General features: G+C 51.2%; 64 protein-coding genes and 1 pseudogene (1 of these 65 running past the window's edge). 21 read left to right on the top strand and 44 right to left on the bottom strand.

Going from position 1 to position 54,233, the window contains the following annotated elements; all coding sequences use genetic code 11:
• The 5 genes in view from AC5L4R_RS07025 to AC5L4R_RS07005 are tightly spaced (at most 29 nt apart) and all read right to left on the bottom strand, a layout consistent with a single transcriptional unit that may run on beyond the window.
• On the bottom strand, nt 1–2,218 hold the 5' portion of the coding sequence (locus AC5L4R_RS07025) for a toprim domain-containing protein (RefSeq protein ID WP_494473223.1). 443 nt of this gene lie to the left of the window's left edge; 2,218 of the gene's 2,661 nt are visible here — the first part of the coding sequence; the start codon lies at nt 2,216–2,218; its stop codon lies beyond the left edge, outside the window.
• A 29-nt stretch (nt 2,219–2,247) separates the two neighbouring features.
• Nucleotides 2,248–2,496, bottom strand: a complete 249-nt coding sequence (locus AC5L4R_RS07020; RefSeq protein WP_494473224.1) for a hypothetical protein — start codon at nt 2,494–2,496, stop codon at nt 2,248–2,250.
• On the bottom strand, nt 2,478–2,729 hold the full coding sequence (locus AC5L4R_RS07015; RefSeq protein WP_494473225.1) for an ogr/Delta-like zinc finger family protein: 252 nt from the start codon (nt 2,727–2,729) through the stop codon (nt 2,478–2,480). Before AC5L4R_RS07015 ends, AC5L4R_RS07020 begins: the two co-directional genes overlap by 19 nt.
• Before the next feature lie 16 nt (nt 2,730–2,745).
• Complete coding sequence (locus AC5L4R_RS07010; RefSeq protein WP_494473226.1) at nt 2,746–3,003, bottom strand: hypothetical protein; 258 nt, start codon at nt 3,001–3,003, stop codon at nt 2,746–2,748.
• The gene (locus tag AC5L4R_RS07005; RefSeq protein WP_494473227.1) at nt 3,000–3,203 is read right to left on the bottom strand and encodes a hypothetical protein; all 204 of its coding nucleotides are present in this window, start codon (nt 3,201–3,203) and stop codon (nt 3,000–3,002) included. Before AC5L4R_RS07005 ends, AC5L4R_RS07010 begins: the two co-directional genes overlap by 4 nt.
• 142 nt (nt 3,204–3,345) lie before the next feature.
• Here AC5L4R_RS07005 and AC5L4R_RS07000 point away from each other — a divergent pair, with 142 nt between their 5' ends.
• Complete coding sequence (locus AC5L4R_RS07000) at nt 3,346–3,669, top strand: helix-turn-helix domain-containing protein (protein ID WP_494473228.1); 324 nt, start codon at nt 3,346–3,348, stop codon at nt 3,667–3,669.
• Between the two features lie 59 nt (nt 3,670–3,728).
• Here the strand turns inward: AC5L4R_RS07000 and AC5L4R_RS06995 are convergent, their stop codons facing one another.
• Genes AC5L4R_RS06995 through AC5L4R_RS06985 form a run of 3 tightly spaced genes read right to left on the bottom strand, consistent with a single transcriptional unit; the run spans nt 3,729 to nt 4,778 of the window.
• Nucleotides 3,729–3,935, bottom strand: coding sequence for a hypothetical protein (locus tag AC5L4R_RS06995; RefSeq protein WP_494473229.1), 207 nt, complete (start codon nt 3,933–3,935; stop codon nt 3,729–3,731).
• Complete coding sequence (locus tag AC5L4R_RS06990) at nt 3,904–4,245, bottom strand: hypothetical protein (RefSeq protein WP_494473230.1); 342 nt, start codon at nt 4,243–4,245, stop codon at nt 3,904–3,906. Before AC5L4R_RS06990 ends, AC5L4R_RS06995 begins: the two co-directional genes overlap by 32 nt.
• The gene (locus AC5L4R_RS06985; RefSeq protein WP_494473231.1) at nt 4,242–4,778 is read right to left on the bottom strand and encodes a hypothetical protein; all 537 of its coding nucleotides are present in this window, start codon (nt 4,776–4,778) and stop codon (nt 4,242–4,244) included. Before AC5L4R_RS06985 ends, AC5L4R_RS06990 begins: the two co-directional genes overlap by 4 nt.
• 336 nt (nt 4,779–5,114) lie before the next feature.
• Here AC5L4R_RS06985 and AC5L4R_RS06980 point away from each other — a divergent pair, with 336 nt between their 5' ends.
• The 7 genes from AC5L4R_RS06980 to AC5L4R_RS06950 all read left to right on the top strand — a co-directional run bounded on the left by AC5L4R_RS06980 (nt 5,115) and on the right by AC5L4R_RS06950 (nt 9,096).
• Entirely contained in the window at nt 5,115–5,903 is a 789-nt protein-coding gene (locus tag AC5L4R_RS06980; RefSeq protein WP_494473232.1) for a hypothetical protein, read from the top strand.
• Between the two features lie 9 nt (nt 5,904–5,912).
• On the top strand, nt 5,913–6,179 hold the full coding sequence (locus AC5L4R_RS06975; protein ID WP_494473233.1) for an excalibur calcium-binding domain-containing protein: 267 nt from the start codon (nt 5,913–5,915) through the stop codon (nt 6,177–6,179).
• Nucleotides 6,180–6,266: 87 nt separating this feature from the next.
• Complete coding sequence (locus tag AC5L4R_RS06970) at nt 6,267–6,554, top strand: CRISPR-associated protein Csx16 (RefSeq protein WP_494473234.1); 288 nt, start codon at nt 6,267–6,269, stop codon at nt 6,552–6,554.
• Nucleotides 6,555–6,725: 171 nt separating this feature from the next.
• The gene (locus AC5L4R_RS06965; protein WP_494473235.1) at nt 6,726–7,208 is read left to right on the top strand and encodes a hypothetical protein; all 483 of its coding nucleotides are present in this window, start codon (nt 6,726–6,728) and stop codon (nt 7,206–7,208) included.
• A gap of 82 nt (nt 7,209–7,290) precedes the next feature.
• The gene (locus AC5L4R_RS06960; protein WP_494473236.1) at nt 7,291–8,187 is read left to right on the top strand and encodes a tyrosine-type recombinase/integrase; all 897 of its coding nucleotides are present in this window, start codon (nt 7,291–7,293) and stop codon (nt 8,185–8,187) included.
• A complete protein-coding gene (locus tag AC5L4R_RS06955; protein ID WP_494473237.1) occupies nt 8,184–8,804 on the top strand; it encodes a helix-turn-helix domain-containing protein in 621 nt (206 codons plus the stop codon). Before AC5L4R_RS06960 ends, AC5L4R_RS06955 begins: the two co-directional genes overlap by 4 nt.
• Nucleotides 8,805–8,910: 106 nt before the next feature.
• Nucleotides 8,911–9,096, top strand: coding sequence for a hypothetical protein (locus tag AC5L4R_RS06950; RefSeq protein ID WP_494473238.1), 186 nt, complete (start codon nt 8,911–8,913; stop codon nt 9,094–9,096).
• Between the two features lie 356 nt (nt 9,097–9,452).
• Here AC5L4R_RS06950 and AC5L4R_RS06945 read toward each other — a convergent pair whose 3' ends face one another.
• The 7 genes from AC5L4R_RS06945 to AC5L4R_RS06915 form a co-directional block, all read right to left on the bottom strand.
• Complete coding sequence (locus tag AC5L4R_RS06945) at nt 9,453–10,523, bottom strand: contractile injection system protein, VgrG/Pvc8 family (RefSeq protein ID WP_494473239.1); 1,071 nt, start codon at nt 10,521–10,523, stop codon at nt 9,453–9,455.
• A gap of 297 nt (nt 10,524–10,820) precedes the next feature.
• A complete protein-coding gene (locus AC5L4R_RS06940) occupies nt 10,821–11,246 on the bottom strand; it encodes a phage tail protein (RefSeq protein ID WP_067056311.1) in 426 nt (141 codons plus the stop codon).
• Nucleotides 11,247–14,195: a phage tail tape measure protein gene (locus AC5L4R_RS06935; protein WP_494473240.1), complete on the bottom strand. Its 2,949-nt coding sequence runs from the start codon at nt 14,193–14,195 to the stop codon at nt 11,247–11,249. It lies immediately after the preceding gene.
• Between the two features lie 8 nt (nt 14,196–14,203).
• The gene (locus AC5L4R_RS06930) at nt 14,204–14,386 is read right to left on the bottom strand and encodes a GpE family phage tail protein (protein WP_169795160.1); all 183 of its coding nucleotides are present in this window, start codon (nt 14,384–14,386) and stop codon (nt 14,204–14,206) included.
• Entirely contained in the window at nt 14,308–14,631 is a 324-nt protein-coding gene (locus tag AC5L4R_RS06925; protein ID WP_494473241.1) for a phage tail assembly protein, read from the bottom strand. Before AC5L4R_RS06925 ends, AC5L4R_RS06930 begins: the two co-directional genes overlap by 79 nt.
• 1 nt (nt 14,632) lies before the next feature.
• Entirely contained in the window at nt 14,633–15,148 is a 516-nt protein-coding gene (locus AC5L4R_RS06920; protein ID WP_494473242.1) for a phage major tail tube protein, read from the bottom strand.
• A gap of 11 nt (nt 15,149–15,159) precedes the next feature.
• Nucleotides 15,160–15,750, bottom strand: a complete 591-nt coding sequence (locus tag AC5L4R_RS06915) for a phage tail sheath C-terminal domain-containing protein (protein WP_494473243.1) — start codon at nt 15,748–15,750, stop codon at nt 15,160–15,162.
• Nucleotides 15,751–16,307: 557 nt separating this feature from the next.
• On the opposite strand from AC5L4R_RS06915, the gene AC5L4R_RS06910 reads away from it, so the two are divergent.
• Nucleotides 16,308–16,664: a hypothetical protein gene (locus AC5L4R_RS06910; RefSeq protein WP_494478036.1), complete on the top strand. Its 357-nt coding sequence runs from the start codon at nt 16,308–16,310 to the stop codon at nt 16,662–16,664.
• On the opposite strand, the gene AC5L4R_RS06905 is transcribed toward AC5L4R_RS06910, so the two are convergent.
• The 20 genes from AC5L4R_RS06905 to AC5L4R_RS06810 all read right to left on the bottom strand — a co-directional run bounded on the left by AC5L4R_RS06905 (nt 16,643) and on the right by AC5L4R_RS06810 (nt 29,871).
• Entirely contained in the window at nt 16,643–17,191 is a 549-nt protein-coding gene (locus AC5L4R_RS06905; RefSeq protein WP_494473245.1) for a phage tail sheath protein, read from the bottom strand. The two genes, AC5L4R_RS06910 and AC5L4R_RS06905, sit on opposite strands and share 22 nt — an antisense overlap.
• An 11-nt stretch (nt 17,192–17,202) precedes the next feature.
• A complete protein-coding gene (locus AC5L4R_RS06900) occupies nt 17,203–19,269 on the bottom strand; it encodes a phage tail-collar fiber domain-containing protein (RefSeq protein WP_494473246.1) in 2,067 nt (688 codons plus the stop codon).
• Nucleotides 19,269–19,679 carry a hypothetical protein gene (locus AC5L4R_RS06895; protein ID WP_494473247.1) on the bottom strand — a complete coding sequence of 137 codons (411 nt, stop codon included), beginning with the start codon at nt 19,677–19,679 and terminating at the stop codon, nt 19,269–19,271. The genes AC5L4R_RS06900 and AC5L4R_RS06895 overlap by 1 nt, the downstream gene beginning before the upstream one ends.
• 14 nt (nt 19,680–19,693) lie before the next feature.
• A complete protein-coding gene (locus tag AC5L4R_RS06890) occupies nt 19,694–20,275 on the bottom strand; it encodes a phage tail protein I (protein ID WP_494473248.1) in 582 nt (193 codons plus the stop codon).
• Nucleotides 20,275–21,216: a baseplate assembly protein gene (locus tag AC5L4R_RS06885; protein WP_494473249.1), complete on the bottom strand. Its 942-nt coding sequence runs from the start codon at nt 21,214–21,216 to the stop codon at nt 20,275–20,277. Before AC5L4R_RS06885 ends, AC5L4R_RS06890 begins: the two co-directional genes overlap by 1 nt.
• On the bottom strand, nt 21,213–21,593 hold the full coding sequence (locus AC5L4R_RS06880; RefSeq protein ID WP_494473250.1) for a GPW/gp25 family protein: 381 nt from the start codon (nt 21,591–21,593) through the stop codon (nt 21,213–21,215). Before AC5L4R_RS06880 ends, AC5L4R_RS06885 begins: the two co-directional genes overlap by 4 nt.
• Nucleotides 21,593–22,108, bottom strand: coding sequence for a phage baseplate assembly protein V (locus AC5L4R_RS06875; protein ID WP_494473251.1), 516 nt, complete (start codon nt 22,106–22,108; stop codon nt 21,593–21,595). The genes AC5L4R_RS06880 and AC5L4R_RS06875 overlap by 1 nt, the downstream gene beginning before the upstream one ends.
• A 108-nt stretch (nt 22,109–22,216) precedes the next feature.
• Nucleotides 22,217–23,029 (bottom strand): DNA adenine methylase, encoded by an 813-nt coding sequence (locus tag AC5L4R_RS06870; protein ID WP_494473252.1) that lies wholly within the window; start codon nt 23,027–23,029, stop codon nt 22,217–22,219.
• Nucleotides 22,980–23,216, bottom strand: coding sequence for a Com family DNA-binding transcriptional regulator (locus AC5L4R_RS06865; RefSeq protein WP_494473253.1), 237 nt, complete (start codon nt 23,214–23,216; stop codon nt 22,980–22,982). Before AC5L4R_RS06865 ends, AC5L4R_RS06870 begins: the two co-directional genes overlap by 50 nt.
• A 2-nt stretch (nt 23,217–23,218) precedes the next feature.
• A complete protein-coding gene (locus AC5L4R_RS06860; RefSeq protein WP_494473254.1) occupies nt 23,219–23,656 on the bottom strand; it encodes a phage virion morphogenesis protein in 438 nt (145 codons plus the stop codon).
• Complete coding sequence (locus AC5L4R_RS06855; protein ID WP_494473255.1) at nt 23,653–24,054, bottom strand: phage tail protein; 402 nt, start codon at nt 24,052–24,054, stop codon at nt 23,653–23,655. The genes AC5L4R_RS06860 and AC5L4R_RS06855 overlap by 4 nt, the downstream gene beginning before the upstream one ends.
• Entirely contained in the window at nt 24,051–25,034 is a 984-nt protein-coding gene (locus tag AC5L4R_RS06850; protein ID WP_494473256.1) for a hypothetical protein, read from the bottom strand. Before AC5L4R_RS06850 ends, AC5L4R_RS06855 begins: the two co-directional genes overlap by 4 nt.
• Nucleotides 25,035–25,079: 45 nt before the next feature.
• Nucleotides 25,080–25,685: an N-acetylmuramidase family protein gene (locus tag AC5L4R_RS06845; protein ID WP_494473257.1), complete on the bottom strand. Its 606-nt coding sequence runs from the start codon at nt 25,683–25,685 to the stop codon at nt 25,080–25,082.
• The gene (locus tag AC5L4R_RS06840; protein WP_494473258.1) at nt 25,685–26,008 is read right to left on the bottom strand and encodes a hypothetical protein; all 324 of its coding nucleotides are present in this window, start codon (nt 26,006–26,008) and stop codon (nt 25,685–25,687) included. Before AC5L4R_RS06840 ends, AC5L4R_RS06845 begins: the two co-directional genes overlap by 1 nt.
• The gene (locus AC5L4R_RS06835; RefSeq protein ID WP_494473259.1) at nt 26,005–26,457 is read right to left on the bottom strand and encodes a hypothetical protein; all 453 of its coding nucleotides are present in this window, start codon (nt 26,455–26,457) and stop codon (nt 26,005–26,007) included. The genes AC5L4R_RS06840 and AC5L4R_RS06835 overlap by 4 nt, the downstream gene beginning before the upstream one ends.
• A 2-nt stretch (nt 26,458–26,459) precedes the next feature.
• Nucleotides 26,460–26,678: a tail protein X gene (locus AC5L4R_RS06830; protein WP_494473260.1), complete on the bottom strand. Its 219-nt coding sequence runs from the start codon at nt 26,676–26,678 to the stop codon at nt 26,460–26,462.
• A 9-nt stretch (nt 26,679–26,687) separates the two neighbouring features.
• Nucleotides 26,688–27,239 (bottom strand): head completion/stabilization protein, encoded by a 552-nt coding sequence (locus AC5L4R_RS06825; protein WP_494473261.1) that lies wholly within the window; start codon nt 27,237–27,239, stop codon nt 26,688–26,690.
• A 96-nt stretch (nt 27,240–27,335) separates the two neighbouring features.
• Nucleotides 27,336–28,010, bottom strand: a complete 675-nt coding sequence (gene gpM / locus AC5L4R_RS06820) for a phage terminase small subunit (protein WP_494473262.1) — start codon at nt 28,008–28,010, stop codon at nt 27,336–27,338.
• Entirely contained in the window at nt 28,010–29,008 is a 999-nt protein-coding gene (locus AC5L4R_RS06815; RefSeq protein ID WP_494473263.1) for a phage major capsid protein, P2 family, read from the bottom strand. Before AC5L4R_RS06815 ends, gpM begins: the two co-directional genes overlap by 1 nt.
• A gap of 23 nt (nt 29,009–29,031) precedes the next feature.
• On the bottom strand, nt 29,032–29,871 hold the full coding sequence (locus AC5L4R_RS06810; RefSeq protein ID WP_494473264.1) for a GPO family capsid scaffolding protein: 840 nt from the start codon (nt 29,869–29,871) through the stop codon (nt 29,032–29,034).
• A gap of 147 nt (nt 29,872–30,018) precedes the next feature.
• Here AC5L4R_RS06810 and AC5L4R_RS06805 point away from each other — a divergent pair, with 147 nt between their 5' ends.
• From AC5L4R_RS06805 to AC5L4R_RS06795, 3 genes are all read left to right on the top strand, one after another.
• Complete coding sequence (locus AC5L4R_RS06805) at nt 30,019–31,797, top strand: terminase large subunit domain-containing protein (protein WP_494473265.1); 1,779 nt, start codon at nt 30,019–30,021, stop codon at nt 31,795–31,797.
• A gap of 9 nt (nt 31,798–31,806) precedes the next feature.
• Entirely contained in the window at nt 31,807–32,784 is a 978-nt protein-coding gene (locus AC5L4R_RS06800) for a phage portal protein (protein WP_494473266.1), read from the top strand.
• 112 nt (nt 32,785–32,896) lie between these two features.
• Nucleotides 32,897–33,139, top strand: a complete 243-nt coding sequence (locus tag AC5L4R_RS06795; RefSeq protein ID WP_494473267.1) for a hypothetical protein — start codon at nt 32,897–32,899, stop codon at nt 33,137–33,139.
• A gap of 141 nt (nt 33,140–33,280) precedes the next feature.
• On the opposite strand, the gene AC5L4R_RS06790 is transcribed toward AC5L4R_RS06795, so the two are convergent.
• Nucleotides 33,281–33,514 (bottom strand): hypothetical protein, encoded by a 234-nt coding sequence (locus AC5L4R_RS06790; protein ID WP_494473268.1) that lies wholly within the window; start codon nt 33,512–33,514, stop codon nt 33,281–33,283.
• Nucleotides 33,515–34,557: 1,043 nt separating this feature from the next.
• Between AC5L4R_RS06790 and AC5L4R_RS06785 the strand changes: the two genes are divergently transcribed.
• The 3 genes from AC5L4R_RS06785 to AC5L4R_RS06775 all read left to right on the top strand — a co-directional run bounded on the left by AC5L4R_RS06785 (nt 34,558) and on the right by AC5L4R_RS06775 (nt 37,941).
• Nucleotides 34,558–35,934: an MATE family efflux transporter gene (locus tag AC5L4R_RS06785; RefSeq protein WP_494473269.1), complete on the top strand. Its 1,377-nt coding sequence runs from the start codon at nt 34,558–34,560 to the stop codon at nt 35,932–35,934.
• 91 nt (nt 35,935–36,025) lie between these two features.
• Nucleotides 36,026–37,219, top strand: coding sequence for a nicotinate phosphoribosyltransferase (gene pncB, locus AC5L4R_RS06780; RefSeq protein WP_494473284.1), 1,194 nt, complete (start codon nt 36,026–36,028; stop codon nt 37,217–37,219).
• Nucleotides 37,216–37,941 carry a 16S rRNA (uracil(1498)-N(3))-methyltransferase gene (locus AC5L4R_RS06775; protein ID WP_494473270.1) on the top strand — a complete coding sequence of 242 codons (726 nt, stop codon included), beginning with the start codon at nt 37,216–37,218 and terminating at the stop codon, nt 37,939–37,941. Before pncB ends, AC5L4R_RS06775 begins: the two co-directional genes overlap by 4 nt.
• 20 nt (nt 37,942–37,961) lie before the next feature.
• On the opposite strand, the gene AC5L4R_RS06770 is transcribed toward AC5L4R_RS06775, so the two are convergent.
• The 6 genes from AC5L4R_RS06770 to AC5L4R_RS06745 form a co-directional block, all read right to left on the bottom strand.
• Entirely contained in the window at nt 37,962–39,338 is a 1,377-nt protein-coding gene (locus tag AC5L4R_RS06770) for a 3-deoxy-D-manno-octulosonic acid transferase (RefSeq protein ID WP_494473271.1), read from the bottom strand.
• 194 nt (nt 39,339–39,532) lie between these two features.
• Nucleotides 39,533–40,066 carry an inorganic diphosphatase gene (locus tag AC5L4R_RS06765; protein ID WP_494473272.1) on the bottom strand — a complete coding sequence of 178 codons (534 nt, stop codon included), beginning with the start codon at nt 40,064–40,066 and terminating at the stop codon, nt 39,533–39,535.
• A gap of 188 nt (nt 40,067–40,254) precedes the next feature.
• Nucleotides 40,255–40,899 (bottom strand): endonuclease III, encoded by a 645-nt coding sequence (gene nth, locus AC5L4R_RS06760; protein WP_494473285.1) that lies wholly within the window; start codon nt 40,897–40,899, stop codon nt 40,255–40,257.
• A 104-nt stretch (nt 40,900–41,003) separates the two neighbouring features.
• A complete protein-coding gene (locus AC5L4R_RS06755; RefSeq protein ID WP_494473273.1) occupies nt 41,004–41,816 on the bottom strand; it encodes an RnfABCDGE type electron transport complex subunit B in 813 nt (270 codons plus the stop codon).
• A gap of 80 nt (nt 41,817–41,896) precedes the next feature.
• Nucleotides 41,897–42,751 (bottom strand): NAD(+) diphosphatase, encoded by an 855-nt coding sequence (gene nudC, locus AC5L4R_RS06750; protein WP_494473274.1) that lies wholly within the window; start codon nt 42,749–42,751, stop codon nt 41,897–41,899.
• 16 nt (nt 42,752–42,767) lie between these two features.
• Complete coding sequence (locus AC5L4R_RS06745; protein ID WP_494473275.1) at nt 42,768–44,450, bottom strand: hypothetical protein; 1,683 nt, start codon at nt 44,448–44,450, stop codon at nt 42,768–42,770.
• Between the two features lie 286 nt (nt 44,451–44,736).
• Between AC5L4R_RS06745 and AC5L4R_RS06740 the strand changes: the two genes are divergently transcribed.
• The gene (locus AC5L4R_RS06740) at nt 44,737–46,356 is read left to right on the top strand and encodes a DUF389 domain-containing protein (RefSeq protein WP_494473276.1); all 1,620 of its coding nucleotides are present in this window, start codon (nt 44,737–44,739) and stop codon (nt 46,354–46,356) included.
• Nucleotides 46,357–46,369: 13 nt separating this feature from the next.
• Here the strand turns inward: AC5L4R_RS06740 and dnaQ are convergent, their stop codons facing one another.
• Entirely contained in the window at nt 46,370–48,007 is a 1,638-nt protein-coding gene (gene dnaQ / locus AC5L4R_RS06735) for a DNA polymerase III subunit epsilon (RefSeq protein WP_494473277.1), read from the bottom strand.
• A 499-nt stretch (nt 48,008–48,506) separates the two neighbouring features.
• On the opposite strand from dnaQ, the gene AC5L4R_RS06730 reads away from it, so the two are divergent.
• Genes AC5L4R_RS06730 through AC5L4R_RS06720 form a run of 3 tightly spaced genes read left to right on the top strand, consistent with a single transcriptional unit; the run spans nt 48,507 to nt 50,436 of the window.
• Nucleotides 48,507–49,010 (top strand): hypothetical protein, encoded by a 504-nt coding sequence (locus AC5L4R_RS06730; protein ID WP_494473278.1) that lies wholly within the window; start codon nt 48,507–48,509, stop codon nt 49,008–49,010.
• Between the two features lie 23 nt (nt 49,011–49,033).
• Entirely contained in the window at nt 49,034–49,324 is a 291-nt protein-coding gene (locus AC5L4R_RS06725; RefSeq protein ID WP_494473279.1) for a hypothetical protein, read from the top strand.
• A gap of 29 nt (nt 49,325–49,353) precedes the next feature.
• Complete coding sequence (locus AC5L4R_RS06720) at nt 49,354–50,436, top strand: LD-carboxypeptidase (RefSeq protein WP_494473280.1); 1,083 nt, start codon at nt 49,354–49,356, stop codon at nt 50,434–50,436.
• 43 nt (nt 50,437–50,479) lie between these two features.
• Here AC5L4R_RS06720 and apbC read toward each other — a convergent pair.
• A pseudogene (gene apbC, locus AC5L4R_RS06715) lies at nt 50,480–51,391 on the bottom strand (iron-sulfur cluster carrier protein ApbC); the annotation flags it as partial.
• A gap of 399 nt (nt 51,392–51,790) precedes the next feature.
• Here apbC and metG point away from each other — a divergent pair.
• Nucleotides 51,791–53,845 (top strand): methionine--tRNA ligase, encoded by a 2,055-nt coding sequence (metG, locus tag AC5L4R_RS06710; protein WP_494473281.1) that lies wholly within the window; start codon nt 51,791–51,793, stop codon nt 53,843–53,845.
• Nucleotides 53,846–54,041: 196 nt separating this feature from the next.
• A partial coding sequence (locus AC5L4R_RS06705) for a transposase (RefSeq protein ID WP_494472339.1) occupies nt 54,042–54,233 on the top strand: 192 nt, incomplete at its 3' end.

Raw genomic sequence — 54,233 nt, 5'->3', positions numbered from 1 at the left:
GTGTCACGCCGTCGTTGTGATACGCATGTTCATGAAAGCGTACGCGCTCGCGGTAGGTGGCAAGGATGGCGGCTTCTTGCTTGAGCGCGTGCGCGATAAATCGGCTGGTAAATTCTAGCGGCAGGCGGTCAAGGTTATCGACGATTTGTTTTGTCTGTAGCGTCTGCCCATCTCGAGTAAGCTTGACGTGAATGATACGTGTTAGCATGGCTTCCGAGGCAGTGATTTCCTCGTTCTGGCTAATCATGATAGCAGCCCGAAAAGGCGGTGAGTACGTGTCGTTGCCGTTGTTTTTGACACCGCGTGAGCGAATGGGCCGCCCGTTGTAAGCGTCTTTGAGGCTATCCCACTCAAACGTTTTGGCAAAGCGGCTTTTGCCTTCGTCGTCGTTGCGATCGCCCTCGATGAGGGCGATGGGCAGGTTGGCAACTTGGGCAAAGTTGCGGTACACGGCGACGTTGGTCGATTTGGTGGGGTCGAATCCTTCGTAGTCTTCCCTGCCCGACAGTTTCCACATAAATTCTAGTAGCCGCGATTTACCTGCACCTGCTTGTCCCACCAGCTCAAAAAATGGGTAGCTGCGGTCAATTCCGCGAATTTGCTCTGCAAAGTAGCTGCCCAGCCACCATGCCAAGACGATTGTGCCGTAGTCTCCGCGCACGTGGTGGAAGTCTTGCCACCAACGAAAGTCGGGCGCGTCTTGGGTGTTGATGGTTAAAATGGGGTCACTGACCAGCGATTTGATTTCTAGCCGCCCGATTTTGAAGTAATCTTGTGCGTTTTTGTGCGCGACTTTGCCTTGGCTAAATGCAACGTCATTAAAGATGTAAGCGTTGTGCTCTTTAGCATAGCCGATGAAGTCTGTGGTTTTGACTTCTTTTAGCCCCTCCATTTGATGTTTTGCTATTAAATCTAGCTGCATGGCTGAGCCTGTCCATAGTACACCTGCAAACACGGATAACAGGCGCGGCTTGAGTTTGCTGGGGCTTGATAGCTGATCCCCTGTAATCGTGGTGTGTTTTTCGCCCTTGGGTGTGGTGATGCGAGTGAAGTACCACGATTCGTCTGTGATGTCGTTGCGCTGGAAGTATAATGCTTCTAGCTTAGCGTTGAGTATTTCGTGGGTGGTTGAGCTGCGGCGGACAAAGTCGGGCATTTGCTGCTCAACGTCGGTGTCCATCGCCTCCTCTAGCATTTCACTGACTTCGTGGCGTTTGACGCCGATTAGTTCGCCCAGTTGTTTGACGTCTAGCTCAAACCAGTAGGTTCGGTTGCCGTGCTCAAAGTAAAACTGTGTTAGCTTGGTGTGCATGTAGCGGATGACTGCTGCATCAGTCGCGCTGGCGGCTGTGAGCAGGTCGCCATAGTATCGGTAGGTCTTGAGGTGCTCGGCGGTGAGCTGTTTGAGCTCATGTAGGTCGTTCCAATCTAGTTTGCGGTGTTTGTCGTGTGGCGGTTGAGCGGCAACACTAGTAAACCCCAGCTTACGTGCGGCTTCGATGGCTTTTTTGGTTTCGCGCTGACCTGCTGGGTCGTTGTCATACGCCCAAACCAACGTTGGTAACGTGTGGCGGTGGTTGTCATAGAGGCGTTTTAGCTCCTGTAATGACGTCTCTGGGAAATTGGTGCAGCTGATGGGGCTTGCGGTGGCAAGCCCATGTTCGGCTAGGGCACAAGCATCAAAAATGCCTTCTGCGATCCAAATTTCTTTGGGTAAAATCGGGTTGGCAGGATGCCACCACCAATAACCTTTGACGCTGTAGCCGTATTTGATGTTGGCTTTGGCGTGAAAGCGATCGGCTTGATCAATAAAACGCTCCCACCAGCCGCCGTTCGGTAAAGCAAAACGCACGGTGGCTGTGCCGATGTTTTGCTTGCTGTCAAAGTATTGCTCTTGCGCGTAGCTGCCTTTGATTCTGCTGATATCTAAGCCGCGCCCTTCAGCAAGATAGGCATCGGCGGCAGCGTTGGGATTTTCTGGGGTACGCTGGTAGGTTTTTGACCAGTCTTGAAACATGTCGGCAAACAGCTCTTTGACGTGGACTTCTAGGCCGCATTTGTTGAGTCGTCCACATTTGACCACGCGCGGTGTATGCGCGTGGGTGTAGAGGGATTTTTTGTTGCAGTCGGGGCAGACGCCTTCGCGTAGCCATTCACCAACCGTTTTAAAACCGTAGTCACGTTTCAGTCGTGACACGATTTCGTCATTTCTGTTCATCGTGTTTATCTCTTAACGCAAAAAAAAAATTAAGCAATACAGGTGTGCAGGTCACTTGCGTAACGCAAGCCAGTGATTGCATAAAACGTTTGTTTGCACTCAAAAATCTCGCCATCGATCGTGTCGATTTGGCGGTCAATCCGTGCGCGGCGGTAATCGCTTGCACGATAGCGTGCTAGTTTGAGTTCATTGAGCTCACGATTTTTGCCGCTGATAAAATGAATCATTGCTGCAGATACGTGACAAATTTGTTCGGGAGTTAGTGATGTTGTGAGCATCGTGCTTTCCTTTTATGCCGAGTCAGTTGTGCCGCAATTTCAGGTTTGGGCGTAAGACTCGGGTGTATTTGACTAACGATTTCAACATTGATGTTTGCCACGAACATACAGTCTGGGTTGGTACATGTGCCGACTATTTTTTTGAGCAACGACGTCATCTGCCGATGACTGTGCGTGCGCATTTTGCTATGACAGTGGGGGCATGTGATGTAGGCAGATGTTGTTCGTGGCATAGTTTTATAAAAAAAATTACATTTTGGTTAGCACGGTAAAAAAGCCGCTGGGCAGCTGGTATTTTACGGTTTGGGTTTTTGTTTGTGCTGGTCTATGCTTGCGGCTATCGACAATGATTGCTTGTGCGTGCTCGATCAGCATCGTGCGCGCGGCGGTCGACTTCTGGTCAAGATCGCGTAGACGCATGGCTTCTAAAAATGTGTCGAGCTCGTGTTGGTTGAGATAGACGTGCAAACGATTATCACGAACTTTGTCCCAGTTTTTGTATGTCATTTGACTACCTCCTGCTGCCATGCGTTTAGGGCGGCGGTGAGGGAGTCGTCCAGCTCGGCTTTGTAGGACGCGTCGTGTCGTTGGTATTCGACAACAATAGTCGTAACAATGTCTTGCAGCGAGGTTTTTTGCTGCACGGCTTTGTGTTTTAGATAGGTGTGCATTTGTTCAGGAATGCGCACTGCTAACGTTTTCATCATCGTGTTGTCCTTTTTAGGGAGTCAGGTTTGTGTTAAATTGCGCGGTTGTATGTTTAAATTTTAACAATTTAACAAGCTAGCAATTTAACAAGGGTTATTTTGACTTAAACAAAAGTTTAAGTCAAGGGATTAGGTTTAAAAAATGTTTAATTTAGGTCTGGGAGAGCGGCTAGTCTCGGAGCGCAAACGCCTTGGACTGCATCAAACACAGGTCAGCGAGCAGCTGGGCGTGAGCGTGGTAACGTTGTCGAACTACGAGAACGGCAAGCGTGTGCCCGATGTGGCGATGCTGGCGGCAATGGCGCAGCTGGGCTATGACGTGGGCTATCTGCTTTGGGCGAGGCATGAGGGCCCGTCGGTTGGATTGAATGATGATGAGGCGGCATGGCTGTCGTTGTATCACGCATTGTCTGATGATGACCGCGAGCGCGTGCGGACGATGGTGCAAGCGTTGGCTGCATCATAAATAACAAGCCCCTGCGCGACGGCAAGGGCTTGGGTGGTGTGTGGCGGACTTGTGACGGTTTATTGGTCGTACGGGTCGATGTGGTTGGGCGCATCTAGCTCAGCATATGCCCACGCAGTGACGCGTGCGATGTCGGCAAAAATCTGCTCTAGGCTGGTCATCTCTAGTTTGACCATCGTGCCGTTTGCCGCCAGTGCGCTCAACGCGCATGTATAGCTGTGGATGCGCTGGAGTTCATTTTTTAGATGTTGATTGTTTGTTGTCATGATTAAATCCCTGATTAATAAAATCGCTGATGGCGTGCCATGTTTGCCACGCCGCGGTGATGTCAGCACTGCCCCACAGTTGGTAGCCAAGTAGTACGGCTTGGGCAGCGGCTAGGCTCAGGGCGAAATCCTCTTTTTTGGGGTGGTAGACATAGTCTATCCCCTGTCGCAGTTTGCTGTCGTGTAGTTCGTTGTACAAGATGCTCGGTGCTAGGCCACTATAGTTTGCTAAGTCGCCGATGTAAATAACGATGCGGCGTTTGCCTGCCAATTGGGCGCGGCTGATGGGTAGTCGTCTGTTGTCGCTCATGCCGCTGCTCCTGTTGATTGTTGTATCTGTTTTAGTTCGGCATGGATCGCTGCTTGTCTTACGTTGAGGATATCACTGGCTGCGATACGGTAGGCAGGGCGTGGTTCTCTATTGCCTTTGGTGTCGATTGACCATTCGGATACGATGGCGACGGGTGTGCCGCCAAATGCAATCATGAGCGCGTCAAATTCGGTGGGGGTGATGTCTGCCAAGGGTAGGATAAGGTCTGCTAGCAGACCTGTGACGCGCTCGTGGGTAAGGTACAGTACGGGTGACTGAGCGGTTAGTTGGCTGGGTAAGTCGGTGAGAAACGCCATGCCCACATCCAAGGCTAGCGTGTTGATGACGCGCCAAAAGGTGGCTTGGCGAACGCGTGTGGGGCTGGTCAGTTGTTCTGTGGGTGCTGTGAGTCGAGCTAAGATGTCTTTGGGTACGCGCGGCGCGGCTGTCGTCGGTGCTGTGGTTGGTTTGGGTCGGCGTGTGAGCCATGCGCGTGCGCGGCGATTGAATGTGGATAGTGCAAAAGCGGTCATGATGACCTCCTGTACTTTGATTTTCGAAATTTACCCGTTTGGGGTGTCAAGAGGTTCGAAAGCCGAGTACAGTCGGCTGGGATTATTTCCCCGAAGGGTGTTGTATTCTCCGCCCTCTCGACGCAGGGTATTATACCGCTTTTTGCTGGGCAAAAAAACAGGCACAAAAAAGCCGCAAGTCTGTCGGGTGCGGGTTTCCGCTGTACTTTAAAGGTTTCGACACCTCTTAAAATTCATGGTAAAAGAAATTTTTGTGTTTTGCAAGCGGTTTTGTTATATTGTTAGCAATTTAACAAATTAACAGTTTAATAGGTTGTATCTTTTGAGGATTGCGTCATGTTGCTGCTGGGCATGTTGGTGTGGGTGCTGGTTATCCCTGCGTTAGCAATCATGGCTTTTGCTGCGCCTGCGCGGTTAAATATACGCTCGCCTAAAAACCCAACGGGACGGTTTGCGCGTAAGCCCGTGCTATGGGGATTAGCGATTGCATGGCTGCTGCTGCCTGTGTTGCTGGTGCAGCTTGATCCTGTGGCACGTGAGTCGATAAACCAGCCGACGGCTCACCTTGCGGCACCTGCCAATCCTGCACCAGCACCAGCTGTTACTACGTCGCCTACTACCGCAATGCCGCCTGTGTCCCCTGCTGAGCCTGTCCCTACACGCGTGACTGAGAAAGATTTTGGCGTCACGGCGGATGAGTTTGGGCAACGTATCGCGCAAAGAACGGCTGAGCTTACGGGTGAGAATGTGCGTTGGCATAAGGGCGATTTTGCCCCCAATGCGGCAGGAAATGTGCACACAGCGGCATTGCAAGAGAACGTGCTCATGAATGTAGTGATGACCGATGATGATAAGGTCAAAAGCGTGTCTTGCGTCTATACGGGTGGTAAGCAACAGGATGATACTGCTGAGCAGATGTTGGTGTTGTCGGGGTTGGTGGCGCGTTCGTTAAATCCTACGCTGTCTAATGATGCAGCGGTGCAGCCGCTGATGGATATTACCAAATCGGCATTTGCTGAGTATCAGCAAGGCGGAAAAGCTATCGAGCGTTCAACCACGGCTGGGCAAGTGCGCTATACCGTGCGCATGGGTACTGGGTTATCTTTTATATTTACGCCAGTGTAAGGATAAATAATGCGGATTTTGGTAGCAGTGTTGATGATGGGTTTAACAGCTGGGGCGCAAGCACGGGTGACGTGTAAACAGTTTGCAACACAAGCCGAAGCCCAAGCCTATATGCAGCAGCACGGAGCGCGGTATCTTGACCGTGACCATGATGGTATTGCTTGCGAGCATTTGGCTGGGGGTAAGCAAAAAGCGGCAAAGTCATCTAAGCGGCGCGCGTCAAAGTCCGCGCGTTCGGGTGTGGTGCGTACGGTAAATAATCCGATGGCCCGGTGATGTGGTAGTTTTATAAGCTTACGAAACGTGTTTTTGCTGTTTGTTTGTATTATACTGCCTTCATTTAAATAAACAAATGGAGACTGTATGATTAAAAATGCGCTGGTAGTCACTCGACATGAGCGTCTTGTAGAGTATCTCAAAGAAAATTGCATTATTGATGATAGTGCCACGGTAATCCCCCACGCTACGGCTGATATCGTAAATGGTAAAGACGTTATTGGGGTGTTACCTCATCATTTGTCGTGTCTAACTCGCAGCTTTACTGAAATCCCAATGGACTTGCCGCCAGATCTGCGCGGTCAGGAATTAACGATTGAGCAAATGCGCCAATTCGCTCGATCGCCTATCACTTATCAAGTGACGCGCGTTTAACTTACTGTCGTTTAGCTATTTTCCCCACAAATTTGTGGGGATTTTTTTTGCAAAAATGTATTCAACACTTGCTTTATGACTTTAAAAGTCATATAATAAACACATCAAGCAAGATAGCTTGATATTTTAAAACTTAATTTCTACCAACGCCCATCGGGCAGGAGACTCATCATGCTAAACAGCAAAACTATCAATGCGTGCATTGATACCCTCGGCTTCGAGCTTGAATTATCTGATAGTGCCACACGATTTAACAGCAACAATCCGCATACATTAACTAATTGGATTAAGAAAATCCAAGAAGATTATCGCGATGAAATTGCAGATAATTTGGTCGCAAAAGATGCCATCAATCAACTACAATCGCTGCTTAATGAGCAGCAAGATTTGTCAGTCGGCGTAACCAAGGACGAACTCAACCAAGTTTATGAAATGCTCAAGAATCGCGAGTTGCACCCTGCAGGTGAGTTTGACAAACGGGGTTTCTTTTATCTTGAAGATTATGAACTGGTTGATGTACGTGCACCGTCTGTGAAGTACCCCTACAGCCAAATGAAGGCTGGCAAAACCAGCAAGTTTGTCAAGGCTTTAGCGCAAAAGTACAAGCCACAAAACTTTGACGATTTGATTTCTTTGTTTCGTAAACACAAATAGTTGAATTAATTATCCTAAAAAAGATACGAGCTTAAGCTCGTATCGCTAACTTAACCAACGCCCTGCAGGGCTGGAGTATACAATGATATTTAGACAGTTAGCCAAAGAGTGGTTGCAAGACGTACACGCTAAACACGTTACACCAAAAACTTCAGAAAACATCAGCGGCGAAATTAATCGTCACCTGTTGGTTTATATCGGCGATTTCGACATTGATGAAATAACGCCAAAATTTTTACTAGACACGCTACTGACAATCGCCCAAGGCTCGCCTTATCTCGCTAAACGATTGTGCCAACGGCTCAATGCTATGTATGTTTATGCAGGGATTATGGGCTATACTGACAAAAACCCAGCGTATCAGCTCGATACATTTTTGCCGAAGCACAGGCCAAGCTGTCACGCGTATGTTGAGAACAAATCTGACCTAAGCACACTGCTTAAATCCGTAGATAAAGATAAAACCACAAGTCGGGCAGTTAAAGCAGCATTTTGGGTGCTCGTTTATACCGCCACTCGGCGCAGCGAAACGTGCTTGGCCTTGCGCAACGAGTTTGACTTGGCAGGTAAAACTTGGACAATCCCTGCGCAGCACACCAAAACGCGCAATACTCAAACCGTTATTTTATCGACGCAAGTGGTAGAAATCTTAACTGCAGAGTTTGGGCGCATTGATTCGCCGTGGGCGTTTACTTCGCCGCATGCTAGACATGGTTTAAAGCATATTGACCCGTGGTCGCCCTATTATATGCTGGTCAAATTGGGATATGCTGGCAAACAAACAATGCACGGTTTTAGACACTTATTTAGCACTTACGCACATGATGCCGAATTTAATAGTGACGCGATTGAGCTGTCTCTGGGACACGTAATCGGCGGAGTTAAAGGCGTATATAATCACGCGCAAATGCTAGAGCAGCGCGCAAAAATCATGCAAGCGTGGGCAGACTATATTGATGATTTGCGAGGCGCGCGATGAAATATGCTAGAATGGTTGCATTTATCAATTATTGCAAAATGCTTATGTATACAATCAGCATCAACAATCAGACCGTCAAACAAACCAGCAATTCAAATACCGCATGGGCAAACTATCGCTCGTATGCTCGTGACCGTGCGCATAAATCCGCCATCGTCAGTATTGCCCAAGACGGCACGGTTTTGCACCAAAAAGATGCTGATAAGCTTTTGCTAGACGATCTTGACGTGGTGACTGCCAACGATGTACTTAATGTTGTGCTATCCACGCTTAATATTGATAACAAGCAACTTAAGGCGTTAGTTGCTGACAGCGATTTATCAATATCTAATAGTCGTATAGACGGGTGGACAAGAGACATTGACGACCGTCGGTATGTTGATATGCACAACGATGAGTTGGCGGCAATCCTTGATCTCGTGCTGACGGATTTACAGTCAAGCATCAAATCTCCTGCCAACATCGCCAAAATGCGCAAGAAGCTTGGACTGACTCAGTCTCAGCTAGCCGAAAAACTAGGTCTTAAATCAGGATTTAGACAAGTGGCTCGCTGGGAAGCTGGCGAACAGGAAATGCCAGATGCTCGCTGGGAGAAATTAAAAAAATTGCTAAAATAACGCTTGCGTCATGTCTTTAAAAGTCATATAATGAACACATCAAGCAAGATGATTGTTTGATAGATTGTTTAACACGTAACCAACGCCCATCGGGCAGGAGTTAGCCATGAATTTAGAAGAGGAAAAGCTGATGGCTGAAATCGAGAAAATCAAAGCTGAAACGGCAAGATTAATGATCGAAGCCGAAAAGCTTAGAGCTGAAACGCTAAAACTGCAAAAAGAAACCAAGCTGCAACCTTGGCTGCCTATTATCTTAGCTAGCGTTGCAATTATCGTTGCTTTAATAAAATAACTGTAAGTCATTTAAAAAAAAATATCGGGGCAACTGCTCCGATATTTTTTTGTCTATAACATTTTGCTTCTGCAATCTTGCACAGCAAAAAAAGCCCCGTGTTGTCGGTGACAGGACGCGGGGGCGTGTTACCGCCGTTATTAGGGTAGCTCGGCTCGTTATTAGGGTAGCTCGGCTCGTTATTACGGTAGCTCGGCTCGTTAATCCCAGTGCTTGCACCTGCCAAAGTTTGGTCATTACCTGCTAAGCTATTGCAATAGCATGGGTTGTTTGGGTGCTGAAAACCGACACACGATGAGATCGGCAGGCTTATTCGCGTAACGCTTATTACACCTCACCCAAACGCTTGCATTATATCATTTTTTGGTGGTGCCCGTGATGGTTTTAGCGATTTTCGGATTGATTTGTGGGTCGGCAGGTTTGTCGCCGAACTGCTTGCCGATGGTGGCGACGAGATCTAGCTGAGTGGTTAGGCCGCTGTTTTTGCTGTAGCTGTGGGTGGCTTTATCCACCGTCCATCTGAGTGCGTCGAGCTCGGCTTTGTAGCCTTGCAAGATGATCGGGGCTTCAGTGGTGATAGCAGGATAGGCATACGCGCAGTTAATCGATAGCTTGGCTTGCTCGCCTTCGATGCGTTTTTTTTCGGCTTGCGCGGCAGCGGTCGCGGTGGTTTTGTCTTTGTAGTTACCCTTGAGCTTTTTGCTGGTTTTACCGCCGTTGTTTGTATTAACGGTGACGCGCTGGGCGGTATTTTTGTCGTGATAACTGGCTTGCACGTTGTCCACGTCGGCTTGGCGGTCTTCGATGCTAAAGCGGTATTGATCGCCCGTTTGCCGTGTGATGGTGGTGAGCGTCAGTGGTAGCCCTGTCACGCTGATGTTGGCATAGGGTTTAAAAATCAGCAGTTTGCCGTACTTGATATTGATTGCCGCGCCAAACTGCCAACATAGTCGCGTGAGTAGGTTGAGGTCAGATTCATCGGTTTGGTCAATGTGTCCGACGTTGATAACTGCCAAATCAGGGGTGATGGACAGCTGTAATTCATGGCGTTGTGCAATCTGTTGCGCGATGTCGCCCAGCGTTTTGTTGTGATAGCTCTGGCTGCGCCCTGCTTTCAGACTGCGCTTCATATCTGCCGATTTGGCTTTGATGGTGAGAGTGTCGGGCGTTCCGCTCCACTCTATGCTGTCGACGATGTAGCTGCCCATGTCGTGTATGCCTGCGTCGATGTAGCCCAGCCAACATTGCAGCGTGACACCGCGCTTAGGCATGGCAAGTTTGCCGTCGTGGTCATCGAGCGTGAGGGTCAGCTCATCTGCGTCATGCGCTTTGTTGTCGGTGATGGTTAGCGAGATGATACGCGCCATCACCATGTCATTGAGCGGCTTGTCGTCAGCAGTCAGGCGAATAATAGGTGTGCGTAGCATTAATCATCCCTTTTTTTTATCTCTTTGTAGACGTCATATATATCTTTTAACTTAAATATACTCACACCGAGTATAAAAAATACGCCCAATAAAATAATATTGCCCATAGGTGCACTCCCGAAATCACCTAAATCTATGTTGATAAAATTCATCATATACTACCTGTTCTAAGTGGTTTAATTTTTTGGTTTGTTTTACAAGCCAGTGTAACTGGTGTTAAAAACAAGTACCAAATTTCATATCACCTAGTTTGATACAGGTCGCTTATGCCGATTAGGGGGTGTTCCAACCCTTTTATTAATTCGTATTTGGAATATCTGGTGGCTTGTCCGCTTGGATGCGGTTGTCGTCAATGCGAGTTAGTTTGAGTGTGCCGTCGATTTTTTGAGGTACGCCTTGGATGGTTAGATAATTGCGCGTCTCGTCAATGCTGTCGATAGCAAACACGCCGTAAATATAGCCCGTGCCATCGATGAGCACATAGCCTGCGCCCGTGTCCGCCATTTCGGACAGATCGTCAATGGATTGGCGGTTGCCAAACCCGTGGGCTTGGTAGATGACAAATGGGATGCTGATGGTCTCCTCACCTACCCCCGTGAATTGATAACGGTCGCGGCCTTGTGCGACGGCGTTGCTGGCATAGCTCCACGCGCGGTTACGCTGGAGCTGGTCAAACGTCAGGGTGTCTGTCGAAAATACAAATTGTCCTAAGGCTAAAATCATTTACCACGTCTCGGGAAGGTCATATAAGGCGGTGTTTTGGGGTGCGCGTGCTTTGGCAACCTCCGCGGCAACCAGCTGGGCGATGTCCTGCGCAGATTGGTTGGGCGTGGCATACACGTTGATCGTGATTGGGGCTGCGGTGACGGGCTGCTGGGCGGCTAGGCTTGCGCTAATCGGGGCGCGGCTGTCAAAGCGGATGGCCGATGTGTCGAGCGCGTCACGCATGGCGGTGCTGGTGCTCAAGATAGCAGCGACGGGCGACTGGTTGGCAATAAGGCCGTTGTGCAAGCCCTGCATGATATTGTCACCAAACCCGAAAAACACACGGCTGGGTGAATGAATGCCCATCATTCCTGCAAACGCGGATTTGACCTGCGCGGCTGCGGTCTGGATGCTGGCAACGACGCTTTGAACTCGGCTGGCAATGCCGTTGCGCAAACCGTCCATGATTTGTCCACCCATGGCTGACATTTGAGCAGGCAGTCCTGCTAAAAATGACATAAAGCGGCTAGGTAGGCTGGCAACATAAGCGACGGCTTGACCGCCGTGGGCGACAACCATGGCTGCAAATGTACCGATGGCGTTGCCCACGGCGGATAGTGCCCACGCCAATCCGCCCACCAGTCCTGCAACGGCTTGCGCGATTAGGCTGACGATTGAGCCAAGTACCTGCCCAAAGGCGCGTCCTGCGTTGGCAGCGGAGTTGAGCTGGGTTTGGGTGAATTGTGCTGGGGTAATCAACCACGTAAACGCCCCTGCCAGTTGTTGTAAGCCTGCGACAATCATGTCAAACACAGGGCGCAATGGCGCAAACGCTTGGCTTAATATCCCCCACAACTGCATAAGTGTGGCTTGCACGGGAGCAACACCTGTTAAAAATCCCTGCCACAATCCGCTAAAAAACGCCTTGATGGGCTGCCAATAGTGATAAATCAGCAATGCCGCGACAGCGATGGCGGCAATTGCTGCACCGATGGGCGTGGCAATCAGTGCACGTGCGATGCTAAGCAGCCCCGTGCGTAAGACTGCAAATGCGCCTCGCGCAATGTTGGCAAGGCTGCTGATGCTGGGCGCAAGGCTGGCTAGGCGGCTGCCAATACTAGCAAAAATGCCAAGGTTTGCCCGTGCCAAAATGCCAATGTTGGTAATAAGCAGCCGCAATGTAATCAGCGGCATCAGCACTGTGCCGATGGTGATGCCGAGTGTGCCGAACACCACCAATCCACCCGCGATAGCCATCAGTCCTACCCCGATGGCACGGGTTAGATTGGGGTAACGCTCCATGATAGCTGTCATGCCCTGTAGGGCTTGGGTGGCGGTCTGTATCGCGCCTGTATACGCTGGTAGCACCGCTGTGCCAAACGCAAGATATGCGTCATGTAGCTTTGCGCGTGCATCAAGCTCTTGCCCGACAGCGGTGTTGCGTGCTTTGGCATCTAACGCGTCAATGTTGTCCGCGCCTTCGTTGAGACGCGCGTTTTTGTGAATTTGCGCTCGCTGCATGTACATTTGCGAAAATAAGTTGGCCGCGGTGCGGTTGGAGAAGATACTGCCAATCGCATCCATCACGTCACGCTCTTCGGTGATGCCTTTGGCGTTGATAGCTGGGATTAAGACCTGCTCCATCCACGCAAATTGGTTGTCGCGGAATAGCTCGGCATTTTTGATAGCACCGATATCTAAAAATGCCAGCTGTCCAGCTTTGTCTTCCTTCACCTTGCTGCGGTCGCCAATGAGATCAAATTTTTGCAGGTTGCCCAGCGCGCGTTTGGTTGTGCGGCCTTGGTACAAGTTTTGGTATGCCGACATGAGGGCTGTACCTGTGCGATGGCCGCCCATCTCCTGCACCATTGGCTCAAGCATATAATAAAACGCCTTGTTGTCCATGAGTTTGGCGGCAACACCGCCTGTTTTAATGGTATTGAGCCACTCCTCGGCTTGGACGCGGCCGCCTGTGGCGGTGATAACTTGCTGAATGATGTTGGCTTGCTCTTTAAATGCGGCTTGGCTTTTGAGCCCGTTGCGCATTTCGATGACTTTGAGCATGTCCATGAATTTTTTTTCGTTTTCTGCGCCGTGTTCGTTGCCGTACATCGCTTGGTTGGCGAATTTCATTTTAGACAGCATGGGTGCTGCCCATTCTGCGTGATGTTCGTCAGCAAAAACGGTCATCGCATCGCGCATAAGTTCAAGATTTTCGGTTGTCGATGTGCCATAGGTTGTCATTGCCTTGGCAAACTTAATGGAGTCTTTGGTGGCTTTGTCGCCCAAGCCCAATGATGCAACGCGCGTCATCTCTGTTTGGTAGCGTTTTGCCTCGTTCATCGGCTTAGATAACGCGTAACCCAGCCCCATGCCCGATGCCAACGCGCCATAGCCGCTACTGCGCATGTCAGCGGCTTTATTGCGTGCGTTTTGGGCTTGGTTTTGGGCGCGATTGAGGGCGTTTTGGGTGTCTCGCAAGCGGTTGAGGGCGGCGCGTTGGCGGTCGATGTCTGCGGTGGCACGTGCAATGCGGCTTTGTAATTGTGCTTGCGATTGTCCAAAGCGTTGGGTGTTAAAGCCTGCCTGTTGCAATGCTTGCCCTAGCTGCGACATTTGGGCGCGGTAGCTGGCTTGGCGTGCATTGAGCTGGGCTAGCTGGTTTTGTAGCCGCTGTAGGCTGGCTTGTTGGCGTTTGGTTGGGTTGTCGGTGGCGGCAATCGCTGCCGCCAGTGTGCGCTCGGCTTCGGCAACTTGTTTGATTTTGGCTTGTAGTTCGCGCAGGTTGCCGCCAATCTTGGTGAGTTTGGCGGCCTTGTCCAGTGTAGATTGCATTTGCTGCACGGACTTTTGTGCCGCCGCCATGTCTTGCTGCATGCGCTTGGCTTGCTGTGAGATGGCGGACAGCGGTTTGCTGATGGCATCGGTGAGACGGAGCGTGGCGGATAAGTCAAGATTGGCTGCCATGTGTGCGCTTATTTTTTAACTTGTGAGCGTTCGCGTGCTTTGTCATGCCATGTCATGAGTTCGTCAAGCGGCATGGCATGGCAGGTATCGGGTGTCCAATGAAAGACGACGGCTAGATCGGCGATGATGTCATCGATGCTGTCGGGGAGCGATCGCTCGGACTGGCGAAAAAATTGACCACCGCCGTGCATAGTTTGGTCATATCAGACAGGTCTAAGTCAGCAACGTCGCGCTCGGTTAGGGCTGGGCTGCTCACACGCGGAATTAGTTTAATCATGGCATTGACATCAATTTGCATGACTTCTGTCAGTGATAGGCCGCGCAGGTCGCCTGTTTTTGGTTTGCGGATGGTAATGGTGTCAATGCTGGTGTCACCGCGCGTGATGGGGTTGTCAAGAGTGACGCTGTCGCTATCTGGGTGTTGTAGATCAAGCATGTTATAGTCCTAAAAGATTGTTAATTTGGCTGGTTTTATCAACGCCACCGACGATATAGACGCCATTTACGACGTCAATTTCTAGCAGTTGTACACCGTCATCAACGATGCGCAAGTAAGTGACGGTGTATTCAATTTCTTGTTCATTGATGTTACCCAGTTCTATCTCGCCGAGCTTGAGGCTGGTGGCAGAGCCGCGCATATAGACCTCGCGAACAACGTGTTCGCAGATGTCTTGGCGTTCATACGCACCGACATAACGGATCGGCAGGTCATTGACACTGCACTTAGATAGCTGGGCGATGTGGCGACTATCGACGCCTGTGTAGGTGATGGTGCATTTCATTTGCTCAAAACCAACATCGAGGGCGATTTCACCAATCATACCTGCGGCGCGGTAATCCTCGGTTTTTTTGGTGATTTCTGGCAGCTCGATGGTTTTGGCTGTGCCTGCATAGCTGTCACCATCAACAAAGACGTTAAAGTTTTTGAGGGTGGCTGGGAGTTGTTTTGCCATAAAAAATATCCTTAGGCCGTTTGGGCGATGAGCTTGCTAAAATCAACCAGATAACGGTCGGTGATGCGCTGGTTTAAAAACAGGTTTTCTAGCGTCGGCACGGGAGTGTAGTCGTAGTCGATGTAGAGTAAGCCTTGAGCTAGGTCGGCGGTATTGTTCCACTCCTCGTTGTACCAGCATGATGCGCCAATAAGCCAGCCTCTGGCGACAAATGCGCGCAGTTTGGCGTTAATGCTGTCAATGATGTCGCGCACCAAAATCGGGGTCAGTGGTTTGTCGATGAATGGGAAGCAGCCGTCAATGATGGTGTCTAGCAAGAACTGGGCGGTACGGGTGACGGTCTCAAACGCAAAGCGTGGGTCGTTGGAGGTGGTGCGGTTGCCCCAAAAGCGAAAGCCTTCATGCTGGATGAGGCTGGAGACTTCATGGCTGTTTAGGTAGCCGACCTCGGTGTTGGGGTCTTCGATGTCCCACGTGCGTGGGTATACGATGCCGTCTACTGATGAGATGGCAACGTTTGAGATGGATTTGGTGAATGACGCAGGGTTGGTTTCGTCAATCAAGGCGCGGAGTGCGAGGGCGGTTGCGATGGTTGGGGTCATGGGGTCTCCTGTTCGTTAACGATGACTCGAGCGTATGAATCAACAACTAGGCAAGGGGCAGTGTTTCGCTCATACATTGAGCCTAAAAAGGGATACAAATCCAGCCCCGTTGGTTTTTCTGTGGGGTAAACTCTTAGCGTATTGCGTTCCTTAATTACGTCAATGGGGAAATCTGGATCATCATACTCGAAATAGTTCATTCCTCTGAATTCGTATAGATCCCCGTCATAGTCCGACTCATTCGCGGGCACACAAATAGCCCAAAAACTCGTCGCGGTTGTAATTTCGGATGTTTTTGTCGTAGGATAGGGCAAAATGTGCAAATCCTTCTGATTTGAAAATTGCTCAGTCGATAAATCGTAATATTGATTTAAGCTCAGCGTCAATATACCGACTAACAGATCCGCCGCCGTCGTGCAGATGTTCTCAGGGGCGCCATCTTGATAACCTGGACCACTATAATAATTTAGACTACTATACGGCTCATTACGCCATTTTAGTTCCAGTGTTTTTTTGCCAAGATTGTTAATATCAATCGTAAGGCAGGCGGTATCAATATGCTCCCACCCGTTAAAAAAAATCCATCTACCTGCATCAACAAAGAAGCTAGTCGCTGCGCCATCATCCCCGTTACCGCCAGCACCGCCGTTACCGCCAGCACCGCCGTTACCCCCAGCACCGCCGTTGCCGCCAGTGCCACCAGCACCGCCGTTACCCCCAGCACTCCCGTTACCACCAGTGCCACCAGCACTCCCGTTACCACCAGTGCCACCAGCACTCCCGTTACCACCAGTGCCACCAGCACTCCCGTTACCACCAGTGCCACCAGCACTCCCGTTACCACCAGTGCCACCAGCACCGCCGTTGCCGCCAGCGCCCCCAGTGCTAGGGGCTACTGCTTTCCCACGGGCTGACCCCATTCGTTCTCGATCAAGTGCAGTTCACGCGCGCCAAACTGGTCACGATACGCGGCAATCTCGGCTAAATCAGTAATCAGCGTGCCGTCATCACGACGTGGCGACGCATAGACAAATGCGCGGCGACGCTTAGCAATGCTGACCAGTTTATGGACGACAGCAGGGGTATCAATCAGCGGTGCGCCCAAGATTTTTGGAGTAACGCCTAGACGTGACTGGCACGTCAAAAGCTCGTCTAACACATCGACGTTGGCAGCGTCGGTGACACGCATAACGACGACGGTGGGGTTATGAATGTCGCGGATGGCTTGTAGGCTTGCACGCAACGTGCCTTGTTGTCCTGCTTGCGCTAGGTTGTCTTTGGTGATACCCGTGAGCAGCACGGGGGTGTCAGCAGGGTACATCGCCTCGTCTGCGTCAATACTGGTGGCGATTAGGCCAATCACACTGATGTTGGCGTTGCGCATGGGCATCAAGCCTTGAGTAAGTTCTTGCGCGGTAATGCCGTGGTGGAAGTTTGCCATGGTGTGTCCTTTTAGCGGTAGGTGATGGTGATTGGGTTTGTAGTAGGTCGATTGAGAACTCTAACCCAAAGAAGTTTGCCAGTGCCGTTGCCCAATCTCCGAAAATAGCCAATATAAATTTTGGCTTGACGGGTTGATGCGTCATAGCGAACGTAAACCTTGGGGTCACTTGAGGTAACGGTAGTTGTGCCTTCAGGCATAGTAACGATATATTGGATAACACTACGTATAGATCGCCCATTGGGATTATCTTCGGTCTCCCAATATTCACCCGTAACCTCGTCAAAGGGGTTGCCTTCGTATGGATTGCCGTTTTGATAGGTGGGGACGTTGGGGTTCTGCTGAATAATAGGCAAATTGTCGGGATTGGTTAGAACCTTAAAACATACCGACGGGTACTCAGCGTACGCTTTATAGCCATCAACAGTAACGATTGGTGGCAACTCACTGATATTGTCCACAGGAATTTTGCTGCCAGATACTACATAATAACCAACTCCATCACTAACTTCGTTTTCAGCACCCGTATAACCTAATTCATTTTTTGTCCCATCTTGATAGCTAAACTGCATTTGCCCCACTCGTGGTGTAGGCTCACTTGGCACAACAGGTCTATCACGCGTGATATTCAGCGTTGCCGTGTTGGTCTGGTCAAACTTTACGCTATACGTAAACCTCTCGGGCAACCGCGCGTATAGCCCATAGATATTCTGCTGGTCGCCCACGTCAGTTATATCAAGCCGCGCGATTTTAAACCTACCTGCGGTTAAGTTTTTGGCATTTAAGCTGTCTTGCGTTTCATACCATGTCAGATACGGCTGTAGTTCTCTACTTCCATCATTGATGATAAGGTTTGATAGCACAACGTTGCCATTGATGGTATCGGGGACGGTAAGCCATAAGTCAGCGGCTTGGTCGGCATAGATGTCAATAGCCGTGCTTTGCGTGCCTGCGTCATTTATCCACGTCAGTTCAAGCGGTACGGTGTTAATCGCTGGCTCGGGCTCAGGTTCGGGTTCGGGCTCTGGGATAGGCTCGGGTTCGGGCTCGGGGATAGGCTCTGGCTCTGGGATAGGCTCGGGTTCGGGCTCAACCACTTCAACTGTCGCACTGGCGGTCACGTGCGGATAGTCAACAAACGTCAAGCTGACGATTGATACACCATAGCCGTCTAGCCTGTAAACATGCTGCGCGCTGTTGCCGTCAAAATGCACGTTAATACGCTGGGGCGCGCCACCATTGACGACTTGCGACAGCGCAACATTATCTGGGCCGCCCTCTCGTGTCATGTTAAACGTGATTGTGCCGTTGTTGTGGTCAGCTGTGGCGCGGATGCTATAGCGTGGGTCTCCCCAATCATCACTCATGCGCTGCCAAAATGCCACCACATGATAATCCGTGCCGCCTGCTTTGTTGATTGCGCCAAACTCGTTGCCCATTGTCTTAAATGCGCCATCATGCGCGCCAATGGTGCTAAAACCTGCCAACACCTTACCTTGGGCGAAGCGTTGCCATTTGCCATAGCGCAAATCCGCTGCCACGTCGTCGCCATTTTCATAGTGTTTGGTAGTGGTCAAAATACCGCCCACGGGGATGCCTTTGACGACATCGGTTTTGCGTAAAAAATTGTCCTCTACCCACGCTTGGCTGGCTGTGATGACATGGGTATCAACGACAAGCTGGGCATGGGGATTGTCCAGCTGGACAATCGCCTTGATACGATAATCGACGGCTGCTGGGTTGTCGGCCGTGGGTTTTTGCACCATGGGAAGGCTGCCAACCCAGATTAACGCACCGCTATCGTCAATCAAGCCCAGCTCATGAATGGCAAATCCGCCAACTTCAAGCGGCACAATGCAGGTGATAGCGTATTGACGCTCATTGACGCGCACGACAGATTCGACGCGGCCTTGATAGCGTTTTGAGACCAGCACCTGCTTGTCCAGCCGCTGGCTAAAATCAACATCAACGCCCTGCCCGACGGCAAATTCGGTGATGTTCACCGATCCGCCTGTGTTGGCGGCTGCGGCGATTTTGGACGCGCCAAGGTTGGTCAGCAACAAGCGATAATCAGGCATTAGGCTAACTCGCGGTCTGATAGCACATAACGCTCATCAATCAGGCGCAGCTCTAGGTAGCGTTTTTCGCCTGCTTTGATGGGGAGTGGGTAGCTTGCGTTGAAGTATTCTTCGGGGGCTTGCTTGGCGGTAGCAATATCAGTAATAACACGCTTGGCAACGTGAATTTCAATGTTTAATTCAGCTCCGTTGGTGTTATCAAGCGTAAAAATTAGGCTGTCTTGGTGTGTACGTAGCAAGCCATCATTGACAACTAGCACGGCATTGCCGCTGTGGTTTGCGCCATCGATGCGGATAAAATTGGGCAGGGTGATTTGCCCGTCCTCAACAAACTCGATGCGATAAAATGGCTTAGCATCGGCAAGCGGCAGGTTTAGGGTTACGCCTTGCGGCTGGCATAGGTTTGGCATACAAATTCCTTAGGCTATTTAAGCTGGGTGCTGGTGGTGATTTCTACGCCCACGACGGTGGCAGCGTATGCGCATAAACTGGCGATGGGGCTGTAACCGATGAAAACGTCATAATGCGCGGATAACCGCTTAACCGCGTCAATGACGGCTCGGATTTGTAAAATACTGTCGGCTATCACGCCTGTTGTTGGGCGCACCTCGATGCTAAATGTGCCTGCGCGGCCGCGTGGCGTTTTTTCGAACCACTCGCTGACGCTGGTGTCATAGCTCATCGCTGCCAGCGCGCGTTTGACCGCGCCCAGCGTACCTTTGCGCTCATGCACCCACAAGCTGTTTTTGATGACGGCGCGCTTGACTTCATCTGTCCAGTTGTCGTTCCATTCATCGACGCTCCACGCAAACGCCAAGAACGGTAGCAGGCTGTCTGGCGCGTTGTCGACGTCCCAAATATTGGCAAATGGCACGGGAATCGGCTCAAGCTTGGCGGTGACGGTGGCTAGTGCGTGCTCCAGCAGCTTGCTGTTGGCTGGCAATAGGCTTTGGTGGCGTGCATCAAGGCTGGGCGTTGTCGGATCGGCATGGATGACGGCTACCATTAAGTTCCCTCCGCGCGTGCGGTAATGTTGGCATCGACACAACGCGCCACCTCGCCCATATTGACGATAACATCGGCGGCAGGCGCGATAAGCTCAATGCGGCTAACGCCTGTGACATCTAGCGCACCAATAATGCGGCTGGTGGCGACGCGGTTATTGGGTTTAAAATTGTCGCTGAGATACGCACGCAGGGCGTTTAGACCATTTTGCAAAATCATATTTGGGCTGATGCCGTTTTTGACATACACCACCGCTTCGATGCGATAGTCGTGGGCGGTGGCGGCGTGGACGCGGACAAGGTCAGTCAAAGGGCGGACATCATCGGCAACAAGCACTTGGTAGACGGCATTAACAGCAGTGTCAGACACGCCAACGGGCTGGTCGGCTTGGGCTAGTACGTCGCCTTGGATTTGCCCTGCCAAATAAACATCAACCTCGGTTGGGGCTGGGCTGTGGACAGTGACGTTGTGCACCTCGGGGCTGGCTGACAGGGCGTGAAACTCATAGCTACCTGCTGAGCCTGCACGGGTCAAGGCTTCGATGGACAGGCTTAGGCGGTAGCGGTAGTCGTCGTCGGTTTCGTATACCGCGGCTTTGGGCGGTATTGCGGTGGGGTCAGCAGCTTGTAGCAGCTTGCGTTCTAGACGGTAATAGGTTACGCCGATGTGGTCGAGGTCGCCGCCTGTGGCAAATGCCAACATTAAAGCCCGTGCTTTGCGGTTGATTTCGCTGATTTTGAGGACGTAGCGGTATGCTAGCACCTCTAAAATTTTGTTGATGGGTTCACTCTCCAGCGTCAATGCCTGCTGGATGGGGTGGTCATCGGCAAAATACGCGGCAAATTCGGCACGCAGACGGCTAACTTCGGTTTCAAATTCGATGGGTTCGACGACGTTGGGCAGCGGCAGCCCTGTCAAATTAACCGCGTGGTAAACGCTCATGCTGCACCTCGCGCGAGGATAAGCGACGTGGGCAAGCGCGTGTTATCCGCGCGGCGCAAATCAAGCAAGACGTTCCAACCGTGGTTGCCTGTGCGGTTCGTGCCGTCGGGGTTGGTTGAGAGTTGGACTTGGCGCACTTTGACGCGAGGTTCCCATCTTACCAATGCGGTGGCAATGGCAGACATGATTTTAAGCTTGGTCGCGGTGTTGGCAGGTTGGTCAATCAAAAACGGCAACAGGCTGCCGTATTCACGACGCAAGATGCGGCTGCCAATGGGCGTCATCAGAATATCGTAAATCGACTGACGCAGATGGTCGTCTGGTTGCAACAACGCGCCTGTGGTGCGGCTCATGCCCATGGCAAACTGGATATCCATCAGCGCGGCGCTCCTGTGCTATCCGAGCCACCTTTGACACCGCCATGGCGGTGGTTTTGTAGGCTAATGCTGCCAGCGACGATGTCGCCATAGGCGTGGATTTTGCCACCAACTTGCAAGTCGCCTGTAATGAGGACGGTGCTGTCTAAAGTGGTGTTATTGATGGTCAAATGCAGTTTGCTGCCGCGTGTGTCGATTTTGAGCATGTCGCGGTCGTTGTAACGCACAAATATTTCGTCGGGGTTGGTGCTGGGGCTGGGCATTTGGTTGCTATACAGACTGACAACTGGGACAGCATTGGCAAGCTCGCCCGACGGGCTGACGAGTAAAAACTGCTCTCCCACAGACGGGCAACGCCACACGCTAACCTGCCCTGCGGCAAGCGCAGGGATGGGTAGCCAGTCGGTTTCATTGTCACCGACGGCTAGGCGCATGGTTTGGTCGCTGGGATTGACAGCGAACACCGTGCCGATGGTGGCGATGTTGTGGAGTTTGCGTTGGTAGTCTGCGTTCATAGTGATACCCAATGGTTAGGCAAATTGTGACAATAACGCGCGCGGCATTAAATAGATGTGATACCGCAAACGCGCGTTTGCGGTATTTTGATTTTTGGCAAGTGTGGGTTAGCCGTGGTTGGTGATGATGAGCTCCTTGCCGTTGTTGCTGTTGCTGATTTGGTTTTTGCCCAAACACCAGCGGATCTGACGGTCAGTGATGTGAAAGTCGGCGAACAGTGCGCGCGTTTCGGGTAGGTCGTTGATGGATAGAATAAATTTGCCTTTGAGGTTTAGTAGCAGATCGCGCAGACGCACGAAGTCATCACGGCTAAAAACGTCTTTGCCGTAGTAATCCTCGGTCGCAAAATACGGTGGGTCAAGATAAAACAGTACGTCGGCGCGGTCATAACGGGGGATAAGCTCGTGGTAGCTTAAATTTTCGATATTGACGTGTTGTAGGCGGTCGTGGACGGCAGCAAGACGGGTGCGGACTTGCTTGGCGATATCTAGGCGTGTGCGGTTGTTGCTGACGGGGATGTAGTGCTGGTCAGCGACTTTGTTGCCAAACGCAAGCTTTAGGGTGTAGTAAAAACGCACGGCACGTTGTAGGTCGGTGAGCGTGGCAGGGTCTTGGGCTTTGAGCCAGTTGAACCAATCACGGCTAATCGGGGTGGCTTGTAGCTCGATAACCAGTGCGTCAAAGTGGAATTTGACGACGCGGTAAAAATTGACCAATTCACCGTTGATGTCGTTGAGGGTTTCATACTGGCTGGGCGTTTTTTTGAATAACACCCATGCTGCGCCTGCAAACACCTCCACATAGTGGGCGTGTTCGGGCATTTGCTCGATGATGGTTTTGGCAAGTTTGTGTTTGCCGCCGATCCAGCCGCTAAAGCTGTTGCCGCTGGGATTGTAAACTGGGCGTAAAAGTTGCGTCATGGCATCCTCGTGGGTAGTGGCGTTCGGGACGCTCAAGACAAGGACGCTCGATGGCGTTCGGTGTGATTGACGCGGTTAGCGTCAGTTGGTTTAGGGTTTTGCAACGTGGACATTTAACGGCGACCACAGCCTCACCAGCGATGCGAAACAGCAGTTTCGCACACGCATTGCAACGATAATCTTGCATTGTCAGCCTTGTGCTAAAAAATTGCGAATCTCGCTTATTATAAGCTGTTCGTCGGCTGGACTAAAGCCCACGGTTTCGCGCACGGGGTAATTGACGGCACGGGTGTTGGGCGATGGCTGGGCGGTCAGCCCGTATTGGTGGACGGACATGACACGCGCAGTGCGCCCGCTAAAGCCTACCTCGGCATGGGTGGACGAGTAGGCAGTTTTAATCATGCGCGGCAATCGCTGGAACATCGCGCCGCGGCGGATGGCGCGGTGATGGTCGCGCTTACGGGGGACAAAGTGACCGCCGTCGGGGTTTTGCTGAGCGCGGATGCGTTGGGTCATGCTGCGCTTAAGTTTGGTGGCGATGCGCTGCATGAGTTTGCGCTTTTGTGCGTCGTCGAGGTTCAGCTCGATGCGGTGTAGCCATTCGACGAGTTCGGCGTAGTCATTCATGTTATGGGCGCAATGATGGTGTTGGCAATGTACGCCCCTACCTCGTCTGACCAAACCAGCTCAGGGCAAACGCTGGTTGTGCCGTCGTCTAGTATGTTGAGCTTGTCAGACAAAAGCAGGTCAATTTGTAAGTCGTAGCTCTCAAGGTCTATCACGTCGCAATCAAACATCAGTTGTGGGACGCTCATGGCATGGTGTTCGAACCATTTGCGGATAAAACCAAGTACGTCAAACGGCTGCTGTAACCGACAATCTAGCAGGTAAAATCGCGCGGTATAGGCGATGGTTTGGCTGGTGTCGGGCAGCTCGCCGTTTAGGATTTGCAGCTGAACCTTGCTTGGGGTCAGCTCGTCAAATCGGTCGATGAGGTCGTTGCGCAGGTTGAAAAGGTATTTCATTGTTCATAAACGACGTTCGGGGTAAAATCAAAAACAGCGGGGTCAGTAATTGGTTCAATCGCGACATTGCCTATAGTATCACCATGCGGAATAGCACGGAAAACGGCAGCATCGTTACCAAAGTTACCGCTAAAAATCATTTGTTGATGGTTGTCTAGGTTGCTAATCTTAACGCGATTTGTCTCAAGTTGGACTGCAATAGGGTCGATGGCTTTATAAACCATCGGCAACGTTATATTTCTTCGAGCATGACTATCCCATATCATTATAAAGTTAGGATCAAATGTAATTTGAAGGTTGCGTTTATCAGCAGCAACGATAGGGTCGCCATTCATTTTATAGTCAGCAGGAACTAATTCAAGTGTAAGAGTCTGTCGGTCATAGAGGCAGTAAAACCTAAAAGTCCGAACATCAGATTTAAGTTTAACAGTATAACCACCTGAATGTAGACCGTTGCCATCCCAAGTGTGTAGGTATTTTTCCTCTGTACAATTTACCAACTCATCCCAAATAACACCGCTGTTATCAGAGCTAGAAGTGTTATTGTCTGAGCTAGAGTCGTCCTCGTTAGAGTTACCCATATTAGAGCCATCCAACTCAGCGATAAAATGCCCATCAATCTGCGACAATACCAACACCATCACTGCCCCTGCCCTCACCTGCTGGCGAACCACGCGCGGTAAATGGCTCTCCAACGGCTCAGCGGCATAAGCCAGTTTTGCCGCTTCGCGCGTGCCGATATACAACGCCAAGTCAAACGCTCCACCATCGCGATTGTCAATATCTAAAAACACGCGGTCATCTGCCGTGCGTAACAATGCGTCATTTAGCACCAGCTGCACAAGACCGTTGTTGTCCTTGCCGTTGATTTTGATGTGGTTGGGCATAGCAACTTGACCATTGATGACGGTTTCAAGCGGATAAAAACCGACGGTGGGGGTGACATCAATTGCTAACGTGCGTCCAATAGGCTGTAACATGATTCGACCTCGATGGGTGGTTGTGGAAAATTGCACGAGTAAAAACTAGTGCGCGGCAAAACGACGGTATGCGTCGGCTAGTTTTTTGTCATACTGATTAGTTTTGTAGCCTGCACCATTATAACGGTAGGCAAAGGTTGCCCAATCGTGGCGTTGCAGCTCATCAACCAGTTTATTTGTCTTGATAAAACGGCACATCGCGTCCAGTTGGCTCGCCTCGTCACGATACATCGCATTGACAAATGCCTGTAGCGAAGGATAGCCCAAGTTGCGCCAGTGGTAACCCATAATTTGTCCCAAGCCCCAACTGCATGACTCCAACGCTGACTCACGGTGATATTGGGACGCGGCATTGAGGCGGTCAGGCTGTATCGCGCTGCTACCGTATTTGCGGCTGCCCCATTTGGGATAGCACAGGTCTGGGCGGTTTTGCATAACTGTGTCACGAGTTTTAGTCAGCCCTTTTTGAGTCAAAAGACGGTAAAAAATATGTGGCTCAAACAAAATCACAGGCTTGCCATCGCTGTAAAAACCGCTGCCGCTGGTCTCAACGCTAATCACTGCCTGAAGCGCGGCACACTCAACGCCGATTGACGCAGCACAGGCTTTGATTTGCTCGGTGGTGAGTTTTTTATTTGCTGGTGTTACCATTAGCAGTCCTTAAAAATTTTTTGTAGCCGCAAGTTAAATAAATTGCGTTTGTAAGCGCGGCGTTGTTTTTGCAGTAAATGCCACATCAGCAGCATGCACGTGCTGAGTGCGACAAATCCAAGACGGATAAACAACAGATGCGGTGGCATGTCAGTCCATAGCTGCCATGTCTCGTATGTCATATAGACGTTACAAACCAACGCAAACAGCAGGCAACTACGCAAGCTCCACCAAGACAAACTGTCATGCCCTCGGGTTTTGAGCAAAAACCACACAAGGCTTACGGCAGATAGCAATAGTAAGGTAAAGGTAAATTTAATCATTTATCCACCCCCAGCACTTTGGCAACCCATTCGGGCAAAAGCTCTTTGATGCGATTAGAATTTAGTACGGCGATGGCAAGGCGTAAGATAAAATAACCACCGACTGCCCATAAAAAACTGACCAACACGACCAAATCCTCAGAACTGTTGAGCCGCCCCATCAGCTCAAGCGATCCACGGGTAAAAAACAACCCTGCGCCAAACCCCAGCAGCACGTGCCCAACGCTGGTGGCGGATGGGGGGAATTTTCTGTCCTCGCCAAATGCCAAATAACTGCCCAGCGCACCGATAACCGTGGCAATCAGCATGGACAGTGTGACGGGCGCAAGCTGGGGGTGCAAAACGGGAGCGGCAAACGCCACGCTACTGCATAACCACAGCGACGCGGTGATGCTCCAGCCCAGCAAATAGCCCACAGTATCTAAAATAACGGTTGGTTTGATGGTCATGGTCAGTCCCAAATCTTGATTTGCGGTTGCACGCTGCCGATGGCGGCGGAAAACGGGAGAACAACGATGGCACGCATGGGTAGCAGAGCGTGGGGTGCGTGATCGGGATTAAGTTCAACCAATTCAGGTAAATACCGCCCCGACTCACTACCGAAAAATCGATAAGCGATGCGATCTAGCGTGTCAAATTGCTGCGCCTGTGTGGTGCGCAAAATACTCATGCTCTGCCCTCACAACAGGCGTACGCGGTTGCGCGTGCGTCCCGTTAAGTCCGCCAAACAATGGCTAACAATGCGGCGCAAGCGGTCTGATTTGGTGCGCTCATTGTTTGCACGTGTATAGCCTTGTCCAATGGTGTCAAAGTCAGCATGTTCATCGCACATCAATGCCGCTGCCTCGTTCATGACGGCACGTAAGTAAGTGCGACGCCATGACGAGTTTTCGTAGAATAAAAAGCCAGCGTCGCTCGTAGCTGTGCAGGCGACGGCTGGAAGAGAGCTTTGAGGCGTACGCGCTTGCAAACGGTGGTGATGGCTAACCTGCGCTGGGGCGTGCTCCCAAACGCAAGTAGGTGTGACGGCAGCGACGTGAACAAACAGCCCTGCTGAAGCTAGCTCGCCATTGATGGTGTCGTAGGCGTCACGGATATAGCCGACGATGCGCGCAGTGCCTAGTGATTTGTCGATGCGCATCAGATCGATTAGATCGGCGGTGCTCATCGACGGGTACTGTTCGATGGGGTTTGGCACGATGTGACTGTCGATTTGCTGATTGATGAGCATACATTATCCAAAAATGGCGGTAGTCGTCATTGGGTTGCGACGGGGGACAAGTCACCCCAGCAAGCCACTGACGAGCCGCCAACCCGCGGGTGGGGTTTATTCGCTTGCCTTGAGTTTGGCAAGATCAGTTTTGCAACCTGCGCCATCGTCCAGCATGATGGCACGTTCGTAGGCTTTGATAGCGTCTTGGGGTTTATCATCGCGCAAGGCATTGCCGTAGGCGCGGTAAAGCTTGGCGCGCACGGGGTCTGGCATATCGTGCGCGTTGGTGATATCAACGGCACGCGCGAGGGTGTCTGTGTACGTAGCCGCGCTATCAGATCGTTTGATGATTTCACTGGCAAATTGCTCGGCATACACGGTCGCCACGTCACGGCTAAACGGCTCTGGCATAGCCATGTTATTGAGCAGGGCAAATTCGGCGATATCTGTGGCGGTGCTAAAGTCATGCGTATCAAGTGCCCACACCATAAGCTTCAACAACATGTCGTTTTGTGCGCCTACTCCTGCTGCCAGCGTGCCCTCAATCCACGGCTTATAAAACGGCAAAAACTCGGCTTTAAGCTCATTTTTTTTGCTGTGCGACTGAATTGCCGATAGCCGTTCCCAGTCATTGAAAAATTTAAGCTCAATGGGGCTACCTATGTCGGGTTCGGCATCGATGACTGGGGCGGTCTGACGGGTCATAGTTGTACCCATGGGTCGGGCATTGGCTTGGCGAGCCAGTTTTTCGGCTCGCACACGCTCGAAATGGTCGCGTAAACTGCTCATTAGCCCTCCACGTCTATGTGACCGATGAACGCGACTTTGTCGTAGTCTTCAACGACGAAGCATTCATTCACAGACTGATAGTCAGCGGTGCGGTTCCACTCGGGTTCGTCGCGGAAGAAGCGTCGCAGCGTGCCGCGCTGTTGATAAATCGACAAGTTGTCGTAGCTGGTAATCAGCAATGCGCCTGTTGGGAAATACGCAGGGGTATCGACTTTGCGTGTACCCAACTGGGTTTTTTGATACAAACCGTTGGCGGCAATTTGTTCAGTGGGGCTAAGCACTTGATTGATAAGACTTAGGTATTTATCAGACACCAATCCAGCGGAGGTGATGGCAACCAAGTCGGTGTTTTGGCGGAAACGCTCGGCGATAAGCTCATTGACTGCCATCTCGACTAGTGCGTCGATAGTTTTAAATTCATGCCCAGCACCGACTTTGATGCTCTCGAGGTAGCGTTCGGGCGCGTGGTCACGGATTTTTTGTAACCAGCCAACGTTTACGTCTTGTAGCTCGGGATATAGCTCTTTGTTGGTGGTTTTAGCGCGGTGCGTACCATTAAATCCGATGATTTGCTTATCCTGCGCCACAGCTTTGACGGCGAGGCGCGCTAAGCGTTGCTGAAAATCAGAGAACGCGCCCCAGTTGTCAATGACTGACCAGTCATACGCGACATCGTAGTCAGTTTGGGTGCATAAATAGTCGTCGTCGGTCAGTGTGCCGATGGCGGTAGGGCGACGCGGCTGAATACGAGTGTCGGTATTGCTGGCAATACGTTTGTCGTTGCCGAGCGCAAGCTTTGAGCCTGAAGCTTGTTTGACCATGACCATGTTTACTTTGCTCAAAAAGTCGGCTTCTTTTTGGTAGGCTTCGATCAAGGTTTGCTGTTTGGCTGGGGTTACGCTGAAAGGGGCGGCAAAGCTTTCAGCACCGTTGATGGTGGCAACGCGATTTTTGTAGGCGTCTAAGCCTTGGCGAGTAATATCGTCTAAAACGTACATGACATGTCCTTTTAAAAACCAAATCAGTAATCGGTTAGCGCGTGACCTGAGCCCACGAGTGGCACTGATGTAGTGGGAGCTGGTGCATTGGCAAATTCTTGGCGTAAGTCGGTGACGGTTTGGCTAAGCGTTTGCACGGCGGCGGCAATTTCGGTCAGCTGTGCCTGATGGTTGCTGATTTTATCGTCCATTTTGCTAAATGCGCTGAGCACTGCATCCTGCTCAGCTGCGCTTAGGCCGCTAGGTTTTTTGTTAAACAAGTTGGCAAGCTTTTGCAAAAACGTGTCAGAGTCCTGCACGGACTGAGGTTCGTGCGCTGCAGGTTGAGTGGTCGGCGTGGCTGGTGCATTAGCGGCATTGTCGATAGTCATCAAAACAAGCTCCGTGGGTTCGGCGATGAGTGCATCTTTGGTGCTGGTGAATTTAAGCGGCTCTGTGCCGCGACTGGCTGGGGTGTCAGTAACGGCAAGCCCGACAAGATAAGCGCGACCCGTGTCAGCAAACTTTGGGTAAAACTCAATGCTGGTAAACAGTTTTTTGCCTTCGCGGTTGGCATCGACGAGCACGGGCAGCGCAGATAGCGTGGCGTACAAGCACATAAGCTGCGTGTCCACGCCGTTAATTTCAAACGTCTCAATCTGAGCATCGACAGCAATAACATCACCGAGCACAGGATAGTTTGTCGCCCCAAGCCCTGCCCAACCCCCCATGTGCTCAACGTTGATACGCGCGGTATATTCAACGGGGTCATACGTGTCTGCCATATCAAGCAGTTGTTCACGCGACAATGAGCGTCCATCCACCGTCTGCCCCTCACGGGCGACGCGGAAGCGTTTGACAACACGTTTACCTGCTAAATCCATAATTAATTCTCGTTTTGTGTGATTGCGGCTCTATTGGTTTTAGTTTGCGGTGCACGTCAAGTTGTAGCAAATAATCGTTTACCGCAAACACGCGTTTGCGGTATCAAAAACAATGGCAATGCCCGTGCGCGCCTTTAATCTAAAGTAATGGACACTTTAACTGACAAACGTGAGCAAGCCCGACTGCTGTATGCACAGGGGCTGGGAGTGACCCAGATTGCTCGCCAACTTGACGAAAACCGCGCCACTGTCGCAAGCTGGAAGAAACGCGACGGTTGGGTGCGTGCCGATATTTTTAGCGACGTAACATTGGCAATGAAAGCGCGTCTGCTTGCGCTTATTGCCATGGACAAAAAAGGCAATGGTGAGTACAAAGAAATTGATGAGCTGATGCGCCAGCTTGAGCGCATGGCAAAAATCCAAAAATACAACGACAGCGGCAACGGGGCGGACTTAAACCCAAATCTAAAAAAACGCTACAAAGAAGACCGCAAAACCGCTGCAAAAAATTTATTTATTGACGACGAAATAGTGTCACTAGAAGAGGCATTCACACGCCTGCTGTATCCGTTTCAGCAAGCGTGGGTAGATGTTTTAAACGGGCAAAAAGAAAATGGCAAGCAAAAACACGCCCCTGCTCGGATTTTTATGATGTTAAAAAGTCGGCAGATTGGTGCAACATATGTTGTCGCAATTTGGGCGTTAATAAATGCGCTACGCACCAAGAAAAACAAAATCTTTTTGTCCGCATCCAAGGCACAGGCGTATCAATTTATAGAATATATCAAAAACTTTGTTTTTGAAGTGTTGGGCCGCGAAATCAAAGGCGATCCGCTGGAGCTGTCGTTTGAAGACAATACAAAAGTGACGTTTTACTACATGGGAACAAACGCACTGACGGCGCAAGGGCGGCATGGCGACGTCATCATGGACGAGTTTTTTTGGATTCGCAAGTTTAAAGAGTTTCGCAGTGTAGCATCGGGCATGGCATCGCAATCGCAATATCAGCAAATTTATCTATCAACGCCCAGCTCAATTTTGCACCAAGCTTACGCGTATTGGTCAGGTACAGACGCGGTTGGATCAAAAGAAATTGATGTCAGTCACGCTGTTTTAAAACAACCGACACTATGTGCAGACGGAAAATGGCGGCAGATGGTGACGGTTAAAGACGCAATTAAGGGTGGGTTTGACAAACTCGACCTCGATCAGCTCGCTAGAGAGTATACACCTGACCGCTTTGATAATTTATTCATGTGTGTATTCCTGGACGATAGCAGTAGTTATTTTCCATTATCTGTCATTGAGCCAAACATGATTGACAGTTGGCAGGTGTGGAAAGATTTTAAGCCGCTGGGCAGCCGTCCATTTGCGCGACCTGTATGGGTCGGCTATGATCCATCGTTCTCAGGCGATTACCCTGCCTTGGCGGTTATCGCACCGCCCGACAACGCCAATCAGCCCTACCGATTGCTTGAGCGTAAACACCTTGATCACATGCCCCCCATGCAGCAGGCGCAGTATATTCAGCAAATTTGCCAGCGGTATCAAGTAGCGTTCTTGGCCATTGACGTGACAGGTGCAGGGATTGCGGTGGCGGAGCACGTCAAGGCATTTTACCCAAATTACACGGCAATTAACTATAGCATCGATGTCAAAACAAGGATGGCGTTACGCGCTAAAGAGCTATTCCAGCGGCGTAAGCTGCATTTTGACGCAGGGCTAACGGACGTTGCCAAGGCGTTTATCGCTATTAAACAACAAGTGACGAGCGGCGGCGGACGCATGACGCTGGTGGCAGCACGCTCTAAAGAGACGGGGCATAGCGACGTAGCATGGTCAATTATGAACGCGCTGGAAGCCGCTCCAGTAGCATCAACCGAATCACCTGCCGCGACCCAGTCACGTGTCGCGGTGCATCGCTAAGGATAAACGATGGACAATTTTTTGATGACTAGCTTTGGCGAACCTGAGCCTGTGCTCGATGGACGCAAGCTGTTTGAGTATGATTTTTGCCCACGCATGAAGGACTACTACGAGTATCCTTACGACATTGCCGCTGTAGCAAGCCTGTACCGCGCGACCAGCCACCACACCAGTGCGCTGGTGACCAAGCGCAATGTTTTGACCAGCCTATTCGTTCCCAATGACCGCTTAAGCCGCCGCGACTTTGAGTCCCTCGTACAAAACTGGCTGGTGTTTAACAACGGCTATCTGCAATTACAACGCAGCCAAGGTGGCAACGTCATCAAAGCGCGCGCGCGGTTGGCACGCACCACGCGACGGGGGGTGGATGATGGCGTGTATTATCACGTCGATTATACTGCTACGCCCCTGCCGTACCAACAAGACGAGGTGGTACACGTGTATAATCCAGACATTCAGCAAGAAATGTACGGCATCCCAGATTATCTAAGCAGCGTCAATGCGATTTTGCTCAACGAAGCGGCGACGCTATTTCGTCGCAAATACTACAAAAACGGGGCGCACGCAGGCTATATTTTGTATTTAAGCGATCCTCTCAGCACGCAAAACGACGTAGACGAGCTCGAGCAAGCGGTGCGCGAAAGCAAAGGCGCAGGGAATTTCAAAAACTTGTTTATGTACGTGCCAAACGGCAAACCTGACGGGGTCAAGGTAATTCCACTTGCTGAGGTGGCTGCAAAAGACGAGTTTCACAACATCAAAATCGCAAGCCGCGACGACCAGCTAGCAGGTCATCGTGTACCGCCGCAGCTGATGGGCATCGTACCCAATAACACGGCAGGATTTGGCGATATCAAAAAAGCTGCTGAGGTGTTTTACTGGCATGAGATTCACCCGATCCAAACGCTACTTCTTGACATCAACGAGGCAGCAGGGGATGAACTGATAAAATTTGGCGAATATTCTCTGACTGCGATTAGCAATTAAAAAGTTAAAACGTGTCGCAGCCGACACGTTTTTGACTGGCTGCCGCTTGGCAGTAGAGTTATAGTAGCTCCGACAGCGGCTGAAAACGCTGTAAAATCAAGGAGCTAACACGATGAAAACCTACAAATCAACGACCCGTCAAGAAGTGCTGTACATCAACAAAAACAGCGTCCAGCTTGCAACCGACCAAGGCATACCGCTGGCGATCACAAACTTACAAATCGCGCCCGACAGCCCACATTACATTTTTGTACAAGGCAAAGACTACGCTTACCAAGCGCGCTATCTAACGCGCTTAATTATCAACGCAGGCATCGAAGCACTAAACCAAGCCACCAAATCAGATTTTGCATAACCGCATAAACAAATAGAGCAAAGCCCCAACCGTACGTTGGGGCTTTGCTCTAGGCTCTATACAAATAATCAAAGCTAATCGTTGGTTGAACAAAAAAAACATCGTCAAAATTGACGATGTTTTTTTGTTTTAAACTTTTGGTTATAAGCATTCGCAAACCAAGGTCTCTAGCTCATCATAGTCCATCGCTGTGTAAGTGATGGTCAGTGTCTCATCCTCGCCTTCGTACACACTGAGATAGACAATATCGGGGCGCACCTTCATCACAATATAAAACTGGGGCTTAGTAATAGTCACAGTGCTGTCGCTGTGTTCGACGTGTAAAGTATCGGCGTGGCGGTAGACAATAGCAGCGGTATGCGCAAGTGTAAACATAATCATTTCCTCGTGTTGGCCCGTTTCAGTCGGGTGTCGTTATCGACGAGAACAGTATCGCTCTACACGCAAGCAGTAGCAAGCCAATGCGCGAATAAAATAATGTCCAGCGCGACATCAAGACGCAAGCCACAATAAAAACAAACGCGTAAAATCGGCTGGATCGTGTGTAGACGTCGGCCGCTCCCTCCCGCGCGGACGCGGTATACATAAAAACGTGATTTTTATGCATCAAAAATTGAGCCAACGGTCGCAACAATAAAGATTTGGGTAAAAATGCGGTGATGCAAAACGTTGCGGCTTGAGGCAATAAAAACTTACGCAAAATTGGATGATAAATTGAGGTCGCTCTCACGATTAGCAGCAAAAAAGGTTACAAGGTAACAAAATCGGATAATTTCACTTAAACTTTTGTTTATATTGAATTTATTTTGCAACCTTTGGGCGGTCACAAAAAGTTGCAAAAAAGGTTACATAAAAATAAACCTATAAAAATCAAATATTTAATTTGTTGGGCAAGTAACCTTTTTAAAAGGTTGCATGTAACCTCAAAATCACCTTTTTGCAACCTTTTTATTTTAAGTTTTTTATTATTAATATCAATTACTTAAATAAATTTTTCTGACTCTGTAACCTTTGTAACCTTTTTATTTTGCGGTTTGAAAATTTTACAAATCCCTAAAACACCATTAATATGCGCCTAGTTTCCAAACCGTTCCAGCTACTCTATACAAATAATTTGCATGGGCTAGCCGTGGGCTGGCTCAATGAAATCATAAATATATCAAGTAATTGATTAAAATAAGATTTTTCAGCGGAAACAGTTTTGATTTATATGGGTTTTTGAGTTCGAATCTCTCAGCTTCCGCCATATTTTAGACGGCCAAAACCCTTATGTAGCAAGGGTTTTGGCCGTTTTTTGTTGTGCGGTATTTGTGCCCGTGGGCTGGCGGATTTGATGGATTTGGGTGCTATACTTTGCCAATAAAACCCGTATACTAACGCCCAATTTTTAGGCGCGTCTACAGGTGGTTGGTCTTTGTATGAAAAAACCCTCTACGCTACCCAATTTTGATTCCGTGGCAACGCTGTGGAAGCCGTTTTTGGTATTTTTGTTGCCGCTTTTGGCGACCAATATTTTGCAGTCGCTGTCGGGTACGATTAATACCATTTTTGTTGGGCAGTTGCTGGGCGTGCAAGCGGTGGCCGCGGTGACGGTGTTTGCGCCATTGTTGTTTTTTTTGTTGGCGTTTATCATTGGTATTGCGTCGGGGTCATCGATTTTACTGGGGCAAGCGTGGGGCGCGCAGGATTTGGATTTGGTCAAGCGCATCACGGGCAATAGCTTTGCTATTATTGGGCTGCTAGGCATTGTGATTGCGCTGCTTGGCACGACGTTTAGCCAGACGATTATCGCGCAGATGGGCGTGCCTGCTGAGATACAGGGCATGGCGGCGCGTTATGCGCATTTGATGTTGGCAGGTTCGCCGCTGTTGTTTTTGTTTATTGCCTATACGTCGCTGCTGCGCGGTGTGGGTGATTCGGTCACGCCGCTGCTGGCGGTGGGGATTTCGATCGGTATTGGGCTTGTGGTCACGCCTGCGCTGATTCAAGGCTGGCTGGGGCTGCCTAAAATTGACATCGACGCGCCTGCGGTTGCTACGCTGCTGTCACAGTTTTTGGTGTTGGTGTTTTTGGCGGTGTACACGCGGCGCAAAAATCATCCGCTGCAGCTAGATGGCAGGTTGCTATCGTATGTCCGCGTGCAGCCTGATATTGCGCGTCAGGTGATTCGGCTGGGTTTGCCGACGGCGTTTCAGATGGTGACGGGGGCGGTGTCGGGCTTGGTGATTATTGGTTTGATCAACCGCTTTGGCACGCACGCAACGGCGGCGTATGGCGCGGTCAATCAGGTGCTAAGCTATGTGCAGTTTCCTGCGGTGTCGATTGCGATTGCCGCGTCGATTTTTGCGGCACAAGCCATTGGCGCAGGCAAGGCAGATGCGCTCAACGGTGTGACGCGCACGGCGTTGATGGTCAATGTTGCGATTACAGGTGCGCTGATTGTGCTGGCGTATGTGTTTTCGCGGTATTTGATGGCGCTGTTTATCACCGATGACAGTGTGATTGCGCTGGCTCAGCACTTGCTACATATCGTGCTGTGGAGCATTATTTTGTTTAGCACGGGGCTGATTTTTAGTGGGATGATGCGTGCCACGGGGATGGTGTGGCAGCCGATGTTTATTAGCATTGCCAGTATTGTGCTGGTTGAGCTGCCAAGCGCGTTTTTGCTCAGTCGGCGGTTTGGGCTTGAGGGGATTTGGTGGGCGTATGTGGCAAATTTTGTCACCATGAGTGTGCTACAAGGGCTATACTATCAGTTTGTGTGGAAAAAACAGGCGGTTACCAAATTGGTTTAGGCTAAATTTTGGCTTGTTTGCATTGATTATTGAGTGATTCATCGCCAAACCATAAATGGATTGATACCAAATTGACACCATAGGACACCATATCATGCCGATTATTCAATCGCTGCTTGACACGGATTTGTATAAATTTACCATGCTGCAGGTGCTGTTGCACAGATATCCGCAAACCCATAGCGTCTATTTATTCCGTTGCCGCAATCTTGCTGAGGCGGCGTATCCGCTGGCAGATTTGCTGGATGACGTGAATGCGGAGCTGGACGCGCTGTGTACGTTGCGCTTTACGGCTGATGAGTTGCAGTATTTGCGCGGTTTGCGTTTTATCAAAAGCGATTTTGTCGATTATTTGGAGTTGTTTGAGCTCAAACGGCGGTTTATTGTTGCCTCGATTGATGACGCAGGCAGGCTCGATATTCGTATTGAAGGCCCGATGATTCAAGCGATGATGTTTGAGATTTATGTCTTAGCCATTGTCAATGAGCTGTATTTTCGCAGGCTTGACCAAGCGGCGGCGTTGGCAGAAGGTGAGCGGCGACTGGCGCATAAAATCACCTTGCTCAAAGACTACCGCACGCGAATGCAGGCCAATGAAACGCCGTTTTTGCTGTCGGATTTTGGCACGCGGCGGCGTTACAGTGTTGCATGGCAACGTCATGTCATTGAGCGGCTTAAAGAAGTGCCTGAGATTTTTCGCGGTACGAGCAATGTATATTTTGCCAAAGAGTTGGGGCTAACGCCAATTGGTACGATGGCGCATGAGTTTTTGCAGGCATTTCAAGCGCTTGATGTGCGCTTGCGCAATTTTCAAAAGGCGGCGCTGGAAGCATGGGTGCAAGAATACCGCGGTGACTTGGGCATTGCTTTGACGGATGTGGTCGGCATGGATGCGTTTTTACGCGATTTTGATTTGTATTTTGCCAAGCTGTTTGATGGCTTGCGCCATGATAGCGGCGATCCATATGTGTGGGGTGATAAGGCGTATCAGCATTATAAACGGCTTAAAATCAACCCAAAGACCAAAATGCTTAACTTTAGCGACGGCTTGACGCTTGAGTCGGCGTGGGAGTTGTACGAATATTTTAACGACCGTTTTCAGTTGGGTTTTGGTATCGGCACGCATCTGACCAATGACATGGGGCAAACACCGCTTAACATCGTGCTAAAACTGGTCGAATGCAACGGGCAATCGGTGGCAAAGATATCCGATAGCCCCGGTAAAACCATGACCGACAACGACACGTTTTTGGCATATTTGCGGCAAGTGTTTGATATTCAATGAATTTGTTGCTATTGCCTGCTGATTGCGCCGATGCGCTGACGCTGACTAACCGCGCGGTGGTAGAGCATTTAAACCGCGTACTACGCGCAAGCGTTGGGCAAACCATTAAGGTCGGTAAGCTTGGCGGCCCTATCGGGCAAGCGCGTGTTGCTGCGCTCAGCGATGACGCGGTGACGCTTGCCGACATCGACTGCTCAACCGCGCCACCGCGCAAGCTTGATTTGACGGTCATACTGGCATTGCCGCGCCCTAAAGTATTGCGCCGCTTGGTGCTGGATATGACGGCGATGGGCGTGCAGACGTTGTATTTGGTCAATAGCTATCGCAGTGAAAAAAGCTACTGGCAATCACCGCTTGTGCACCAAATTGATGACTATGTGCGCGAAGGTCTGCAACAAGCGTGCGACACTGTGCCGATGGCGGTGCACCTGCGCACGCGCCTTAAGCCATTTGTTGAAGACGAATTGCCCACGCTGCTGACTGGCAAGCAAGGCTTGATTGCCCACCCATACGCTGGCGCAACGCTGGCCGACCAGCTGCTAACGGCCACACCGACGATTTTGGCCATCGGGGCGGAAGGCGGCTGGATTGATTATGAAGTGGCGTTATTTGCCGCCCAAGGTTTTACGCCTATCAGCCTTGGCACGCGCATTTTACGCACCGAAAACGCGGTCAGCGTGCTGTGTGGGCAGTTTTTGGTACATACCAGCCACTTTGGTTAAATCATTTATGATTAAACCCCCTAGGGCGTAAAATCATCGATGATGGTTTTATCGTTGGCCGCCATGGGTGGTGCGTTGTCAATCAAGCGCACTTGGGTTGCCACGCGTCGCTCATGATGGCTGTCTAAAGCGTCCAAAATCATCGCCAGCTGCTGGTAAGTCGCGTCTTGGTGCTGTTTTGCCAGTGACTGCCCTTGCCTGCCTGCCAGCACGGCTGCATCGGGATGGGCTAACCAGTCGGCTAGTACCGCGCTCAGCGCAGGCGCGTCGGGTGCTTGCTGCAATGCACCCACGGCACGCAATTTATCAACAATCGCTTGACACGTCTGCGTGTATAGCCCCATGACAATGGGTTTGGCAACCACGGCCGCCTCGATGGGATTGTGTCCGCCGATATCCACCCACGACCCACCCACCAGCGCGATATCCGCCAGCGCGTACCACACGCCAAGCTCGCCCATGCTATCTGCCAAATACACGCTATCTTGTGCATTGGGCGCGGCATGTTGGCTACGACGCGGCACGGCATTGCCTGTTTGCTCGGCTAAAAATTGTGCCACCTCGTCAAAACGCTCAGGATGGCGCGGCACGATAATCAGTAAAATCTGCTGTGCGTTGGGCAAGGCTTGCACCGCCTGCCAAATCAACGCCTCTTCGCCTGCATGGGTACTGGCAGCAACGATGACTTGCCGCGCCGTAAGCTGCCAATCCTCCTGCAAGCGCATGGCACGGCGTATCATCAACGGATTGGTTTTGCTTGACCATTTGAGTGAACTTGCGACACGGATTTTGTCACTGCGCGCACCCAACTGGCGAAAGCGTTTGGCAGAGTCCTTGTCCTGCGCGATAATCAGCGTCAAATTGTCCATCATGCTTTGGCTTGTGCGTTTGGCGCGCTGATAGCCGCGAAACGACTTATCCGATAGCCGCGCATTGACCAAAATACTGGCAATCTGCTGTTTGTTAAGCTTTGCCAGCGTTATCGCCCACAGCTCGGTTTCGACAAACAAAGCCGCAATGGGCTTGACATGCGCCAAAAAACGCTCAATGACCGCTGCGTTATCGACAGGGACAAAACTTTGGTACACCGTACCTGCCGCCTGCTCATCGGCAAACAACTGCCCAACGCGCGCATGACCTGTCTGGGTGGTGTTGGTAATCCACAGTGCATAACCTGCCGCCAACAGACCTTGCAAAATCGGCGCTACCGTGTTGGTTTCACCCAATGACACCGCATGACACCAAATCAGCGGGCGCGCGGTACGTACCTCGGCATAGCCCTTGCCAAACCGCTCGCCAATCTCACGGGTGGGCGCGCGCTTGACGCGCAGCTTGGCGCGATATAAGGGCGCAAGCACGCTTACGGCAACACGATACAACCTTGGCACAGCGGTCATGGGCTTAAACCTTTTACAATCATTATTGACCCGACAAACAGCGACGCATAAACCTGCCGATGTTTGCCAAACCGCGCCATTGTAAAAAATCGGTCTTTAAATAGCAACCGTTTTGCCCAGACAGGTTGAGCCCTTAGGCAAAAAACCCCATCGCCGTTGGGCAATGGGGTCTGATGGTAACGCATCGCCTAAGCTTAGGCCTGCTGTGTCCAGCGTTCTTGTGATTCTTTAATCACTTGTTTGGCTTCTTCGATATCGCCCCAATGCTCAACCTTGGTCGTACCTGCTTTTTTGAGGTCTTTGTAGTGGTTGAAGTGGAACTCAATTTGCTTAATCAACTGCGCAGGCAAGTCCGCCAATGTGCTGATGGCATTGCCGTTGTTGCGGTCATCGGCAGGTACGACGACGATTTTATCATCGACTTCACCATCATCAACAAACTTCATCACGCCGATGATTTTGCCTTCCATGACCACACCTGTGGGCAGGGGATCTTGGGTGATGATAAGCGCGTCAAGCTCGTCGCCGTCTTCATCCAAGGTTTGTGGGATAAAGCCATAATTGGTTGGTTTGGCAAACAATTTTGGCTCAACGCGGTCAAGTTGCAACACGCCCAATTTGCGATTCCATTCGATTTTGTTGCATGAACCTGCAGGAATTTCAACAACCACGTTGATCACGCCGCTATCGACATCACCTGCGTCTAGGATTTGGTTAAAGTCTGCCATGTTGCGTCCTTTTTTTGGTTAAAAATTGTTTCAATCGGTCTAAAAATTCACCCACATGTGGCGAAAACTGCCATAGCCTACCGCAAAATTGTGCATTTGCCAACTGCTATCTTGCGTGCGCGTTATTCGTGTTTGGCATTTAGCCGCTTATGCCAAGCCTTGCGGCAAAATTTCGGCACAACGTCTGGTCATACCTCAACAAACGCGGCTTTTTGTGGAAATTGGCATTCCTCAAACACGGGGCATTTGCCGCATTGCGGCGCGCGCGCTTTGCAGGTGTAGCGCCCGTGCAAAATCAAATAATGGTGCGCGTCCATCATGTAGTCATCGGGAATGCGCGCCACCAGCCCATCTTCAACAACACGCACGGTCTTGCCCGTCGCCAGTCCCGTGCGATTGCCAACGCGAAAAATATGCGTGTCCACCGCCATCGTCGGCTGTCCAAACGCGGTATTGAGCACCACGTTGGCGGTTTTGCGCCCCACACCTGCCAGACTTTCTAAATCGGTGCGATTGTCAGGCACTTGTCCGCCAAATTTATCGCATAAATCTTGACAGGTCTTAATGATGTTACGTGCTTTGGCGTTATATAGCCCGATGGTTTTGATGTAGTCTTTGAGCTTATCTTCACCCAATGCCAATATGGCTTGCGGTGTGTTGGCAACAGCGTACAGCTTGCGCGTGGCCTGATTGACGCTAACATCGGTGGCTTGCGCGGATAGTATCACGGCAATTAACAATTCAAAATCGCTGCGGTATTCAAGCTCGGTCTGTGGCTTGCCGATGGTGGCGGCAAGTTTGGCAAAAAACGGTGGCACGCAGGCATCGGGCATACGCGGTGATGGCGGTGTTTGCGCGGTTTTGTGGGTGATACGCGCAGGCTTGGTGGTTTGTGGGTTGGGCATCGGGATGGTATGGTGTTTGATAATGGACAAATTTAGTCGGTCGGCGGCTGTAAGGCTGCCAGTTCTGCCAGCAAGCGTTCAAGCTCGGCTTGCTTGGCTGGGTTTGCGCGTACGGCAAGTTGTTTTTGAAGTTTTTTGATTTGGGTGCGCAGTTTTGCCGCCTCAATGGTGGTTTTGGCTTGATTTGCGTTGATGTCAATTTTGGTGTCGTTGAGTTTGGCTTGTACCATACTGACAACGGGCTGGGCGTTTTGCTGGTCATTGACTTGACGCTCAACACGGCGTAGATGGGCGTGATAACGCGCGCGCAAATCCGCTTGTTGGGCAGGACGCTTAGCCGCAGGCGTGGGCGCGACGGGGTACAAATCAATACAGTCCACAGGGCACGGTGGCAAACACAGCTCACAGCCTGTGCACCAATCGGCAAAAATCGTGTGCATGTGTTTGCCACTGCCGATGATGGCATCAACGGGGCACGCGGTGATACATTTGGTGCAGCCAATGCAATCAGCCTCGCGAATGACGGCACGCACCTCAGCGGGGCGGTGACTGACGGGGTCGGTTGGCCATTTTGATGGTACGGCAGGTAGGCTTGGCTGGTTGAGCAGCGCGGCAATGGCATCGGCAACGGGCTGCCCACCTGGTACGCATTGGTTGTAAGCCTCGCCTTTCGTCACAATGGCAGTGGCATACGGCAAACAGCCATCGGCATGACCGCATAAGCCGCATTGGGTTTGTGGCAACACGGCATCAATCGCGGCGATTTGGGCTTGCGTGGTGGGCGGTTGCGCGGTTAAGTGCAAACGGGCAAACAACGCAGGCAGGCGGTCAAACAAACTGGGCATAACGCAAAGACGGTAATCAACGGTTGAACGATGGGTCAAACCGTGAATTATAATCAACCATCATGTGATTTGACAAACGCTTATTTGGTAAGCTGCTGCTTTAGCTGCTCAATCATCCAGCGCGATATCGTGCCTTTGGCTGGCAGTCGTGGGCTGTCATCGGTTGGCGTGGCATTGTCTTGCGTGTTGAGTTTTGCCAAGTCAAAAAACCGTGCGTCGGTCAGCTCGCTGACATCCCACACAATATCACCGCTGACAAAATCCGCCACAAAACCCACCATCAAGTTACTGGGATACGCCCACGGCTGGCTGGTAAGATAGCGCAAGTTATTGACCACAATGCCAACCTCCTCGCCCACCTCGCGCATAGCACATTGCTCAAGCGTTTCACCGACTTCAACAAAGCCTGCCAACAGGCTATACATGCCCGATTGCTGGGCGCGGTGGTGCTGCGCCAATAAAATATGCGGCGCGCCGTCTATCGTGCGTAAGACGGCGGTGATGGTACACGGCTGGATACGTGGGTATTGGCGGTAGCGGCACTTGGGGCAAATCGCTGCAGCAGATTCGGCACGGGTCTGCGTCGGGCTGCCACAGCGGCTGCAAAATTTGTGCTCATCTTGCCAGCGCAGTAGCTGGCGTGCTTTGGTCAAAAGCTGGGCGGTATCGCTGTCTGCCCACGCGATCAAATCGCGCAGTGGGCTAAATGTCATATCTGGCATTGCGCCAACATCGGCACGGCGAATCACCCAGACGTTTAAGGCTTGACCCTGATAGGCAAACTTGCCAACGGATAAGCCGCGCGCTTGCCAATCTGCGGTCTGGGTCACCGATACCCCAAAATCATCGGGCGAAAACAGCACCTTACCGGCACACTCGGCAAAACTGTCGCCCTCATGAATCAGCCAGCGTAGGTTTGCTGCATTTTGTGACATACAGGGTAATGTCCAATTACGCCGCCATCAATGCACGCAGACTATTTTGCCCCACTTTGACCGCGTGTGGGCTGGCAGGTTTGTGCGCCTCAAGGCTTTCTAAATAATAATCCGCCGCCATGATGACATCTGCCATGCGCGCCAAACGCTCAGCATTGGTGCTGCCTGTGTGCTGCAGCACCGTGTCAGAGTGCTCTGCTGCGCGCTTGAGCATTTTGGCGGTTTGGGGCAGGTTTAAAAACTGGCACGCGCCTGCCACTTGGCGCAGCAGCGTGGCGACGTTTGCCAAATGGGTGATATCAGGCTGTGCGGCGGCAAGATAATCGTTAAACGCGGTCTCGATGGCAGCAATCGACGCGCGGCTTTCTTGAATCAGCGTGTTATACGCACGGTCCAACTGGTGCAAAGAAATGCGCTTGTTGTGCAGCGGTATCAGCGATGCTCCGGGGGTATGACTGCGCGCCAGCTCAATCGACGCATTCTCAGCAACCATCAAGCTTGCCAACAGGTTGTCGTAGTCTTCGGGGCTTGCCTGTGTCCAGCCTTTGACCGCATCACGCTGGGCGGCAAGTGCGGTGCTGGCTTCAGGCAAGTCAAGCATTTTAAAAATCAAGCGCAAATGCTCTAACCGCTCCACCATGTCATTTAGCGCCTGCTCGGGTGCGTTGAGGTTTTGCTCACGCGTGTAAGTGTCGCTTGCGGTTTTGATAGCCTCAATCTCTTGCTGAATTAAGTCATTTAACGTGTCGGTGACCTGACAATCAGGCCCAAGCAAAAACCGCCGCATGTCTGCCAATTGCGCATCATCCAAAGTGTTGCCGCGTACCTTTTGCATAACAGATTGCGCCAGTTGCCCATCGCGCAGGCTGGCAAACTGCACCAAATCGGCAAAACGCGCGTCATTGACTGGCAAATAATCGTGAAATTGCTGCTCGGCAAAAATCAGCGCGCGTTTTTGTACGTTATTTAATGGCAAGGCGTGAGCCAAATCCGTCACACTTGCCGCCACCGCTTGCCAAAACAGGCTTGAGGTGTGCTGCGCAATCAAGGTACACGCCGCTTGCATGGCAGCCAATTGTTGTAAGGCATCGGGGTCGGTTGGTGGGTGTTTGGCCATCAAGGCGACGCTCAAACCTGCACGGTATGCGGTGGCAAGCTTGTCAATGTCTTGCCCGTCGATGTGAACATCACGCAATGACTGAAAATTTTGCTCGGGGTTGGCAATCGCCAGGCTGCTGGTTTTGCTGTCGCTTAAATCGTCCAATACCAGTGGATGCTGCCCCAAATCCTCGCGCAGTTGGTTGGTAATCGGCAACAGCAACGCAGGCGCGATGGTTTGCTTGAGCAACACAAACTCAACATACCGCCCAAGCAGCATCATGCCCTCAGACACGTGCATCATCAAGGTCTCGTCCGCGTCCTCATGCGCCTCATACAGCTGCAAAAAGCCATCAGCAAGCGTGCTTGCCAGCACCGCTGCTTCCTCAAGATTAATCAAGCGAAACACCTGCGTAAGCTGGCGCAATGTCTCAACCGAATCCATCAACGCAGCGTACTGCTCGGCATCATCGTTAAATGCGCTTAGATGACGCTCGCCGTCATTTAAAATACCGCTGATTTCGCTGCGTAGCAGGTGCAACGATGGCAAATCAAAGTTACTGGCAGACAAATAATTGGTTACAGATTGGGCGGTTGGCATTGTGATGTCCTAGCTTTTTGGTTAATTTGGCTAAATGGGTTAGATTAGGTGGCAGTTTTGTTGGGTGAAAAACGCTTAAATGTTATCAGTATAAGCCAGTTTTTATTATCTCGCAGCAATTTATGCAAAAATTTATCCAAATCGCGGCAAGTTTTTGGCACAATAGGCGCAGCATCTTGCTGGCAGCCGGCCATGAATTGGCTGTTTAAAGCCTTTATGAATATGAACTATACCATTAAAAACATGCTGTTTTGTCATTGACTTTTTTATAAAATTTTGACCCATCATGACTGACCAAGACCACCCCGATTTACCCAGCCCACACCCTGCCAAACCATCTGCTCACAACGCCTTAGCCCAACAAATTTTTCAGTATATTGCACCAGCAAACCAACGGCCGCTTGCTGTTTTGCCCACGCACCCAGTCCATCAGCCGACCGCCCACAGCCAAACCAAGCCAAAACCCGATGACGACGAAGACGTTTTGACTGAGGATGATATCGAGCAGCTCACCCAACAAGGCTTTGATAAAGCGACCATCGAAGTGGTGGCGCAAGCCGTTGATGAGCAGCTTAGCAGCAATGCCAATGCAGACGAAAAGGACGCAGCACAGCACCCAGACGCTGACCACACGCCTGCCAAGCAGTCCGCCCAGTCCACCCAAGCTGCGCTGTCCCGTGCAGCCATTGACCAAGATATCAACGCTGAGGTTGCCAAACAGCTTAAGGCGCAGCAAGAAGAACAGTACGAGGCATTTAAACAATTTCTTGCCAAAAAACACAGCGAACAGGCGATTGACTACCGCCAAGTGCGCCTGAACATCGAATCAGGCGCACTGCCAACGCGCACGTTTTATCTGCTCAATGGTTTGGCGGCGGTGATTGCAGGCTTTGGGCTGCTGGCAAATTCGCCTGCCGTGGTCATTGGCGCGATGTTGGTGGCTATGTTGATGGGCCCGATTAGCGGCATCGCGCTGGCGATTATTGACGCGCGTTTTGCCTTGCTCAAAAAATCGTTGTTTACGCTTGCGACAGGTGGCTTGTTGATTTATGCCATCGGTATGGTGCTGGGCTGGCTGCATCCTGAGCAGGCGCTAAGCCAAGAGATTATCTCACGTACCGCGCCCAACACCATGGATGTGGTAGTAGCACTGGCAGGCGGTACGGCAGGCGCGTATGCAATCATCTCGCCCAACTTGCCTGTGGCGGTGGTCGGTGTGGCGGTGGCAACCGCGTTGGTGCCGCCTTTGACAGCCAGCGGAATTTTGCTGGCAACGGGGCAGTATCGGCTGGCGTTGGGCGCACTGGTTTTGACTTTGACCAACATTTTGGCCATTCAGTTTACCAATGCGCTGGTGTTGTGGGTGGCAGGTTTTCGTAGGCTCGATATTGATGAAACGCAAGATGAGCAAGCCAAAGGCTCTAAATGGCGGCAAGCGTTGTTGTTTATCCGCCGCAATGCGGTGTCTTTGACACTGCTGATTGCGATTAGTGTTTATTTGGCGGTGAATTTTCAGCACAAAATGCAGCAGCAAAACTATGAAGCGGCGGTCAAAACCATCATCGAACAAGGCATTGCCAATCAACCCAGCTATGTGGTCAGCACCAGCTTTGATGTCAGTGAGAAAAAAGCAGGCTTAAGCCAAACGCCTGACGACCCGACCGCCACCAAGCCGTATCTGATTCGGGTGGTATTGCAAGGCTTAACACCGCCCAGCTATCAAGATGTGCACGATATGGAGCAGCAGATTATCGCGCTAAGCCAAGCGCGTTATCCCAACCGCCCACCTGCCAAGCTACAGGTGCGCTTTGTGCCTGAGCAAGTCATCGAAACCACCCCCGTCACCAATAACGACATCAAGCTTGACACCGCCTCACTAAACCAGCTAAAAGACAACAAGCAATAGCGGCTTTGGGCGGTTACCAACCTTCGGGCAGTGCCGCGTATTGTTCGCGCTGCGCATCTAGCCACGCGCGGTGCGCCGCTTCGGTGGCGGCATTGGCGGTGTAACGTTTGACAGGCACGTCAAAACGCCGATGGCTGCCCGTGCCGCCGCCGATTTCCTCATCAATCGCCAGCGCGACCTGCCCGCCCGTCATCGCCAAATAAACCTCCGCCAAAATCTCGGCATCCAGCAATGCCCCGTGAAAGGTACGGTCCTGCTTGCCGACATCTAGGCGTTTGACCAGCGCGTCCAGTGAGTTGCGCTGCCCTGCATACATCTGCTTGGCGATGGCAAGGCTATCAACCACCGCCACACGCTCATTGATATCTGGCAAGCCCATACGCTCAAACTCGGCTTGCAAAAAGTTCATATCAAAGCTGGCATTGTGTGCCACCAATTCTGCGCCTTGGATAAAGTCAAAAATCGCCTGCCCAACTTGGGCAAACGTCGGCATCTGCGCCAAAAACTCGGGGTAAATCCCGTGCACGTTGATGACCTCATCAGACATATCGCGCTGTGGGTTGATATAAACGTGTAGTTTTTCGCCTGTAAAGCGGCGGTTGATCAATTCAACAATACCAACCTCCACGATACGGTCACCGCTTTGGGGGTCGGTGCCTGTGGTTTCGGTGTCCAAAATCAACTGACGGTTGCCGCGTCCGCTGTGTTTGGCGATGGGCAATAACGGCACAAACGTCGGATTGGGCGCGTTGGTCACCCCATCAAACATCGGGCGACGCGCCTGCAAGGCATCGTCTTGTGCCACAAACACGCCTTGGGCATTGACAAACGCCGCCATATCTGCCACCTGTGTTGGCGTGTTCGCCAGCGGTGCATTGTGTGGCGGTATGGCTGATGATGACGCATTGGATGGCGCTGCTTGGTTAGGCGCGCGCAGTGAATCGTCATGGCTATGGTTGATATTGGTAGGATTTATGTCATCGGGTAAATGGTTATACGCGGTATTTAACGCTTGCCAGTCTGCATCGGTCATCGCGCTGCCTGTGGCGGATGTGGGGCCGGGGTGTATGGGCTCAATGGTTGGCATAGTCGGTCGATTGGTTGGTGGTGAATGTGGGGTCGGCTGCGCGGTTGCCGCAGGATAAGCAATTTTGCTAAAGGTGTTTGGCAAATTATCAATGCCTTGGTTGGCAAGACGGTCGGCATACTCGTTGCCCACCTGCCCTGCATGTCCCTTGACCCAACGCCAATGCACCTGCCGTCCACGGCGCAATTCATCCAGCCGTTGCCACAGCTCCACATTTTTGACATTGCGCCAGTTTTTGGTTTTCCAGCCGTTAATCCATTGGGTGATGCCGTCTAGCACATATTTAGAATCAGACCACAGCTCCAGCGGCATATCGCGCGGCGTATGCTGCAAAGCGGTGATGACGGCTTGTAGCTCCATGCGGTTGTTGGTGGTTGCTCTGTCGCCGCCGCAAATGTCGATTTGCTCACCTGTCGGCATGATAATCACCGCGCCATAGCCGCCTGCTGCGCCGCCTGCAATTTTGCCATTCCCACGACACGCGCCGTCGGTATAGGCTAAGACATGTTGAACAAGCGGCGGTAAAATAGGCCGCTGGACGGGGCTGGAGGCTGTTTTTGGCAAATTTGGACTTCCGCAAATCAAAAGGATGATGGATGAGCAAAACTGTCGGCCTAGGGAGCTAGCCCCGACAGATGCTTTGGCAATTTTATGCAACAAGCGTAATTTGACGGGCGTTGGGGTGTTTGGCTAGCGTTCGCTGCACAGTTAAAACTTGAGAAAATTTAAACGATTATAGCAAAATTTGCTTTAACCAACAAATGCCGCCCAAACCGCTGTCAGCCGCGTTGCCCTAAATCTGTGTCTTTAGGCGCAAGCTTTCGGCAACTTGATAATCCTGCAAACGTATGAAAATTTGTTCCATGCCATAAGTTTTGCTATACTCATCTTATATAGTCAGGGTCTTACAACAACCGTTAAGTGAAGGCTAAATTGCCCGTAGGCGGCAAGTCTGACCGTCTTGTAAAAAAACCCCCTTGCTTTAGGCAGGGGAGCAAGTCAAAATATCGCCCACGTTCAATTTTACCAATGCCATTTTGGAATGCCACCAGCATCTTATTTCATGCGTGTTTATACCAAATCATTGATGGTTGGCGCAGCACTTGCCGTACTCGGTGCGTGTCAGCCGTCTGATCCATCTGCCAACGCTCCCACCCATGCGCAAACACAGGCGCAAGACGTATTGGTTGGCTGCTACACCGTCAGCCATGATGAGCCTGCGCAAATCAAAATCAGCCGCAACGGCACGGGTTATCAGATGCAAATGCGCCGCTTTAATGACCCGACCCAAGACTGGGACAACCCCGAACCGCTTGAGGTGCTCACGCCTGCCCACGCCGATGACAGCGCCGAATTGCCGCGCTATTTTGACATCAAGGCAGATGAGCAACGCTATTTGCAGGCGGTGTTGGCGCGGCCTGATCGCGTGCTGGTGTTGGCCAAGGTGACTGATAGCTTTGCGCGGCTCAATCCGCAATTTGACAGCGCGTATTTGGCGTATATTTATCGCGGTAGCAACACCATTTATCACGTGGCGTGCGAAGGCGCGAACGTCAAAACGGTTTAACACAAACAACAGGCAGGCAACAAATGGGCTTTTTAAACTGGCTGATGCTGGGTGTGGTGGCGTACGGCTGCGGTGTGGCACTGCGTTTTTATGGCTATGAGCAACGCAGACGCGCGCTACATCAACAAGCGCAGCTGGGCTGGTTGGCGGTGTTTTTTGGCGCAGCGTGTGTGGTGTTTACGGGTATTAATCTTTGGTGGTTGCATAAACCGTTTGACGCGCTGTTTGTCGGTTTTTCAAGCCTTGTTGCCACGGGCGTGTTTTATGTCGGTATGACGCAAGACGCAGGCGGCAAGATGGATTTACCCGATTAGCGGCTGGGCGGCTAAGTTATTATTCAGTTGTGCTATATCATATGCAAGTTGCGGATTTTACGCCAGATTTTCAAGATATTTTAGCCAAAAATGCCGCGCGTCGTGGGCAGGCCGTGCCATTGTATTTGCTTGCGCCATCGGGCTTTAGCGTGGAGGCGGCGCGCAATGAGCGCGCACTGGCACGGCTGATTGCGGCAGGGTTTTATGTCATCAATCCGCAGGTGGTGACGCGGCGTTGTCAGCGTTTTGCAGGCAAGGATGCTGAGCGGCTGGCGGATTTGCGTGACTTGCTTACCCTGCCAGAGGCAGCGTTGCCCAAAATCGTGCTGAGTGTGCGCGGTGGCTATGGTGCAATGCGGCTGCTTGATGGCTTGACGGCCGCTGAATGGCACACGCTTGCGGCCAAATTGGCAGCGCGCGGCACGCTGGTGCTGGGTTTTAGCGATATCACAGCCATTGCGCTGGCGTTGTTGGCGCATGGCAGCTTGCCAACGGCAGCCGGTGTGATGCTAAGCGGCGATTTTGGCGCGCCTGTCCCCAATGCCTTTACCATGCAGCGTTTTGTTGATTTGTGCCACGGGCTGCCGCTCAATGTGCACGTCACCACACCACAAGCGCATATCGCGCACGGTGCGCAAGCCGCCATCACAGGCACGCTGTGGGGCGGTAATCTGACGGTGCTGTCATCGTTGGTCGGTACGCCGTATTTGCCGCAGATTGATGATGGCATTTTGCTGCTTGAGGATATCGGTGAGCAGCCGTATCGATTGGAGCGTATGTTACAAACGTTGCGCCTAAGCGGTGTGTTGGCGCGTCAGCAGGCCTTGCTACTTGGGCAATTTAGCATGGGTAAGCTGGTGGATGCGTACGCCAGCGATTATGATTTGGCGGCGGTGATGGCGTATTTGCATATGCAAACGGGCTTGCCGATTTATACCGATTTTCCGTTTGGGCATGTGCCAAGTCGGGTCAGCGTGCCGCTTGGCGTGACAGCGACGCTAACAGCCATTGACGGCGGTGCAGGTGGCTATCGTGCCGAATGGTCGCCGTATTTTAGTTTGCAAGCCGAGCCGTTTGCCGAACGCTTAGATTTTGCTAAGTTGTTTGGCTAAGCGTTCCACAAGCCGTTGCGTTGATTGTTCTACAAACCATGCGCTAAAAAATCCGCTGATTATCAACAGGCTTGGCGACTTTGGCGACGGCTTTCGCCACATTTTCGGCAATTTGGCGATAATACGGCGCAAACGCATCTTGTGCCGCCACCGATGGCGTGCCTGCGTCCATGTGCTCGCGAATGCCTGCCGCCAACGGCAACTGCCCCAATAGCGGCACACCGTAACGCGCCGCCATGTCCGCACCGCCGCCTTGCCCAAAAATCGCGTCGGTATGACCGCATTGGCTGCACACATGTAGCGCCATGTTCTCCACGATGCCAAGCACAGGAATTTGGGTTTTGTTAAACAGCTCCACGCCTTTTTGCGCATCCAACAGCGCGATGTGCTGCGGTGTGGTCACAATCACCGCGCCCGTCACAGGAATGCGCTGCGCAAGTGTGAGCTGAATATCGCCCGTACCAGGCGGCATATCAATCAACAAATAGTCAAGCTGCGGCCAGTTGGTTTGCCCAAACAGCTGCATCAGCGCGCCCGTTGCTTTGGACGCTCGCCATGCAATCGGCATGGTGTCATCCGTCAGTAGGCTGCCAATCGACAACATGGCAAGCCCGTGCGCCTCAATCGGCACAAATTGTTCGTTCTCAAGCGCTGGCTGCACACCTGCCACACCCAGCATCGCAGGCACGCTGGGGCCATAAATATCCGCGTCCAATATACCAACGCGCAAGCCCTGCTGCTGTAGTGCCAACGCAAGATTGACGGTGGTGGTGGATTTGCCAACACCGCCTTTGCCTGAGGCAACCACCACGATATGCCGAATGCGAGGATGGGGCGCAAGGTCGGCTTGGGTCGGCGCGCGTTTGGTGATGGGGGCTTCGGGTGCGGCATTGGTGGTAGGTGGCAGGGTGGTCGGCTGCGCGGTGGGCTGGGTTGGGTTGGGCGATGGCGCGGCGGATTTGGGTTTTAAAAAGTTAAACATAATGCCTCTTGTGGGTGGTTTGGCAGCTGATTGCTAGCCAATTTGTGTTTAGCCAGTTTGCTATCAAGCGGTTTTTGCCTACTGGGTCGTGTTGGCACAGCCCAACAACTTTGGCCGCGCTTTGATTTGACTTTTTTTTATCGGCGGATTACGCCAAAACGGTTTTATCTATCTGATATCAGCGTTACATGACGTTTATGCCATGCGGTTTCAATGTTTTGGGCTGCGTTTGATTGACTATTTTTGCTGTCAAAACGTGAAGCCATTTTAACCACAGCAACATTTGCACGGGTAAAAAATCAAGGCAGCAAAAAAACCGATTTTAGGCTATCATAACGGCTCACAGACAAACGCAGCAACAACAGGTGACTTGTGAGAAAAATTTTAGTAACCAGCGCCCTACCCTATGCCAATGGGCCAATTCATCTTGGGCATTTGGTCGAATACATCCAAACCGATATTTGGGTACGCGCCATGCGTGCTTTGGGGCACAGTGTGCACTATGTGTGCGCCGATGATGCGCACGGCACGGCGATTATGCTCAAGGCTCAAGCCAACCACGTCACACCCGAAGCCTTGATTGCCGAGGTTAAAGCTGAGCACGAACGCGATTTTGCAGGGTTTTTGGTCGGGTTTGACAATTATTATTCCACCCACAGCCCCGAAAACCGCCACTACAGCGAGCTGATTTATAAACGCCTGCGCGACGCAGGGCATATCTCAACCAGTGAGGTTGAGCAGCTGTATGACAACGAAGTGGGCTTGTTTTTGGCAGACCGTTTTGTCAAGGGGGAATGCCCACAATGCCATGCCAAAGACCAATACGGCGATAACTGTGAGGTTTGCGGCACAACTTATCAGGCCACCGAGCTGATTGCACCGTATTCAACGCTGTCAGGTAGCACGCCTGTGCTCAAGACCTCAACGCATTATTTCTTTAATTTGCCTGATTTTGAAACGTTTTTGCAAAACTGGACGCGCCAAGACGGCCGCTTGCAAACCTCGATTGCCAACAAACTACAAGAATGGTTTGATGCAGGGCTGGCGCGTTGGGATATCAGCCGCGATGCACCGTATTTTGGTTTTCAAATCCCTGATGCCGAGGACAAGTATTTTTATGTGTGGCTGGACGCGCCTGTCGGTTATATGGCAAGTTTTGCCAATCTGTGCGCGCGTACGGGGCTAAATTTTGACGATTATTGGGCAAAACCAGCCGCCGAGCACAGCGAGGTGCATCATTTTATCGGCAAAGATATCGTGTATTTTCACGCGCTGTTTTGGCCTGCCATGCTAGAGGGCGCAGGCTTTCGCACCCCAACCACCATCAATGCGCACGGCTTTTTGATGGTCAATGGCGAAAAAATGAGCAAATCCCGCGGCACGTTTATCAAGGCAGCCACCTATCTTGAGCATTTAAACCCTGAATATTTGCGTTACTATTTTGCCAGCAAACTATCAGCCACAGTTGAGGACATCAACCTTGATTTGTTAGACTTTATGCAAAAAGTCAATGCCGATTTGGTGGGTAAGGTCGTCAATATCGCCAGCCGCAGCGCAGGGTTTATTGTCAAAAATCATGACGGCAAACTGGCGGACACCTTGGCAGAGCCTGAGCTTGTTCAATCCGTCATCGACGCAGGCGACGAGATTGCGCGCGCGTATGAGGCACGCGAATTTAGCCGTGCCATGCGTTTGGTGATGGCATGTGCCGACCAAGCCAATGCGTATATTGATGACAAAAAACCGTGGGCGCTTAATAAAATTGACGGCAACCAAGCCGAGGTACAAGCGATTTGTACCGTTGCGCTCAATGTTTTTCGCCAGTTGATGGTATATCTTGCGCCCGTGTTGCCGCAGCTTACCGCCAAGGCGCAGGCGTTTTTAAACATCGAATCGCTAGACTTTGCTAGCCGCCATACACCACTATTGGGGCATGCCATTAACCGCTTTGAACCGCTCATGCAGCGTATCGAACAAACGCAAATCGACGCGATGATTGACGCATCCAAACAAGACTTAGCCACCGTCAGCGCGCCGCAAGCGCACACGCCTGCCAACCCCGACCCATCCACCCAAACAGCCAACGAGCATACCACCGATACCATCGGTATTGAGGATTTTGCCAAGGTTGAGATGAAAGTTGCCAAGGTGCTGGCATGTGATTATGTCGAGGGTGCAGACAAGCTTTTGCGCTTTACGCTTGATGTTGGTGAAGACACGCCGCGCAATGTGTTTAGCGGTATTCGCGCATTTTATGCGCCTGAGGCGTTGGTTGGCAAAAAGGTCATTTGCGTGACCAACCTTGCTGCCCGCAAGATGAAGTTTGGTATCTCCCAAGGCATGATTTTGTCCGCAGGCGATCCCAAAACAGGCTTGACGCTCATCACCCTACCCGATGAGGCGCAAGTCGGTGATAAACTGGCGTAAGTGTTTGCTGTACCCCAAAAAGGCGCAAATCTCTCTTGCGCCTTTTTTATCCCCCGTGTATTGGGTCTATCAATAGCCATGATTAAAAAAATCAATGCCGAAATAGATTTAAGAAACCTTTGCACGAACAAATGCACAAAAGTTTGTAAAAGTGATATAATACAGTAAAATCAAACAGATGGCAAAAGACACGAATATGGCATGGAAACAAACAGGGCAACTCTCCCTAGCAGACAGTCTCATTAACGCTCACAAAGCCATCGAAGAACTCGATGAACTACATAACCTAATCAACTGGCAAAGTATCGAACACACCCTACGCCATGTCCATAGCAGTGACCGTGGCGAAAGTGCCTTTCACCCTGTCATCATGTTTAAAATCTTACTA

Source organism: Faucicola sp. SE7633, assembly GCF_059264685.1.
The sequence above is the reverse complement of the archived record's forward strand: the minus strand, read 5'-3'. Positions and strand labels throughout refer to the sequence as shown.

Bases quoted from the DNA above. Each gene is read 5' to 3' on its own strand.
- AC5L4R_RS07020 (WP_494473224.1), bottom strand. From the start codon at position 2,496: ATGCTCACAACATCACTAACTCCCGAACAAATTTGTCACGTATCTGCA.
- AC5L4R_RS07015 (WP_494473225.1), bottom strand. From the start codon at position 2,729: ATGCCACGAACAACATCTGCCTACATCACATGCCCCCACTGTCATAGC.
- AC5L4R_RS07010 (WP_494473226.1), bottom strand. From the start codon at position 3,003: ATGACATACAAAAACTGGGACAAAGTTCGTGATAATCGTTTGCACGTC.
- AC5L4R_RS07005 (WP_494473227.1), bottom strand. From the start codon at position 3,203: ATGATGAAAACGTTAGCAGTGCGCATTCCTGAACAAATGCACACCTAT.
- AC5L4R_RS07000 (WP_494473228.1), top strand. From the start codon at position 3,346: ATGTTTAATTTAGGTCTGGGAGAGCGGCTAGTCTCGGAGCGCAAACGC.
- AC5L4R_RS06995 (WP_494473229.1), bottom strand. From the start codon at position 3,935: ATGACAACAAACAATCAACATCTAAAAAATGAACTCCAGCGCATCCAC.
- AC5L4R_RS06990 (WP_494473230.1), bottom strand. From the start codon at position 4,245: ATGAGCGACAACAGACGACTACCCATCAGCCGCGCCCAATTGGCAGGC.
- AC5L4R_RS06985 (WP_494473231.1), bottom strand. From the start codon at position 4,778: ATGACCGCTTTTGCACTATCCACATTCAATCGCCGCGCACGCGCATGG.
- AC5L4R_RS06980 (WP_494473232.1), top strand. From the start codon at position 5,115: ATGTTGCTGCTGGGCATGTTGGTGTGGGTGCTGGTTATCCCTGCGTTA.
- AC5L4R_RS06975 (WP_494473233.1), top strand. From the start codon at position 5,913: ATGCGGATTTTGGTAGCAGTGTTGATGATGGGTTTAACAGCTGGGGCG.
- AC5L4R_RS06970 (WP_494473234.1), top strand. From the start codon at position 6,267: ATGATTAAAAATGCGCTGGTAGTCACTCGACATGAGCGTCTTGTAGAG.
- AC5L4R_RS06965 (WP_494473235.1), top strand. From the start codon at position 6,726: ATGCTAAACAGCAAAACTATCAATGCGTGCATTGATACCCTCGGCTTC.
- AC5L4R_RS06960 (WP_494473236.1), top strand. From the start codon at position 7,291: ATGATATTTAGACAGTTAGCCAAAGAGTGGTTGCAAGACGTACACGCT.
- AC5L4R_RS06955 (WP_494473237.1), top strand. From the start codon at position 8,184: ATGAAATATGCTAGAATGGTTGCATTTATCAATTATTGCAAAATGCTT.
- AC5L4R_RS06950 (WP_494473238.1), top strand. From the start codon at position 8,911: ATGAATTTAGAAGAGGAAAAGCTGATGGCTGAAATCGAGAAAATCAAA.
- AC5L4R_RS06945 (WP_494473239.1), bottom strand. From the start codon at position 10,523: ATGCTACGCACACCTATTATTCGCCTGACTGCTGACGACAAGCCGCTC.
- AC5L4R_RS06940 (WP_067056311.1), bottom strand. From the start codon at position 11,246: ATGATTTTAGCCTTAGGACAATTTGTATTTTCGACAGACACCCTGACG.
- AC5L4R_RS06935 (WP_494473240.1), bottom strand. From the start codon at position 14,195: ATGGCAGCCAATCTTGACTTATCCGCCACGCTCCGTCTCACCGATGCC.
- AC5L4R_RS06930 (WP_169795160.1), bottom strand. From the start codon at position 14,386: ATGCACGGCGGTGGTCAATTTTTTCGCCAGTCCGAGCGATCGCTCCCC.
- AC5L4R_RS06925 (WP_494473241.1), bottom strand. From the start codon at position 14,631: ATGCTTGATCTACAACACCCAGATAGCGACAGCGTCACTCTTGACAAC.
- AC5L4R_RS06920 (WP_494473242.1), bottom strand. From the start codon at position 15,148: ATGGCAAAACAACTCCCAGCCACCCTCAAAAACTTTAACGTCTTTGTT.
- AC5L4R_RS06915 (WP_494473243.1), bottom strand. From the start codon at position 15,750: ATGACCCCAACCATCGCAACCGCCCTCGCACTCCGCGCCTTGATTGAC.
- AC5L4R_RS06910 (WP_494478036.1), top strand. From the start codon at position 16,308: ATGCTCCCACCCGTTAAAAAAAATCCATCTACCTGCATCAACAAAGAA.
- AC5L4R_RS06905 (WP_494473245.1), bottom strand. From the start codon at position 17,191: ATGGCAAACTTCCACCACGGCATTACCGCGCAAGAACTTACTCAAGGC.
- AC5L4R_RS06900 (WP_494473246.1), bottom strand. From the start codon at position 19,269: ATGCCTGATTATCGCTTGTTGCTGACCAACCTTGGCGCGTCCAAAATC.
- AC5L4R_RS06895 (WP_494473247.1), bottom strand. From the start codon at position 19,679: ATGCCAAACCTATGCCAGCCGCAAGGCGTAACCCTAAACCTGCCGCTT.
- AC5L4R_RS06890 (WP_494473248.1), bottom strand. From the start codon at position 20,275: ATGGTAGCCGTCATCCATGCCGATCCGACAACGCCCAGCCTTGATGCA.
- AC5L4R_RS06885 (WP_494473249.1), bottom strand. From the start codon at position 21,216: ATGAGCGTTTACCACGCGGTTAATTTGACAGGGCTGCCGCTGCCCAAC.
- AC5L4R_RS06880 (WP_494473250.1), bottom strand. From the start codon at position 21,593: ATGGATATCCAGTTTGCCATGGGCATGAGCCGCACCACAGGCGCGTTG.
- AC5L4R_RS06875 (WP_494473251.1), bottom strand. From the start codon at position 22,108: ATGAACGCAGACTACCAACGCAAACTCCACAACATCGCCACCATCGGC.
- AC5L4R_RS06870 (WP_494473252.1), bottom strand. From the start codon at position 23,029: ATGACGCAACTTTTACGCCCAGTTTACAATCCCAGCGGCAACAGCTTT.
- AC5L4R_RS06865 (WP_494473253.1), bottom strand. From the start codon at position 23,216: ATGCAAGATTATCGTTGCAATGCGTGTGCGAAACTGCTGTTTCGCATC.
- AC5L4R_RS06860 (WP_494473254.1), bottom strand. From the start codon at position 23,656: ATGAATGACTACGCCGAACTCGTCGAATGGCTACACCGCATCGAGCTG.
- AC5L4R_RS06855 (WP_494473255.1), bottom strand. From the start codon at position 24,054: ATGAAATACCTTTTCAACCTGCGCAACGACCTCATCGACCGATTTGAC.
- AC5L4R_RS06850 (WP_494473256.1), bottom strand. From the start codon at position 25,034: ATGTTACAGCCTATTGGACGCACGTTAGCAATTGATGTCACCCCCACC.
- AC5L4R_RS06845 (WP_494473257.1), bottom strand. From the start codon at position 25,685: ATGGTAACACCAGCAAATAAAAAACTCACCACCGAGCAAATCAAAGCC.
- AC5L4R_RS06840 (WP_494473258.1), bottom strand. From the start codon at position 26,008: ATGATTAAATTTACCTTTACCTTACTATTGCTATCTGCCGTAAGCCTT.
- AC5L4R_RS06835 (WP_494473259.1), bottom strand. From the start codon at position 26,457: ATGACCATCAAACCAACCGTTATTTTAGATACTGTGGGCTATTTGCTG.
- AC5L4R_RS06830 (WP_494473260.1), bottom strand. From the start codon at position 26,678: ATGAGTATTTTGCGCACCACACAGGCGCAGCAATTTGACACGCTAGAT.
- AC5L4R_RS06825 (WP_494473261.1), bottom strand. From the start codon at position 27,239: ATGCTCATCAATCAGCAAATCGACAGTCACATCGTGCCAAACCCCATC.
- gpM (WP_494473262.1), bottom strand. From the start codon at position 28,010: ATGAGCAGTTTACGCGACCATTTCGAGCGTGTGCGAGCCGAAAAACTG.
- AC5L4R_RS06815 (WP_494473263.1), bottom strand. From the start codon at position 29,008: ATGTACGTTTTAGACGATATTACTCGCCAAGGCTTAGACGCCTACAAA.
- AC5L4R_RS06810 (WP_494473264.1), bottom strand. From the start codon at position 29,871: ATGGATTTAGCAGGTAAACGTGTTGTCAAACGCTTCCGCGTCGCCCGT.
- AC5L4R_RS06805 (WP_494473265.1), top strand. From the start codon at position 30,019: ATGGACACTTTAACTGACAAACGTGAGCAAGCCCGACTGCTGTATGCA.
- AC5L4R_RS06800 (WP_494473266.1), top strand. From the start codon at position 31,807: ATGGACAATTTTTTGATGACTAGCTTTGGCGAACCTGAGCCTGTGCTC.
- AC5L4R_RS06795 (WP_494473267.1), top strand. From the start codon at position 32,897: ATGAAAACCTACAAATCAACGACCCGTCAAGAAGTGCTGTACATCAAC.
- AC5L4R_RS06790 (WP_494473268.1), bottom strand. From the start codon at position 33,514: ATGTTTACACTTGCGCATACCGCTGCTATTGTCTACCGCCACGCCGAT.
- AC5L4R_RS06785 (WP_494473269.1), top strand. From the start codon at position 34,558: ATGAAAAAACCCTCTACGCTACCCAATTTTGATTCCGTGGCAACGCTG.
- AC5L4R_RS06775 (WP_494473270.1), top strand. From the start codon at position 37,216: ATGAATTTGTTGCTATTGCCTGCTGATTGCGCCGATGCGCTGACGCTG.
- AC5L4R_RS06770 (WP_494473271.1), bottom strand. From the start codon at position 39,338: ATGACCGCTGTGCCAAGGTTGTATCGTGTTGCCGTAAGCGTGCTTGCG.
- AC5L4R_RS06765 (WP_494473272.1), bottom strand. From the start codon at position 40,066: ATGGCAGACTTTAACCAAATCCTAGACGCAGGTGATGTCGATAGCGGC.
- nth (WP_494473285.1), bottom strand. From the start codon at position 40,899: ATGCCCGATGCCTGCGTGCCACCGTTTTTTGCCAAACTTGCCGCCACC.
- AC5L4R_RS06755 (WP_494473273.1), bottom strand. From the start codon at position 41,816: ATGCCCAGTTTGTTTGACCGCCTGCCTGCGTTGTTTGCCCGTTTGCAC.
- nudC (WP_494473274.1), bottom strand. From the start codon at position 42,751: ATGTCACAAAATGCAGCAAACCTACGCTGGCTGATTCATGAGGGCGAC.
- AC5L4R_RS06745 (WP_494473275.1), bottom strand. From the start codon at position 44,450: ATGCCAACCGCCCAATCTGTAACCAATTATTTGTCTGCCAGTAACTTT.
- AC5L4R_RS06740 (WP_494473276.1), top strand. From the start codon at position 44,737: ATGACTGACCAAGACCACCCCGATTTACCCAGCCCACACCCTGCCAAA.
- AC5L4R_RS06730 (WP_494473278.1), top strand. From the start codon at position 48,507: ATGCGTGTTTATACCAAATCATTGATGGTTGGCGCAGCACTTGCCGTA.
- AC5L4R_RS06725 (WP_494473279.1), top strand. From the start codon at position 49,034: ATGGGCTTTTTAAACTGGCTGATGCTGGGTGTGGTGGCGTACGGCTGC.